Raw genomic sequence first — 40,574 nt, forward strand, 5'->3', positions numbered from 1 at the left:
CTGTCCGAGCTCAGCCAGACCGCGCTCAACGACATCGCCCGGCTTCTGAACGGCCGTCCTCGAAAAACCTTGGACTGGAGAACACCGGACGAAGCCATGGCCGAAGAAATCGCCAATTTCTCAAATCGTGTTGCACTTGATTCTTGAATCCAAGAGGTCCAATTTGCGTTGCCGACGCTAGGGATTTGATTTGCTTCTCCGGGGTGATCACGCTCTCGGCCGAGGGCTGACGCACACACCAAATGAGTTTTTAACAGCGATAGCGTTCAGCAAAACCCGGCCTTGTTCTGCTTTGATGGGCCTGAAAACGACGGCCGACTCCCCGGTGTCCTGTCCCCAAGCGGCTCGATCAGCTTCGCGATCGTATCCGGCTGAATCACTACAGTGCGTACCGAACGTGCGTACGCTGGGTGGGTAAAAAGATACATTCATTTTCACGGAAAGCGCCACCCGGCGGAGCTGGTCCAGGAGGCGGTCGATGCGTTTCTGAGGTCGCTGGCGGTGGAACGCAACGTGGCGGCTCCAGCCTGACATGGGCGTTAACCGCGTTGTAGTTTTTGTACGCGGCCGCGTCGTGCGAACCGGCCCCTTACCACTTATTGCGCAGCTCCCGCAGCCGGAGGAATACGTCCTTGGGCGAGGGCTGATCCGGCAGGTCCGGGAAAGCCTCGCGCAGGCGGGCGATGACGGTCGGGTTGTTCAGGCGAAAGAAGGTGTTGACTTCTTTTTCCTCGCCCAGCGTGGTCAAGCGAGCGGCATGCGGGTCCTGTTGTTCCACCTGTGCCAGCAATGCACCGGCGCGTGGGTTGGTCGGTTCGCGGTCCAGGGTGAACTTGAGGTTGTTGGCGATGTAGTCGTGGCCGGGGTAGACCACGGTCGCGTCCGGCAATTTGGCCAGTTGTTCGGCGAAGGTGCGGTACAGGTACTCCGGGTGGCCGCCACCGTGGCAGTTGCCGGCGCCGGCGTTGAACAGCGTGTCGCCGCTGATCAGGCCCGGCCGGTCGCCGCGACAGAACAGGCACACGTGGCTCATGGTGTGGCCGGGGGTGTCGAGCACTTCCAGTTCGCCGGTCTTGCCGATGACGATGACGTCGCCGGCGTGCAGACCGCGGTCGATGCCGGGGATGCGATCCTTCGCGCCGGCATGGGCCAGCAGCTTGGCGCCGGTGGCGGCGATGATTTTTTCGTTGCCGCCGATGTGGTCCGGGTGCTCATGGGTGTTCAGCACCTGCGTGATGCGCCAGCCTTTCTCGGCGGCCCTGGCCAGCACCAGGTCGACTTCCAGGGGGTCCACGGCCAGCGCCTCGCCGGTGTCGGGGCAGCCGATCAGGTAGTGGAAGTTGCGGTAGCGGTTATCGGAATAGATTTGTTCGATGACCATGGTGATGTCTCGCGTTGTGCAGTGTCGGGGTGAGGAACATGGCCCTTGCGTAGGTTCGGCGCCGGGCGGGCGTACAGCCATTTTCGGATCAAGCTTATCGCGGCACGTCGTGGCAGGGGGTGATGCCGTGGGCATGTTGTTGAACTGGACTAACTGAACGTAAATTCATACTCGAGGTTTGCCGTGCGCACAATAAACATTCGCGAAGCCAAGACCCATCTGTCGAAACTGATCGACCAGGCGGTGCGTGGGCAAGCGTTTGTCATCGCCAAGGCTGGCAAGCCACTGGTCAAGGTCTGTCGGCTGGACGCTGCGGACGAAACGCCGCGCCAGCGTCTCGGGTTTCTGGCCGGGCAGATCGAGGTGCCGGACGACTTCGACCGCATGGGCGAAGCGCACATCGCGCAGTTATTTGGCGCAGACGAATGAAGCTGCTGCTCGTACCCACCTGCTGCTGTGGGCCGCGGGAACGCCCCAGCGCCTGTCGGGGCAAACGATCGCCCGGGCCAGGTTTCAAGGTCCGGCTTAGGTCACGGCGGCAGGGCTCAAGCCTGCATCAGCGCCCGTTCCTGCGTCAGGCAATCGGCAAAACTCGGCCGCGCCAGCGTGCGCGCCAGAAACTGCGTGAGTTTCGGAAAAGCCGCCGCGTCCACCTGTTCGCCGGCGTATTGCAGGTTCACGAACTGTGTCGCGACCGCTATGTCGCCCAGCGTCAGCGTCTTGCCACCCAGGGCACCGGTGGTGATCTGCTGTTCGAGGTAGCCGCACACCGCCGGCAGTTCGTGCAGGGCGGCGGCGACCTTGGCCTCGTCCACCGGCAGGCCGCGCAGCTTGCTCTTGACGATGCGCTCGAAGAACACACCCTCGGTGCAGACATGGAACAGCTTGCTGTCGGCGTACTCCTCCAGCCACAGTGCGGTGGCGTAGGCGGCCGGGTCGGCCGGCAGCAGGGCCGGCGTCGGGTAGCGTTTCTCGATGTAGGCGCAGATCACGCTCGAATCGGCCAGGCCGACGTGCTCGTCGCGAAAGGCCGGCACCTTGCCGAACGGGCTCAGGGCCCGGAACTCGGGGTCGTCGCTGCCTGGGAACACCGGATTCAGCTCGTACGGGATGTTCTTTTCCGCCAGCGCGACGCGCACCTTGCGCACGAACGGGGAAATCGGGGCACCGAATACGACGGTCATGACAAGGCTCTCCTCGGGTGGGTGAATGGCGCCGCCGTGTTGCGTGCGGCGATCAATCGTACGTGAGGCGACTGCGGCGCAGGTAGGCGTAGGTGCCGGCCAGGCCCGCCAGCAGCAGCGCGCCGGTGGCCAGAAACGCGCCCTTCAGGCCCAGCCCGTGCACCAGCCCGCCCAGCAGCACCGGCACGGCGAAGTAGCCCAGCCGGTTGAACAGCGTGCGCAGGCCGATTACCAGCCCGCGCTGGCTGGGGGCGGTCTGACGGCCGATGGCGGCCAGCAGCGTCGGCAGGCTGAGGCCCAGGCCCAGGCCATGCAGGGCGCTCAGCAGCCCGACCGCGAGCGGGGCGGTTACGAGCGGTACCGCGCTGATGGACAAGGTGGCCAGCACGATGGACCCGAACAGTACCGCGGTCATGGAACTGCGCCGGATGAGCTGTGCGGCCATGAGCGAACCGACCGAAACCGCCCCATTGATGCAGGCAAACATGAAGCCGATGCGCGCCGCCGAGAAGCCGATCTGGTCCAGGTGCACCGGGTAGAACGACGCATTGACGGCGGCTGACGACAGCCGCAGCAGGGTGAGCAGCATGACGATCAGCAGCGGCGCCTGCCACAGCAGCGGCAAGGCCTGTCGATAGGCGCCGCCGGTCACCTGCCACAGCGTGCCGACGCGCTCGTGTTCGCGGATGTCGGGCAGGGGCAGGGCCACCAGCGTCAGCAGTCCGCCCCACATGGCCATCAGCAGGAAACCGGCGCCCAAGCCCTGCCAGCTGACCAGCGCGCCGGCCGCCAGCGGCGCCAGCAACATGCCGATGCTGCCGGCAAAGGAAAATCGGCCCATGAAGCTGTTGCGCTCGCCGGTTGGCGTGGCGCGGATGGCGTAGGACTGCGCCGACAGCCAGCTCATGCTGCGCGCCAGTCCGCCCAGCAACTGCAGGCCACAGGCGCTCAGGAAGCCGCCGGCCAGCGGATACAGGGCCGCCGTCAGGCCGGCGCCGAGACCCGCCCACAGCATGATTCGCCGGTCGCCGTAGCGGTCGCACAGCGCGCCCGCCGGCACCGCCAGCAGCAGCGGGCTGAGCGAGGCCAGCGCCACCGCAATGCCCAGTTGTGCCGGTGGCAGGCCGCGGTCGAGTGCCCACAGCGGCAGCAGCATGCCGATCAGCGACTCGGTGGTGATGCCGAAAAACGCGCTGGCGTAGACCAGGGCGCGTTGCAGCGGGCGCAGTGGGGCGCCGGCCGGGAGGGTCGGGCTCACGCGCTGCGTTTGCCTCGTTGGGATGTTTTGGCCTGCCGCGCCAGCAGCGGCGCCAGAAAGCGCCCGGTGTGCGAGTGCGGTTCCAGCGCCAGGTCTTCCGGTGTGCCGCAGGCCAGGATCTGGCCGCCGCCGCTGCCGCCCTCGGGGCCAAGATCGATCAGCCAGTCGGCGGTCTTGATCACGTCCAGGTTGTGCTCGATCACCACCAGCGTGTTGCCGTCGTCGCGCAGGCGCGTGAGCACGCCCAGCAGCAGCTCGATGTCCTGGAAGTGCAGGCCGGTGGTCGGTTCGTCCAGGATGTACAGAGTGCGACCGGTGTCGCGCTTGGATAGTTCGCGCGACAGCTTGACGCGCTGCGCCTCGCCGCCGGACAGGGTGGTGGCGGCCTGACCCAGACGCACGTAACCCAGGCCGACGGCGCTGAGCGTGTCGAGCTTGCGCTTGACGATGGGCACGGCGCTGAAGAACTCGCCCGCCTGTTCGATGGTCATGTCCAGAATCTGGTGGATGTTCCTGCCCTTGTATTGAATCTCCAGAGTCTCGCGGTTGTAGCGCTGGCCGTGACATATGTCACACGGCACGTAAATGTCGGCCAGGAAGTGCATCTCGACCTTGAGCATGCCGTCGCCCTGGCAGGCCTCGCAGCGGCCACCGGCCACGTTGAAGCTGAAACGCCCCGGCCCGTAGGCGCGGGCGCGCGCCTCCGGCGTGCCGGCCATCAGTTCGCGGATCGGCGTGAAAAGTCCGGTGTAAGTGGCCGGATTCGAACGGGGTGTTCTGCCGATCGGGCTTTGGTCGATGTTGACCACCTTGTCGATCTGTTCCAGGCCGTGGATGGCCTGATACGGGGCCGGCTCGTCGCGCGCCTGGTTCAGCTTCTGCGCCACCGCCTTGTACAGCGTCTCGTTGATCAGCGTGGACTTGCCGGAGCCGGACACGCCGGTGATGCAGGTCAGCAGGCCGAGCGGGATTTCCACCGTCACGTCCCGCAGGTTGTTGCCGCTGGCGCCCTCGATGCGCAGAACCCGCTGCGGGTCGGGCGGCGTGCGCGTGGCCGGCAGGGCAATGGCGCGCTTGCCGGACAGGTACTGGCCGGTGACCGAATCCGGGTTGGCGATGATCTGGGCCGGCGTGCCCTCGGCAATGATGTAGCCGCCGTGCACGCCGGCGCCGGGGCCGATGTCGACCAGGTGGTCGGCCAGGCGCATGGCATCCTCGTCATGCTCGATCACGATCACCGTGTTGCCCAGATCGCGAAGGTAGGTGAGCGTGGACAGCAGGCGCTGGTTGTCGCGCTGGTGCAGGCCGATGGACGGCTCGTCCAGCACGTACAGCACGCCGACCAGGCCGGCGCCGATCTGGCTGGCCAGGCGGATGCGCTGCGCTTCGCCGCCGGACAGGGTGTCGGCCGAGCGGGCCAGGGTCAGGTAGTCGAGGCCGACGTTGACCAGAAAGCCCAGCCGGGCCTCGATCTCGCGCAGGATCTTCTGGGCGATGGTGCCGCGTGCGCCGGGCAGTTCCAGCGTGCTGAAAAACGCCCGCGCCTGGCCCACCGGCAGCACCACCAGCTCCGGCAGCGGCCGGCCGGCGATGTAGACGTGGCGCGCCTCGCGCCGCAGCCGGCTGCCGCCACAGGCGGTGCACAGCCGGTTGCCCAGAAAGCGCGACAGGTGCTCGCGCACGGCATTCGAGTCGGTCTCGCGGTAGCGACGGGCAAAGTTGTTGACGATGCCTTCGAAGGCGTGCCGCTTGCGCTTGCCGCGCCCGTCCGGGCCGGCGTAGGTGAAGTTGATTTGCTCCTCGCCGCTGCCGAACAGGATCGCCTGCTGGTGCAGCTGCGCCAGTTCCTCGAACGGCGTTTCGATGTCGAAGCCGTAGTGCCGGGCCAGGCCCTGCAGGATGTGCATGTAATAGGCATTGCGCCGGTCCCAGCCGGGAATGGCGCCGGCGGCCAGGCTGAGGCTCGGATCGGCGACGATGCGCTGCGGGTCGAAGAACTGCGCCACCCCCAGGCCGTCGCACTCCGGACAGGCGCCGGCCGGGTTGTTGAACGAGAACAGGCGCGGTTCGAGCTCCGCCAGCGAGTAGCCGCAGTGCGGGCAGGCAAAGCGGGCCGAGAACAGCAGCTCGGCCGTGTCCTGGTCCAGAAACGCCACCTTGACGATGCCGTCGCCGAGCGCCAGCGCCGCTTCCAGCGAATCGGCCAGGCGGCTTTGCGCGTCCGGGCGCAGGCGCAGCCGGTCGACCACCACCTCCACGTTGTGCTTGCGCTTGCCATCCAGCGGCGGCGCCTGGTCGAGTTCCACCAGCTCGCCGTCGATGCGCGCCCGCACGTAGCCGCGCCCGCGCAGGCCCTCGATCAACTGCGCGTGCTCGCCCTTGCGCCCGGCGACCACCGGCGCCAGCAGCATGACGCGCGTTTCCTCGGGCAGCGCCAGCAGCGTGTCGACCATCTGGCTGACCGTCTGCGCGCGCAGCACCACGCCGTGCTCCGGGCACTGCGGCTCGCCGACGCGGGCGTACAGCAGGCGCAGGTAGTCGTAAATCTCGGTGATGGTGCCGACCGTCGAGCGCGGGTTGTGGGAGGTCGATTTCTGCTCGATCGAGATGGCCGGCGACAGGCCCTCGATGTGATCGACGTCCGGCTTTTCCATCACCGACAGGAACTGGCGCGCGTAGGCGGACAACGATTCCACGTAGCGGCGCTGGCCCTCCGCGTACAGCGTGTCGAAGGCCAGCGAGGACTTGCCGGACCCCGACGGGCCGGTGATGACCGTCAGCTTGTCGCGTGGCAGATCGAGGTCGATGTTCTTCAGGTTGTGGGTGCGCGCGCCGCGGATGCGGATGGCGGGCTGGCCTTCGGGAATGCTGCTCATGATGTGGGCTTGCGACGGGCGGCGGCTGCAAACCGGCCATGGTACGGGGCGTGCGAAGCACGGCGCAAAGTACGAAGCATCGCGCAGCACAGCTGCGCTCCTGCACTGCTTTTCACCGCTGCCGGGCGCCGCGAACTCCGGGATGGATTTGTTCCGCGCTTCCCCCTAAGGTTCGCGGCTACGCGCCGTCGGGCCTTCTGGCGGCGCCAGACTCAGCGGGGGATTCCATGCAGACGCAATTTCCGCACCACGTGCGTACCACCGCCGAGGGCGCCGCCGTCGAGCGCATCGTGCGCAAGTGCGTGCACTGCGGCTTCTGCAACGTCACCTGCCCGACGTTTCAGATTCGCCGCGACGAGCTCGACGGCCCGCGCGGTCGCATCTACCAGATCAAGGACGCCATCGAGACCGGCGTGGTCGCGCCCAGCCTGCGCACGCACCTTGATCGCTGCCTGAGCTGCCGCGCCTGCGAGACCACCTGCCCGGCGGGCGTGGAGTACGGCCGCGTGTTGGACTACGGCCGCGAAGTCGCCGAACAGGCGGCGCCGCGCCGCCCCGGCGAGCGCCTTGTGCGCTGGGGTCTGCGCCTGGTTTTGCCGCACGCCGGCCGCTTTGCGGCCGTGCTGGGACTCGGCAGACTGGCGCGCCCGCTGTTGCCGGCCAGCCTGAAAGCCCTTATTCCGCCGGCCCGCGCAGCCGGGCCACGGCCGACCAGCCGCCACGCGCGGCGCATGCTGCTGCTGGCCGGCTGCGTGCAGGACGCGCTCGACCCGCGCATCAACGCCGCCACCGCGCGCGTGCTGGATCGGCTCGGCATTCAACTGGATGTCATCGCCAGCAGCGGCTGCTGCGGCGCGCTCAGCCACCACCTGACCGCCACCGACGAGGCGCGGGATTTCATGCGCCGCAACATCGACGCCTGGTGGCCGCAGCTGCAAGCCGGCGCGGAAGCCATCGTGGTCACCGCCAGCGGCTGCGCGGTGCAGGTCAAGGACTACGGCCGCCTGCTGGCCGATGATCCGGCTTACGCCGAGCGTGCGCAGAAAATTGCCGACTGCGCGCGGGACCTGTCGCAAGTGCTCGCCGCCGAAGACCTATCGCTCCTCACGCCGGCCCCCGGCGCGCCGCGGCGCATCGCCTTCCAGAGCCCCTGCACGCTGCAACACGGCCAGCGCCTGGGCGGCGTGGTGGAGGGCCTGCTGCGCCGGGCAGGCTTCGAACTGCAGCCGGTGGCAGACGGGCACATCTGCTGCGGGGCGGCCGGCACCTATGCGCTGCTGCAGCCTGAGCTGTCGCACGAACTGCGTGGCCGCAAACTGGCCAACCTGGCTGCCGGCGCGCCGCAGCTGATCGTCACCGCCAACATCGGCTGCCTGAGCCATCTGCAGGGCAGGGCGCCGGTGTCGGTGCGCCACTGGATCGAGCTGTTCGATCCGGCGGACTGATCGAACAAATCGCGCGTTGCTGGCTTGATGAACCTTTCCGGAATTGTGGCCGGGACACGGAGGGCGCCGCCCCGAGTGGGCCTGCACGATGGAACGGCTAGGCGGTATCTCTCAAAACCCACAGTACAAAAAGAATGCCGCCCGTAGCGACTTGAAGCCAGAAGGCAAGCTTCGTACTCGTGGCAAGAAAGGCGCCCAGCGAAGATAGCGTGCGAAGGACAAGGCCCACGGCCAAGCCCAGTACAAAGAGCCCGACCCATGCCAACCAAGCAACACCAACGCCAGTGCAACCAAACCCCTCGCACCGGAGCTGCCAGATATCAACGGCCCAAGCGATGAGTCCGCCAACGAAGGTAATGTACGCAACGGCCAAAACCTTGCTTATAGGGTTCTTCATGATTCCTGACGCCTGACATACGGAGTTCATATAGGTTGCGCTGACGCAGGAAGCGCAACGGATTCAACCCTAATCCGAAAGACGCGCTTCAGAAGCCTGCGCGTTTTGCATCCCACCCAAGCATCTCGCACAGATAGGGCTCCGTCTGGTAAGTTGCTGCTGGCAACCCTTGTGCTCCGGTATTCTCGGTGTGAACGATGTTGGGCTTGCTGCGTCAGCCCTCAAAGCTTGGCGATAAAGTCATCCGGAGATACTTCGGCCTGCCGAAGAAGCCCTGCAAAGAGTCCCAATCTTGATTTCTCGATGAAACGGCACCACGCACCCGGTGTGACCTTTCTTCATGACAACGTGACTTCCTCGTTGCCGTACGTTTTCAAATCCAAGCTTTTCAAGCGCTCGAATGACTTCAGCGCCGGAAAGTATCGGCAGTTTAGGCATGCTCAGGAATAGTGAACATGGTCACGACGGGGTGACCTTTCAGGGTTTTAGGGAATTCTTCGAGGTAAAGGGCGGTCGCTTCACGTAAATTTGCGATCGCATCCTCGATTGTTTCGCCCTGGGTCGTGGTTCCGGTTTCCGGGTTCAAAGCGACAAATCCACCTTCATCCGCCGGTGTCAGTACAGCCGTGAGTTCCATTTTCAACCTCGGTGTGCTTTGATTTCAGAATAATACCATCGGCTCGTCAGGTTTTGCGAAGCGTGCAGCGAGCCGTAGTGAATGACAGCGCAATGCGCTGCACTTATTGCGCCTTATGCGCTAACCCGATCTGTTCCAGGCTCGATTTCTTGTGTAGGAGCGGCCCATGGCCGCGACCGCAGAGCCGGCCCCCTGCGCCACACCGCACCGGCACCACAACCTGAAATGTTGCGGTCGCGGGCATGGCCCGCTCCTACAGGCAACCGATTTTTTTTCGGGAAAGTGGAGCCGGTTTTGCGCAGGGTGGGAGAGTTCATGTCGTTCATGCAGGTTGGGCTGACGCAGGAAGCCCAACAGATTCAACCGTCGTCCGAAAAACACGCGTGCGAAGCCCGCGCGTTTTGTATCCCACCCAGGCATCACGCACAGAAAGCGCTCTGTCGGGCAGCTTGCAGCCGGCAACCTTTGTGCTCCGGTATTCTCGGTGTAAACGATGTTGGGCTTCCTGCGTCAGCCCAACTTACTGGGCTCTTCACTTGCGTGCCCGCACGTTTCGGCGATGCTGAACGTCTATGGCTCGACGCCCTGCCTGCTGAAGAGCTTCGTGATATGCCGCGACGGGTTTGTCCTCCTCCCACGTCGGGACCCCATATAAAAGGGCTAATGGCCAGAACATGGCGACAGCCTGAGAGAAGACTCTGCCCACACTGCTCTCGACTTCCGGGTGACGAAAAATCTCCAGGTAGTCTTCAGGACCGGGGAGACGCGGGAATGCGGCAACCGAATCTAAGCACATCGGCGGTCCGTACGTTTCGAATCGATCCAGCACGTCGGCAACATCAATGTATGGAATCGTTCGCCAGCAATTAAGGAGTTTGACCTTCAGATGATAGCTCTCGCTCCACCCGGCCAGCTTGCACAGTCTCTCCTGAATCTCGGCCACGCCTATCAGCACGCTGAAAACGTAGTTCAGGTCAACTATCCGCAGCGCATTGGTGTTGTACCTCCCAAGAAGGTCGATGAAGCGCTGAGTGTGCATATAACCGTCTAAGTCCTGCGCGAGCAATGCTCGGTGATCTGGCTGAAACAGTGGCAGTGGAATGAACACATCGCTTACTAGACTTCTGCGGAGACGCCAAGTAAGCGTCAAGTTCTGAGGGTCGTTTCCTTTTAGTTGCCTTCCGATAAAGCCATCGCTTGATGTGTGGACAGTATCAAAGGGAATGCCAATGACTTCGCCGGGCTCGCCGAGCGCCGCGCGCACTTGGTCATCATGAACATCGATCCAGAGGCCGCGCTCCGCCCAGCGGTCTGCGATGAGCATCAACCGGACATAAGGTTGTGACTTCTCTTGCGTAGAGAACTCCGGGTCGCGGTCGTACCAATCCTTGTGTGTGTGTTTGATGTCATCGCCGCGGCGCCATAGTTGGTCCAAGACAAAACGATCATTCTCGGCCTTTGGCTCAGATGCATCGGATACGCGTCGGTAGATCTGTCCCGTTCTGTGGATATGCGGCGCAGAACTACTCTGTGGAATCCAAGCACAAATTACCGCACGCCCCTCGGCGAGCCCAACCTCTGAGTCGGGTCCCCAGAGAACCTTCGTTTCAAAGTGTGGAGTGGGATTCAAGTGATCGACTGCAGACTTTCGTAGCCGCTGTAGCGATGAGTCGACTTCATCCCGTGGCAAGCCCGGAAACTCGCCCGCTACGGGATTCACTTTAGATTCTTCCTGTACCCCCAAAAAGAGCCAGCCTCCGTACGTATTGGCAAATGCCGACAGAGATTTTGCAATGGCGACCGCATTCGGAGTTTCGCGCTTGTACTCGATATACCAGCCTTCAGATGCTTGCTTCAAAGCCTTTAGATCAGCGCTCTGAAGGTCTCGAAGCGGTTTGTCGAAAGGGGAATATCCTTGCATCGAGGGTCACTCGGTTTTCGGTTGCCGCTGCGGTTTAGTGGCGATGTGGCGCGGTGTCGGTCTGCGACGCCTAACGCCTAGGTTAACGTGCGGGCTGCCTTTATGGCCCGTCGCGTTGAACCGCTGGTTAGAGCCTTACGGTCCGACGTTTGGCACACGGCTTGGAAACTCATATACAAACTTTAGGAGCATTTCAGCAAATGCCAATAGTTCAGTCGCGTCTACTTGCGTCATTAGCGCTATTTCATGGGTTGCTTCATTTCCCTTTTTCCTAATGTGGTCAACCCAACCCTTGCCATTAGGCGGCACATACCCCGAGCTAGAAAGATATTCAACGTACTGAATAAACGGTAGGTCGACTGCAGCACCTTGGGCCACTGCTATATTCATAAGCAACTTTCTGCAAATGAGCACTGCGGCCGTATAGCAGCTTGCACTGCAACAGTCTCGCGATTCTTTGTACAAGGCTTTAACATCGGGAGGGAGATGCATTACTTCTTCACCGGGGCTGACTCCCGGAACTTGTCCGCCGTTCTGGAACAGCGTCGGAGACTCGCAGTTAGGACAAATGCAAATGTGTCTTCCAGCCGCACTGCTGGGGTAGCCAGTGACCGAAGCTACGATGCTTCCGCACCAGCCACATTTGAATCTAACTGAATTGATGCGCTGCGTATTTCCCCAAGACATACTTCCCCCTTGATTTTGGCTCTAATGTGATATGTACACCAAGTGGCATATACCCTTGGATGGCGAGGCTGGTGTTTCGTTTGCAAATCAACCGGTTGGGTCGGTACGCCTGATTGTCCAGCATCGCTGCCTCACAACGCCACGCCTGATCACCCAAACACAATCACCCCCCGCGCATTGCGCCCGGCTTCCAGGTCTGCGAACGCCTGGCCGGCCTCGTCGATGGTGTAGGTGCGGGTCACCATGTGGTCGAGGTCGAGTTTGCCGGCCTTGTAGAGGTCGAGCAACATCGGGAAGTCGACCTTGAAGTTGGCGCTGCCGTACATGGAGCCTTTCACGGTCTTGGCGGTGAACGGCAGGATCAGGGCGTTGAAGGAGTAGCGGTCGTCCTTGCTGCCGACGCCGACCACCACGGTCATGCCGCCGCGGCGGGTGGCCTTGAAGGCGGTTTCGACCAGTTTGCCGATGCCGACCACCTCGAAGGCGTAGTCGGCGCCGATGCCGCCGGTCAGGCCCATGATTTCCTTGACCGGGTCGCTGCCCGGTTCCACGGTGTGCGTGGCGCCAAAGCCCTTGGCCATTTCCAGCTTTTCGCGCGACAGATCGACCGCAATCACCATGCGCGCGCCGGCGATGCGCGCGCCCTGAATCACCGACAGACCCACGCCGCCGCAGCCGAACACGGCCACGGTGCTGCCGGGCTGCACCTGCGCAGTGTTGATGACGGCGCCGACGCCGGTGGTGACGCCGCAGCCGACCAGCGCGGCGGCCCGGAACGGCACGCTCTTGTCCACGGACACGACGCAGGCTTCCGGCACCACGGCGTACTCGGCCATGTTGCCCAGGAAGGACATGGTGTAGAAGCGCTTGCCGTCCTGGTGGATGCGGCTGGTGCCGTCGAACAGGGTGCCGTCGGGCGGGCTGACGGTGCACAGGAACGGCTGGTCGTGCAGGCAGTGGAAGCACTCGCCGCAGCGCGGCACGAAGGACATCACCACGTGATCGCCGGGCTTGACGGTGCGCACGCCCTCGCCGATTTGCTCGACGATGCCGGCGCCCTCGTGGCCGATGACGGCCGGGAACGGCTGCGGGATGGTGCCGTTGATGATGGAAATGTCCGAGTGGCACACCCCGCAGGCCTTGATGCGCACCAGCACCTCGCCGGTCTTGGGCGGGTCCAGGTTCACGGTCTCGACGGCGTACTGGTTATGGTCGCGCACGACGACGGCTTTCATCGACAGCATGGCTTGGCTCCTCCACTTACGCCGCGGCCGGATGCCGGCGGCTGTTGGCGGCATTGTCGGCGGCGCCGCACAGCCGGTCCAGCGGCGCGACCGAACGATCGTTACGGCGCTGGCATCATGCCGAAAAAGGCTGCGACAGGTACGCCCGGACTCGCAGGTATGAGGCGAGATTGCCCGGACGGCGACCTGAACCTCACCGGCGACGCCGTGCCCTGCGCATTGCAAGCGGCTCTTCGCTGAATCACTCGGACGCGCCCCGCGCCGTCGCCCGCAGAGCCTCCGCGGTGGCCTGTTAGAATGCCGCAAACCCAATAGCGGAGCGCCTTTTCAATGCAATTCGAGCTCACCCGTCTGCCCGTCACCGATCAGCCGGGCGGCTGCGTGGTGGCCGGCGTGTTCGCCTCGCGCGCCCTGACGCCGTCGGCCAAGCTGCTCGACAAGGCCACCGATGGCGCCATCAGCGCGGCGGTCAAGGCCGGTGACATCGGCGGCAAGCCGGGCGATACGCTGCTGCTGCGCGGCCTTTCCGGTATCAAGGCCGAACGCGTGCTGCTGGTCGGCTGCGGCAAGGCCGGCGAGCTGAACGAAGGCGCCTACCAGCGCATCGTCGCCGCGGCGGCCGCAGCCGTGGGCCGGCTGCACTGCGCCGATGCGGCTCTTTACCTTGCGGAACTTGCCGTCGCCGGACACGACGAGGCCTGGCGCGTGCGCACGGCCGTCGCCGCCGCCGATCACGCGCTGTACCGCTTCACCGAGTACAAGCGCGAACCGGGCAAGCAGCACCTGAAGACACTCGCCATCGGCTGCGGCGCGCGCCAGGCCAAGACCCTCGACGCGGCGCTGCGTCAGGGCCAGGCCATCGCCGCCGGCGTAACGCTTGCGCGCAATCTGGGCAACCAGCCGGCCAATGTGTGCACGCCGAGCTATCTGGCCGAGCAGGCGCAGGCCCTGGCCAAGGCGCACGACCTGCATATCGAAGTGCTCGAAGAGGCGCAGATGCGCGAGCTGGGCATGGGCGCCCTGCTGGCGGTGGCGCAGGGCAGTCGCCAGCCGCCCAAGCTGATCGTGCTCAAGCACCTGCGCGGCAAGTCCAAGGCGGCGCCGCTGGTGCTGGTCGGCAAGGGCGTGACCTTCGATTCGGGCGGCATCTCCATCAAGCCCGGCGCCGGCATGGACGAGATGAAATTCGACATGTGCGGCGCCGCCTCGGTGCTGGGCACGCTCAAGGCCGCGGCGCTGCTGGAGCTGCCGGTGAACCTGATCGGCGTGATCCCAGCCAGCGAGAACCTGCCCGACGGCCAGGCCGTCAAGCCGGGCGACATCGTCAAAACCATGGCCGGCAAGACGGTCGAGATTCTGAACACCGACGCCGAAGGCCGCCTGCTGCTGTGCGATGCGCTGACCTACGTGGAGCGCTTCAAGCCGGACGCCGTCATCGACATCGCCACGCTCACCGGCGCCTGCGTGGTCGCGCTCGGCAACCACGCCCACGGCCTGCTGGGCAACGATCAGAAGCTGATCGACGCGCTGCTCGCCGCCGGCCGTACGGCGCACGACCGCGCCTGGCAGTTGCCGCTGTGGGATGACTACAAGGAGCAGCTCAAAAGCCCGTTCGCCGACCTGCCGAACGTGGCCGGGCGCGAGGCCGGCACCATCACCGCCGCGGCCTTCCTGGCGGCCTTCACGGAAAAACTGCGCTGGGCGCACCTGGACATTGCCGGCACCGCCTGGAAGTCCGGCAAGGACAAGAACTCCACCGGCCGCCCGGTGGGCCTGCTGGTGCAGTACCTGCTGGATCGCGTCGCCGGCTGATGGCGGAGGTCGATTTCTACGTGCTGGAGGGCGATCCGCCGCCCGACCCGCAGCAGTTCGTCTGCCGCCTGCTGGACACGGTCCACCGGCGCGGCGGCGAGGTGCATGTGCACGTCGCGGACGAGGCGGCCGCCCACGCGCTCGACGCCCGGCTGTGGAGTTTCAGCGCCGGTTCCTTCGTGCCGCACCGCCTGGTGGGCACGCCGGGCCGGGCGCCGGTGTGGATCGGCTGGCAGCCGCCGGCGCAGCCGGGCGAGGTACTGCTGAACCTGGCCGACGAGGTGCCGCATTTCTTCAGCGGCTTTCGGCGCGTGCTGGAGCTGGTGCCGGCCGATCCGCCGGGCCGCGACCGTGCCCGGGCACGTTACCGTTTTTACCGCGAGCGCGGCTACCCGCTGCGTAAACACACGCTCGGAGGTGGCGCATGAACGGCGAAATCCGCGACCCGGAACTGCCGGACGACGACGACATCCCGACCCTGACCGATATCGTCGTGCCCGGTCGCCTGCGTGCCGATCCGTCGGCCGGCGAGGGGGCAGGGCAGGCAACGCCCGAGTTCGTGTTCGACATCGACTTCACGCCCAAGCCCACGCCTGGCGAGCAGGTCTACGACTTTCGTGCCCCGCCACCGCCAACCGAGCCGGTGCCGGATGCGCCCGCCGTCGCGGCGCCGCCGCTGCAGGAGGACGAGCTGCCGCTGCCCTGGGTTGACGGGAGCGCGCCCGAACAGGTCGAGACAGAAAGCACCTCGCCGCCGCCGCCAGCCGACGCAACCCAGCCGCTGAGCCCCCCGCCCGTGGCCGCGGTCGAGCCGCCCGACCCGGACGCACAGGCCCTGCTGCGCGCGCTGCTGGCCGAAATCGGCAATGGCCTGGAGCAACGCCTGGCGCACGAGCTGGCCCTGACCGAACAGCGCCTGCGTGCCGCCGTGCGCGAGGAGCTCGATACCCGCCTGTGCGAACTGCTGGCCGGCACCCCACCCACCGCCTGATCCCGCGCCGCTGCCGGCGCCGCCCCATGGACAAGAACTACGACCCCGCAGCCATCGAACAGCGCTGGTACGACCAGTGGGAACGTGCCGGCCACTTCAAGCCATCCGGCACCGGCAAGGACCCCTTCTGCATCGTCATCCCGCCGCCGAACGTCACCGGCAGCCTGCACATGGGGCATGCCTTCAACAATACGGTGATGGACCTGCTGATCCGCCACGCGCGCATGTGCGGCCGGGACACGCTGTGGCAGGTCGGCACCGACCACGCCGGCATCGCCACGCAGATGGTGGTCGAGCGCCAGCTCGCTGCTGAAGGCAAATCCCGTCACGACCTGGGCCGCGAGGCGTTCCTGGAGCGCGTGTGGCAGTGGAAGGCCGAATCCGGTGGCGCCATCACGCGCCAGCTGCGGCGGCTGGGCGCCTCCTGCGACTGGTCGCGCGAGCGTTTCACCATGGACGCCGGCCTGTCCAAGGCCGTGTCCGAAGTGTTCGTGCGCCTGCACGAGCAGGGCCTGATCTACCGCGGCAAGCGGCTGGTCAACTGGGACCCGGTGCTGCAAACGGCCATCTCGGACCTGGAGGTGGTCAGCGAGGAAGAACAGGGCCACCTGTGGCACATCCGCTATCCGCTTGCGGATAGCGACGGGCACCTGACCGTCGCCACCACGCGCCCGGAGACGCTGCTCGGCGACACCGCCGTGGCCGTGCACCCGGACGACGAACGCTACCGGCACCTGATCGGCCGAATGGTCAAGCTGCCGCTGTGCGACCGGCAGATTCCGGTCATCGCGGACGACTACGTGGACCCGGCCTTTGGCACCGGGTGCCTGAAGATCACCCCGGCGCACGATTTCAACGACTACGCCGTCGGCGAGCGCCACGGCCTGCCCAGGATCAACGTGTTAACGCCCGACGCCCGCATCAACGACGCCGCGCCGGCCGCCTATCAGGGTCTGGACCGCTACCAGGCCCGCAAGCGCGTCGTGGCCGATCTGGAAGCCGCCGGCCTGCTGGAATCGGTCAAGGACCACACGCTGATGGTGCCGCGCGGCGATCGCACCGGCGCCGCGGTCGAGCCGTACCTGACCGACCAGTGGTACGTGGACCTGACGCGCGAGACGCAGCCGGACGGTCGCCCCGGCGGCCTCGCCGCCATCACCCGGCCGGCGCTGGAAGCCGTGCGCTCCGGCAGCATCAAGCTGATTCCGGACAACTGGGAAAAGACCTACGCGCAGTGGCTGGAGAACATCGAGGACTGGTGCATCAGCCGGCAGATATGGTGGGGGCACCGCATCCCGGTCTGGTACGGCCCGGACGGCAAGGATTATTCCGGTCACGACGAGGCCGACGTGCGCGCTCGCCACGCCCTGCCGGCCGACCTGCCGCTGCGCCAGGACGAGGACGTGCTCGACACCTGGTTCAGCTCCGCGCTGTGGCCGTTCTCGACCCTGGGCTGGCCGGAGCCGACGCCGGAACTCAAGCGCTATTACCCGACCGACGTGCTGGTCACCGGCTTCGACATCATCTTCTTCTGGGTCGCCCGCATGGTGATGATGGGCCTGCCGTTCGCGGGCGAGGTGCCGTTTCGCACGGTCTACGTGCATGGCCTGGTGCGTGACCACGAAGGCCAGAAGATGAGCAAGTCCAAGGGCAACGTGCTGGACCCGCTGGACATCATCGACGGCGTGGACCTGGACACCCTGATCGCCAAGCGCACCGCCGGCCTGATGCAGCCGCAGATGGCGAAAAAGATCGAGCAGGCCACGCGCAAGCAGTTCCCGCAGGGCATCCCGGCCTACGGCACCGATGCGCTGCGCTTCACCTTCGCCTCGCAGGCAACGCTGGGCAGGGATATCAAGTTCGATCTGGCCCGCTGCGAGGGCTACCGCAACTTCTGCACCAAGCTGTGGAACGCCGCCCGCTTCGTGCTGATGAACACCGAGGGCATGCCGTCGCTGCCCGCCGAACCGGTGCGCTACGGGCCAGCGGAACGGTGGATTCGCCGCTGTCTTGCCGAGACGATCACCAAGGTGGACGCGGCGATCGCCGAGTACCGGCTCGATTACGTGGCCAGTGCGCTGTACGAGTTCGCCTGGGGCGAGTACTGCGACTGGTACATCGAACTGGCCAAGCCGGTGTTGCAGGAGCCGGATGCCGATCCGGCGCATACGCTCGGTGTGCGCCGGACCCTGGTCGAAGTGCTGGAAGCCCTGCTGCGCCTGGCGCACCCGCTGATCCCCTTCATCACCGAGGAGATCTGGCAGCAGGTAGCGCCGCGCGCCGGCAGGGGCGGCGACACGATCATGCTGGCCGCCTGGCCATCGGCCCTGGACTTCGATCAGGACGCGCAAGAAACCGCCGAAGCCGTCGCGCAGATCAGCTTGTTGGTCGAGGTGGTGCGCGCCGTGCGTAACCTGCGCGCGGAACTGAACCTGCCGCCGGGGCAGGCGGTGCCGGTGCTGCTCAGTGGCGACGGCGACCTGCGCACGCGCCTGGAACGCAACGAACACCTGCTGCGCCGCCTGGCCCGCGTGGCCAGCGTCGAGTGGGTGAGCGATGCCGCCGCGCCGCAGGCGGCCACGGCGCTGGTCGGCGATCTGACCGTGCGCCTGCCGCTGCACGGATTGGTGGACGCCAGCGCCGAAATGGACCGCCTGGGCCGGGAAATCGCCAAGCTCGAGCAGGCCATCAGCCGTGCCGAGGCCAGACTCGCCAACCCGGCCTTCGTGGACAAGGCGCCGCCGGAGGTCGTCGACACCGAGCGGGCGCGTCTTGCGGAATTCGCCGATCAGCGCGCGACGCTGGCCGCGCAGCGCGAGCGGATGGCGACGCTGGCGGGCTGACCGGCCGCGGCGGCGTGAGCGGAGCACGCTGCCGCGGGTGTATCCACCGCTGTACGGGCCTGGGTGAGCACGCGAAGCTTCGCAGCGAGGGCGCCGCCCCACAGGGAAGCACCCCCACCTGTGGGAGGCCCGCCTCGGGCCGAATCTTCGAACCACAGCGATCGCGCTTGGGATTCGCGCCGGGGCGGCGCTCCCACAGGGCCGTGCTCCCACAGGACAAGCCCGTGGGAGGCCCGCCCTCGGGCCGAATCTTCGGGTTACAGCGATCGCGCTTGGGATTCGCGCCGGGGGCGGCGCTCCCACGGCGCCTCGATCGCCAGCGGCAGTCTGGGTTTGTCGGCGGGTCGTCAGTTCAGGGTCAGCGCGCGGCGGCCGAAGAACTGACGCTCGAATTCCAGGTCGTCCTGCAGCTGGCGCAGGCGTGCCTCGATGGTGGCCAGCTGCGCAAACGCAATCGGTTGCAGCTTGCTGGCCCGGCGCAGTTGCTCCATGGCCAGCTCCAGACGACCGTTCTGGACATGGTATTCGGCCCGCATCTGGAAGGCCTCGATCTTGTCGCCGCGCTGGTCGGCGGCCCGCGCCAGCAGCTCCAGAACCTGCGGCGCGGGGTCTGCCTGGTGTGCCTGGTCGCTGAGCAGGGCGCGCGTGACGGCCGGATGGCCCGAGCGCAGTTCCGCCTCGGCAAGCAGGATCAGCAGGGCCTGACTGTCCGGGTAGAGCTTCAGGTCGGCACGTGCCAGCGCGCTGGCGGCCGCCGGTTGATTGGCGGTCAGGGCCAGCTCCACCTGCGCCACCTGGTACGGCAGGAAGTCGGGCGCTTCGGTGCGCAGGGCGATCAGCCGTTCGCCCGCCGCCGGGATACGGCCGGCGCGCATCAGCGCCAGCGCCTCGCCATAGCGCCACGCTCGTGCCGCCTGCGCCTCACCGGGCATGGCGTTCTGTTCGTAGTAGCGCAGCGCCTCGGCTGGCCCGCTGGCGGTCAGCACCCGCACGCGCTCGCGCATGTGCAGAAACAGGCCGCTGTCCGGCAGGCGGCGGCCGGGCATGCGCTGCGCCCGGTCCCGGGACTCGGCGACGCGATCCAGGGTCACCGGGTGGGTGCGCAGGAAGGCCGGCAACTGTTCGCCGGCCGAGAACCGCGATGCCTGATGCATGCGTCCGAAGAAATCGGCCATGGCACGGGCGTCGAAGCCGGCGGCTGCCAGGGTCTGGATGCCGATGCGGTCGGCTTCGGACTCGTTCTGACGGGTGAAGTCGATCTGGTTCTGCACCGCGCCGGCCTGCACGGCGGTGATGGCCGCCACGCCGGCATCGCCGCCGCCGTAGGCGCCCAGGATGATGGCGCCCAGCATGGCGGCGATGGTCGGCATGGTCATGCGCTGCTGATGTTCGAAGGCGCGCGGCAGGTGGCGCTGGGTGACGTGCGCGATTTCGTGGCCAAGCACGGAGGCCAGCTCGTCTTCGCTCTCGGTGGTCAGAATCAGGCCGCTGTGTACGCCGATATGGCCGCCCGGGCCGGCGAAGGCGTTCAGCGTGGGGTCGACCACCACGAAAAATCCAAAGGGATTGCGCGCATCGTCGGCACTGCGGGTGAGGCGCTGGCCGATGCTGTCGACGTAGCCGGCGACCAGCGGATCGTCCAGCACCGGCAGACCCTGGCGCACCTGGCGCATGAAGGCGACGCCGATGCGCTGTTCCAGCTGCGCTGACAGCAGCCCGCCGGCGGCGTCGCCGATTTCGGGCAAGGCAATTTCCGCCTGCGCAGCCGGCAGACACAGGCACAGGACAAGGCAGACGAGGCGACGCAGCATGGATGGGCGCAAGGGCAGGGCGAACGGTATCGGCTAAGACAGTATGCTTTAGCTGGAGTTACGCCACTGCACCGCCGCCATGACTGAATCGACCATTACCCAGGAACTCGACACCAGCGGCCTGCTGTGCCCCTTGCCGGTGCTCAAGGCACGCCGGGCGCTCAACACCATGCAGTCCGGGCAGTGTCTGCGGGTGATTGCCACCGACAGCAAGGCGCCGGGCGACTTCGCCGCCTATTGCGAACAGTCCGGAGACGTCCTGCGTCAGGTGACGCAGGACGGCGAGCGTCATCTGATCGTGCTGCAGAAGCGCTGAACGGCCGGCCCGTTCAGCCGAGCAGCGTCTGGCGTAGGTAGATCAGCAGCATCAGCAGCAGCAGCGTGACGACCCACGTCAGGGCGTAGATCAGGGTTGCACGCCTGGCGCGCTGGCGTTCGAACCAGGTGCGCGGGGACACGCCCTTGATCAGAAAGACCACGTTGCAGGCTAGGTTCACGCACACCAGATTCACGGCCAGCAGCAGCCCGGCGCCCGCCGCCAGCGACCACTGGCCGCCGCCGAGCATCACGCCCAAGACCACCGCCGGCGGCAGCAGCGCCACCGCCACCATGACCCCCACCAGCACGCTGGACAGACCCGTGGTCAACGACAGCACCGCCGCGGCCCCGGCCGCCAGGGCCAGCACTGCCGAGTCCACGCCCACCTCGGTGCGGGCCAGCAGTTCGGTGCCGGACGTCTCGAACAGCCGCAGCGCACCGATGCCGGCGGCCAGGACCACCACCAGGCCGATGCCGACCAGGTTGATCAGCGCTGCCTTGCGCATCAGGGCGGTATCGCCGAGCGCCGTGCCGAGTCCGAAGGCCAGGTTCGGGCCCAGCAGCGGGGCGATCACCATGGCGCCGATCACCACCGCCACGTCGTCTTTGAGCAGGCCGATGGCGGCCACCGCCGTCGACAGCAGCACCAGCACCAGATAGTTGGCGCCCAGGCGAGTGTTTTTCTCCACCTCGGCATACAGCGCCTCGCGCGCCGCCGAGGCGGAGTCTTCCTGTTCGCGTTCCTCGCGGGCCGCTGCGGGCAGGGCGATTTCCACCGGCAGCACCGTGATGTGGGTGGTCGGCTGGCTGCCGAGCAGGGTCTGCAGGGCATCCAGAGCCGGCTGCAGCTTGTCGTCGGACACCAGCAGGCGCAGGATCAGAGTGTCGTTGTCGGCTGCCGGGCCGACGCGGCAGTCGCTCAGCTCCAGTTGCTCGGCCAGGGCAACGACGTTGTCGGCACATCCAGCGTCGCAGACGATTTCGATATATTTCATGGAGTCAGATTGGTGTTGCCGACAGCCCCGACAATGCCTGGGGCTCCACCGTGAGCGGTCGGTCGGACGGTAAGGCGTCCTGCACTTTGGCCACGCCGTACACGTATTGCAATACCGGTACGTCGATGTTCAGTTCCGCCGCCTGGTCCAGGTAAAGGTGTCGCCCGACATCCGGCGTCCGGCGTCCGGCGTCCGCGGTGCAGGTCCTGGTGCATGTGCCGCTTGACGGCTGTTTTTTTTCGGACATCGCCAGCGCCCCGGTGCGCACAGGCGTTACGGCTGGGTGCTGGGTCGTGCGCATTGTGCATTCGCCTGCTGGTGGCGAATCGTAATCGGCTCGCCGGCGACGTTAAAATGCCCCGGAATGGCCGGCGACCGACGCGGGCCTGCAACCCGTCAGGTGCCCGCCATGTCGAGCCAGATGCCCGAATTCAAGCTTGAAGTGAACGACCTCTACAGCGAGGAAACCATCACCGACCGCCGCGTCGGCACGATCCGCCGCCTGCAGCCGGTAACCGCCGACGGTCAGCCGGATGCCAGCCGCCCGGTGCTGTTCGTCGGCCAGACGCAGATACTGACGCCGATGGGCGCGCTGCCGCTGAATTTCGAGATTCCCGCCGCCACGCTGCGCGAGGCGCTGGACCGGTTTCCGGCCGAGGCACAAAAGGCGCTCGAAGAAACCGCCCGCGAGCTGCAGGAAATGCGCCGCGAGCAGGCCTCGTCGATCGTGGTGCCGGAAACCGGCATGGGCGGGCTGGGTGGCGCCGGTGGACGACCGGGCGGGCGCATCCAGCTGCGCTGAGCCGCGTTCCGGTGCCGGCAGCGGTCGCGCTGTCAAAGCTGGCCGCAAAGCTTTAAAGTTGCCGCCGATGTGGCGTCGGCCGGCGCGTCCTGTCAGGGACGGCGCGCCGGCTGCATCGCCAGCGATCGATTCTGCGTTTCAACGCTTCAAACAGAGGACTCCCCCATGGCCATGACCGGCATTCTTCGCCCCGGCCACGTGCAACTGCGCGTGATGGAACTCGGCCCGGCGCTGCACCACTACAAGGAAATGGTGGGTTTGATCGAGACCGCGCGCGACGCCGAAGGCCGCGTGTACCTGAAAGCCTGGGACGAGCATGACCTGTTCAGCATCGTGCTGCGCGAGGCCGACCGTCCGGGCATGGATTTCTACGGCTTCAAGGTGCTGGACGCCAAGACCCTGGAGCACTACGCCAAGCGCCTGACCGATTACGGTGTCGCAATCGAGCGCATCCCGGCCGGCGAGCTGAAGGGCACCGGCGAGCGGGTGCGCTTCGAGACGCCGTCGGGACACCTGATCGAGCTGTATGCCGAGAAACAGCACGTCGGCAACGGCCTGCCGGACGTGAACCCGGACGTGTGGCCGGATGGCCTGAAGGGCATGCACCCGAGCCGCTTCGACCATGTACTGCTCAACGGCGACAGCATTCCGGAAACCGCCAGGCTGTTCCAGGAGGCGCTGGACTTCGATCTGAGCGAGCGCATCGTGGGGCCGGACGGCAGCATGGTCGGTGCGTTTCTGTCCTGCTCGGACAAGGCCCACGACGTGGCCTTCATCCACGAGGACTCCAAGGGCCGCCTGCACCACGTGAGTTTCTACCTGGAATCCTGGGACGAGATCCGCCACGCCGCGGACATCATGTCCAAGAACTACATCCCGGTGGAGTACGGTCCCGGTCGCCACGGCCTCACGCGCGGCCTGACCATCTACTTCTTCGACCCGTCGGGCAACCGCAACGAGACCTTCCACGGCGGCTACATCCGCTATCCGGATCACCCGGTCATCACCTGGACCCACGAGGAAGTGCCCAAGGGCATCTTCTACTACGGCCACAAGATGGTCGAGAGCTTCGTCACCGCCAACACCTGAGGTCGCGTCATGACCAAGACCGTGCAACAGACCACCCTGCACTGGGAAGCAGCGCTCGCCATTGCCCGCGGGGCGCTGGTCAAGGGCCAGGAACTGGGCATTCGCGTGGCGGTGGCGGTGATGGACCGCGGCGGTAACCTGCTGGCCTTCGCCCGTGACCCGGGCGCGCCGTTTCACTCCAGCAAGATCGCCGAGGACAAGGCCACCACCTCCGGCGGCTTCGGGCTGCCGACCAAGCAGTGGTGGCCGGTGCTGGAGGGCATGAACTCGCCGGGTCTGCTGGCCGGCATCGCCGCCGTGCCGCGCATGGTGGTGTTCGGCGGCGGCGTGCCGGTGTACGTGAACGGCGAGTGCATCGCCGGCGTCGGCGTGTCCGGCGGCAGCGAGGAGGAGGACGAAATCTGTGCCCGAATCGGCATTGCGGCGGCGGGCCTGTCGGCCGAGCCCGGCCAGGGCTGACAACGACACGGACACCCATGCAGCGCCGGTCGGCCACGCGGCCGTCGCTGCCGATCACACATCCATGCGGATTTTTCCGCTGCCGACCCGCCCGACCCGGCACGGGCGGCCCCCGAAACCTTCTGCAAGATCCCGACCATGAAAGAAATCAAGCACTTCATCAACGGTGAATTCGTCGCCTCCGCCAACGGCCGCACCTTCGACGACATCAACCCGGCCACCGGCCAGGTCATCGCCAAGGTCCACGAGGGCGGCAAGGCGGAAGTCGACCTGGCGGTCGCCGCCGCCCGGGCCGCGCTCAAGGGCCCCTGGGGCAAGATGCCGATGGCCGAGCGCATGGATCTGTTGATGAAACTGGCGCACGGCATCCAGGTGCGCGCGGCCGAGTTCGCGGCCGCCGAAGTGGCCGACAACGGCATGCCGATCACGCTGGCCAGCCACGTCAACATCCCCCGCGGCAGTGCCAACTTCATCCAGTTCGCCGAGCACTTCAAGTACGTCGCCACCGAGTGCTGGGAGATGGAAGGGGCGCTCAACTACGCCCTGCGCCGACCGCTGGGCGTGGTCGGCATCATCTCGCCGTGGAACTTCCCGCTGCTGCTGACCACCTGGAAAGTCGCCCCGGCGCTGGCCTGCGGCAACACGGTGATCATCAAGCCGTCGGAAGAAACCCCGGCCACCACGGCGTTGCTGGCCGACGTGGCCAAGGACATCCTGCCGCCGGGCGTGCTGAACGTGGTGAACGGCTTTGGCGGCGATTCGGCCGGCTCGGCCCTGACCGAACACCCGGACGTGGACGGCATCACCTTCACCGGCGAGACCACCACCGGGCAGATCATCATGCGCGCGGCGGCCGGCAGCCTGAAGAAGCTGTCCTTCGAGTTGGGCGGCAAGAACCCGAACCTGATCTTTGCCGATGCCGACCTCGACGCCTGCATCGAAACGACCATGCGCTCGTCCTTCGCCAATCAGGGCGAGGTGTGCCTGTGCGGCTCGCGCATCTATGTGCAGCGTCCGCTGTACCAGGCATTCCTGGACAAGCTGGTCGAGCGCATCAAGAGCACGGTCAAGGTGGGCGATCCGACCGATCCGGCCACCACGCTGGGCGCGCTGATCTCGCGCGAGCACCTGGCGCGCGTGCAGGGCTTCCTGGACTCGGCCAAGGCCGACGGCGCCACCTTCCTGACCGGCGGCAAGCGTCCGGACGGCCTGCCGGCGCATCTGGCAGACGGCGCGTTCCTGGAGCCGACCGTGATCGTGGGCCTGGGTCGCGACTGCAAGGCCCAGCGTCAGGAAATCTTCGGCCCGGTGGTGACGGTGACGCCGTTCGACACCGAGGAAGAGGTGCTGGAACTGGCCAACGACACCAACTACGGTCTGTCGGCGACGGTCTGGAGCACGGACCTGGCCCGCGCGCACCGCGTCGCGGCGCAGCTGGAAGCCGGCATCGTGTGGGTCAACACCTGGTTCCTGCGCGATCTGCGCTCGGCCTTCGGCGGCATGAAGTACTCCGGCATCGGCCGCGAGGGCGGCGTGCACTCGCTGGAGTTCTATACGGAACTGAAGAACATCTGCATCAAGCTGTAAGGACCCTCGCGATGGACAAGACCCGGATCGACCACTACAGCGAGGAGCTGTACCAGGCCCTGCGCGGCGCGCAATCGGTGGACCCGCTGACCGCCCGCGAGGCGGACATCAGCATCGAGGATGCCTACCAGATTCAGCTGGGCATCATCCAGCGGCGCATGCAGCGCGACGGCGAGACCATCATCGGCAAGAAGATCGGCGCCACCAGCAAGGCGGTGCAGAGCATGCTGGGCGTGGACCAGCCGGACTTCGGGCACCTGATGTCGGGCATGGCCTACAACGACGGCGACGTGGTGCCGATCGAGGGCCTGCTGATGCAGACCCGCATGGAAGGCGAGATCGCGTTCATCCTCAAGCGCGACCTGCTCGGCCCGGGCATCACCAATGCCGCCGTGCTGGCCGCCACCGAGTGCGTGATGCCGTGCTTCGAGATCTGCGACTCGCGCATCCGCGACTGGAAGATCAAGATTCAGGACACGGTGGCGGACAACGCCTCGGCCGGGCTGTTCCTGCTCGGTGAGCGCGCGGTCGACCCGCGCAAGGTGGACCTGAAAACCTGCGGCATGATCCTGGAGAAGAACGGCGAGATCGTCGGCCTGGGCGCCGGTGCCGCGACGCTGGGCCATCCGCTGAACGCGGTCGCCTGGCTGGCCAACACGCTCGGCCGGCGCGGCATTCCGCTCAAGGCCGGCGAGGTCATCCTGTCCGGTTCCCTGGCCACCATGGTCAGCGCCAAGGCCGGCGATCACATGCGCGTCACCATCGGCGGCATGGGCTCGGCGTCGGTCACCTTCGCCTAAGAAATGCTGGCGCCTCCCTAAGACGGGGGCTGGCTCAGGCGCCGAATATCTGCTCCCAGGCGTCGCGGACGGTCTGCGTCAGCGGCGCCGCGCGCTCGGCCTCGATGACGCCGCCGGCGCCGCTGAGCGTCTGCTGGCGCTCGATTGCGCACAGTTCGACAAAGGCCGCGGCCAAAGCCTGGCCGACGCCCGCTTCGAGCAGCTGCAAGCTTTCGGCCAGCGCCAGGATCGGCGCGCTGCCGCGCGGCACGGCCAGTTGCGGATGCGTGTGGCTGTGTGCCAGCACCAGGTACTGGGCGATGAATTCGACATCGACCCGGCCGCCGGGGCTCAGCTTCAGGTCGAAGCCGTCCTTTGGCAGCGGCTTTTCCTGGCGGATGCGCGCCCGCATGTCGGCGATTTCCTGACGCAGCTTGGCCGGATCGCGCGGTTGGCACAGCACGCGCTGGCGCACGGCCTCGAAGGCGGCACCAAGGTCCGCGTCGCCGGCCACCGGGCGGGCGCGCACCAGTGCCTGATGCTCCCAGGTCCAGGCCTCCGAGAGCTGGTAGGTCTCGAAGCCACTCAAGGTGGTGACCAGCGGTCCGGCGTTACCCGACGGGCGCAGGCGAACGTCGATCTCGTATAGCCGCCCGGCCGGGGTGCGCGTGGTCAGGATGTGCGTCAGGCGCTGCACCACGCGGGCAAACCAGGTCTCGTTGGCGAGCGGCGCCGGACCGTCGCTGTTGCCGCCGGCACCGTCGTGCAGGAACACCAGGTCGAGGTCGGATTCGTAGCCGAGCTCAGCGCTGCCCAGGCGTCCGTAGCCGATCACCAGCAGCGGCGCTTCGCGGCCGGGGTCGGTGGCGTCACGCGGGCGGCCGTGGCGGTGTTCCAGCTGCGCGCGGGCCAGCAGCAGGGCGCGGCGCAGCAGCACCTCGGCCAGTTCGGTCAGCGCCTGCGGCGGTTCGGCCGGGTCCAGCAGGCCGCCGATCTCGGCTGCCGCCACGTGTAGTGCGGCGGCGTGGCGGTGCTCGCGCAGGGCGTTCATGGCGGTTTCGAGGTCGTCCGGACTCACGCCCGACAGCGCCTGATCGAGGTCCCGTTCGATGTCCGGCGCATGTTGCGGCTGGTAAAGGGTGCGCGCATCCAGCAGCTCGTCGAGTACCACCGGGTGGGTGGTGATCCAGTCGGTGATCCAGGTGCTGGCGCCCATCAGGCGGGCCAGGTGCTCCTGCGCCGCCGGGTGCTCGACCAGCATGGCCAGGTACACCGAGCGCGTGGCCACTGCCTCCAGCAGCGTGCACAGGCGCCCGAGCGTCAGCTCCGGGTTGGCCGTGCCGCCGGCGGCGCGCAGCAGGCCGGGCAGCAGGGCGGTCAGGCGCTGGCGGGCGGTGGGGGAGGCGACGCGGCAGGCACGCCCATCGCGCAGCGCAGTCAGATGGGCAAGGGCCTGCGCCGGGTCGGTGTAGCCGAGTGCGGCCAGCTCCGCCTCGGCGCCGGGCTGGTCCAGCCGATCCGGCCACAGCGGCTGCGCGGGTGCGGCATCCTGCGAATCACCGAGCAACGACCGGAAGTGGCCATGCACGCGGTCGCGCCAGGCGTCCAGAGCGGCTCCGCAGGTATCCCAATCGGGGTAACCCATGGCCAGCGCCAGGCGCGCGCGGTCCAGCGGGTCGGTCGGCACCTGGTGGGTCTGCCGGTCCTGCCACATCTGCAGGCGGTTCTCGATGCGACGCAGGAAGGTATAGGCATCCAGCAGTTCATCGACCGCCGACTGCGGCAACTGGCCGCGCTCGCCGAGCAGGCGAAGCACCTGCCGTATGCCACGGCAGCGCAGGTCCGGTTCCCGTCCGCCGCGGATCAGCTGATGCACCTGGCCGATGAACTCGACCTCGCGAATGCCGCCGGCCCCCAGCTTGACGTGATCGTCCAGTCGCTCACGACGCACCTGGTCGACGATCAGCGCCTTCATGGCCCGCAGCGCGTCGATGGCCCCGAAGTCCAGATAGCGGCGAAACACGAACGGCCGCAGTCGCGCCAACAGCCGTTCGCCGGCCGCGATGTCGCCGGCCACCGGGCGCGCCTTGATCAGGGCATAGCGTTCCCAGTCGCGGCCGTGGTTCTGGTAATAGTCCTCCATGGCGTCGAAGGACACCGCCAGCGGCCCGCTGCTGCCGAAGGGGCGCAGACGCACATCCACGCGGAACACGCGCCCATTGGCGTCGGCCTCGTCCAGCACGCCGACCAGGCGGCGCGCAAGGCGCAGGAAGAACTCCTCATTGTCGAGCGCGCGCGGCCCGTCACACACACCGGCGCGCTCGAAGGCGAACATCAGATCGACGTCGGACGAGAAATTGAGCTCGTTGCCGCCCAGCTTGCCCATGCCCAGCACCACCAGCCCGACCGGCTGGCCCTGCGCGTCGCGCGGCTGGCCGAGCTGCTCCACCTGCCAGCGGTGCAAATACGCCAGAGCACTGTCGATGCAGGCGTCGGCCAGCGTCGACAGTGCCGTGAGCGTCTCGTCCAGATCCGCCCAGCCGGCCAGGTCGCGCCAGGCGATGCGCAGCATCTCGCGCTGGCGCAGCCGCCGCAGCGCCTGGCGCAGGTCTGCCTCATCCTTCAGGTCAGCCAGGTCGGCGCGGATCTGGGCACTCAGGGCCGGCGCGTCTTCGGCCGCCTGCAGGCGGCCGCTGTCGATCAGCCCGGCCAGGATCTGTGGCTGCGCCTGGCACAGGTCGGCGACGAAGTCGCTGGTTGCCAGCACGCGCGGGGCCGCCTGCAGCCACCCCGCCTGTGCGCTGCTTGCGGCCAGCGCCGGGTGTCGCAGCAGGTCGGCAAGCACCCGCTGCGCGGATTCGCGCAGCAACGGCGGCAGATCGGCGCATGCCGCGAGGCGAGGATCGGCTTGGTCGGTCACAGGCAGAGGCTCGACGGGTCCGGTGACGGTGGGGCACAGCGGCGCAGGTCAGGGCATCGCGGCGCCCAGGTGATTACAGCGGCAGCGCCTGACCGTTGACCACGCGGACCTTCTGGCCCACGCTCAGGCCCGGCGCCTGCGAGTACGGAATGGTGGTCGTCCCACCGTTGTCCAGCTGCACCGTGACTTCCCAGCGGGTGTCGGTGTTGCGGCGCTTCTCGATCTCATGCCCGGCCAGGCCACCACCGACCACGCCCGCCACGGTTGCAATTTTCTTGCCGCTGCCGCCGCCGATCTGGTTGCCGAGCAGTCCGCCGGCCACTGCGCCGACGGCAGCACCGACGCCGCTGGCATCCCCCTTGACCTGGTAGCTGCGCACATCGGTGACGGTGCCGCAGTCGGCACATGGCGGCGCCGTGGCCGGTGCTTGCGCCACGGGCACCGCTTCGGCAGGACGAGCGGGTGTTCGAGTGGCGGGTGCAGGCGCCGGATCGATGGCCTGCGCCGGGGCTGCGGCGGTGTTTTCAGCCGGCGTTTCGGCGGCGCTGTCCTTCTCGTCGCGACAAGCTCCCAGGCTCAGCGGCAGGATAAGCGCCAGGCAGGCGATTCGCGCACGACGAGCGTTGTTCATTGACTTTCTCCGAGGTGGAAGGTTGATGTATGTGCGAGCGCAGGCAGTGCCTTGCGAGGTCTGCTTCTGCCGACCCGCGTCGGTCGTTAATGTACTACCCGGCATCGATGGGCCCGGGCGCAGCCGCCAGCAGCGTTTGCGACGACCTCAGCCGGCTATTTCTGATGGAGTCGTTTCCAGTCTTCGTACGGCATTCCGTACACCGCCTCGCGGGCCTGCGGCTCGCTGAGCGTCTGGCCGTGTTCGGCGGCCGCGGCGCGGTACCACTTGGCCAGGCAATTGCGACAGAAGCCGGCCAGGTTCATCAGGTCGATGTTCTGGACTTCGGTGTGTTGCTGCAGGTGCTGGAGCAGTCGGCGGAAAGCTGCCGCTTCGATTTGGGTTTGCAGGTCTGTGTCCATGGAGCGCTCCGGTTCATCAGAAACACGAAAACCCCGCGGCGCTCGCACGCCGCGGGGTCCGTTGATCGCGTCGGCGGCTTCAGCGCGGACGGCGTGGCGGGCGCGGCGGACGCTCCTGCGCCTCGTTGATGCGCAGCGCGCGCCCGCCAAAATCGGCGCCATTGAGATGTTGGATGGCCACCGCTGCCGCGCCGGGATCCATCTCGACGAAGCCGAAACCGCGTGGACGGCCGGTTTCGCGGTCGTTGATCAATTTCACCGAGTGGACGGTACCGTGCTGCTCGAACAGCGCGCGCAGCTCGTCTTCCGATGCGGAAAAAGGCAGGTTGCCTACGTAGATCGAAGTCATGATCGAAAATCGCTTCCGGATAACGGGGCGGATGCGGTTCGGTGCGCCATCATTCTGCCCCGGGGTCATCGAAAACCGCTGTCCGTCGGCGCTTTCCGAAGTCTCGGAAAAAACAAAATCAGCCGTCGGGCAGCATGTGCCTGAGTCCGCAGTGGCGGACGGATCAGGCCAATTTCCCGCGAGGAAACAAGCACAAACGCCCGACAATCACGAACGCGCGGAAGCGTACGACAATTCCATGCACCTTACACGCGAGTGCAGCGAAATATTTCCGGGTATCGTTATGCGCCATATCGGGGCGCATGGTTCGGCGCCCACGCACAGCAAATACGCACCAGGAGGAGTTCGCATGAACGCACCGCTATCCGTCGACACACCCCTGCGCTGGCCGGCGGCCGGCGAGACGCGCGCCCCGTACCGCGTGTACCAGGACCAGGCCCTCTACGCCCAGGAACAGGAGCGAATTTTCCGCGGGTCGGTGTGGAGCTTTCTGGGCCTGGCCGCCGAGGTGCCGGCCGCGGGTGACTACAAGGCCACGTTCGTTGGCGATACGCCGGTCGTGCTGACGCGGGATGCCGCCGGCGCGCTGCACTGTTGGGTCAACCGCTGCGCGCATCGCGGCGCATTGGTGTGCCGCGAGCTGCGCGGCAACGTCGGCCAGAACGGCACGCATACCTGTGTGTACCACCAGTGGGCCTATGACGCCGCTGGCCAGCTGGTCGGCGTTCCCTTCCGCAAGGGCCTGGGCGGCAAGGGCGGTTACCCGGCCGATTTCGACATGGCCGCTCATGGCCTGCAGCAGCTGCGGGTGGATACGGTCGGTGAGATGATCTTCGGCACCTTCGACGCCGCCACGCCGCCGCTGCGCGAGTACCTGGGCGCCGAGCACTGCGCCAACATCGAGCGCCTGTTCGGGCGACCGATCACAGTGCTGGGCCACGCCCGCCAGTACTTCAGCGGCAACTGGAAGCTGTACGCCGAGAACTCGCGCGACAGCTACCACGGCGGGCTGTTGCACCTGTTCTACCCGACCTTCGGCATCTACCGGCAGGGCCAGCGCGGCTGGGTGCATCTGTCCGACAACAAGCTGCACCAGCTGCTGCAGGTGTGCAAACCGGCCGACGACCAGAGCATCGAGCACTACCAGCAGGCCAGCGCGCGCAAGGCCGAATCCGACGCCCAGCTGGAAGCCCCGGAAATCCTGCGCTGGATGCCGGAGCTGGGCGGCGAGATCTCGCTGACCATCCACTCGATGTTCCCGAACGTCGTCTTGCAGCAGATTTCGAACACCCTGGCCGTGCGGCAGATTCAGACCAAGGGCATCGAAGGCACCGAGCTGGTCTGGACCTTCTACGGCTTTGCCGATGACAGCCCGGAACTGACCGCGCACCGCCTGAAGCAGCACAACATGGTCGGCCCGGCCGGATTCATTTCCATGGAAGACGGCGAGGCGGTCAACATCTGCCAGCAGGGCATTGCCGGCAGCCTGGATGCCGCCTCGGTCATCGAATGCGGCGGCAGCAGCACCGACAGCATGGAAGTGATGGGCGTGGACGAGAACGGCGTGCGCGCGTTCTGGGCGGGGTATCGGCGGCTGATGGGGCTCTGAAGGAAGCTGAATAAATCCATCCTGGATTTCTCAGCGCCCGCCACCAGAAAAACATGATAGGAGCGCAGCTGCGCTGCGCGATGATCGCCCGGCATAGCCGGGCTCCAGTGCAAGCACGCGGCTGGCCGATGGCCGGACAACAGGCGCCTGCGTCGCCGAGTGGCGATTTGGCGCCAGCATTCATAAAGACAAGCAAGACAGGGGAGGAATCATGGCCGGGTCAGACCAGGCATTCGCCGACGGCGTGCGGCGGCAGATCAGCGTGCGGCTCATTCCGCTGTTGATCGTGATCTACATCATGGCCCACCTGGATCGGGTCAACGTCAGCTTTGCGGCGCTGACCATGAACCAGGACCTGAATTTCTCGGACGCCGTCTACGGCCTGGGCGCCGGCCTGTTTTTCTTCGGTTACTTCCTGTTCGAGGTGCCGGCCAATCTGCTGCTCGAGCGCATCGGCGCGCGCCGGCTGATCAGCAGCATCATGCTGATCTGGGGCACGGTATCGGCGCTCATGGCCGGTGTTGCTACACCGACCCAGTTCTACGTGATGCGGTTCATTCTGGGCGTGGCAGAGGCGGGCCTGTACCCGGGCATCATCCTGTACCTGACCTACTGGTTCCGCGCGAACGACCGGGCCACTGCGATCGGCCAGTTCGCATTGGCACTGGCCGTGGCGGGTTTGCTGGGCAGCCCGCTGTCGGGCGCCATCATGGATGGCATGGGGGACGTGCTCGGACTGGCGGGTTGGCAATGGCTGTTCATCGTCGAGGGCATCCCGACGGTACTGCTGGGACTGGTCGTACTCATGGTGCTACCTGACAGCCCGGCGCAGGCACGCTGGCTGACCGCCGCCCAGCGCAGCTGGTTGCAGAACGCACTGGCCATCGAGCGGGCCGCGGCCGCGCCGGTGGCCCACGGCACCTTGCGCCAGGCGTTGCACCCCACCGTGCTGCTGCTGGCGCTGGCGTACTTCATGTTCCTGGGCTCTTTCACGGGCGTGATCTTCTGGAGCCCGAAGCTGGTGCATGCGCTCGATCCGGGCCTCAGCGCCACGGCGGTCGGCTGGGTGGTCGGCGCACCGTATCTGCTGTTCGGGGCGGCCCTGGTTCTGTGGGGGCGCCACTCGGACCGCACCGGCGAGCGTCACTGGCATGTGTCGGTCGGCGCCCTGACGGCGGCTGCAGGCTATCTGCTGATGGCCTTTGCCGGCAGCGGCTGGCAGGTATCCGTTGGCATGCTGCTGGCGCTGCTGGGAGCCGGCGCGGCGTTCAGTTGTTTCTGGGGCCTGGTAACGGCCGCCATACCGCCGGCCATGGCCGCGGTCGGCATCGCCGTGGTCAATTCCTTCGGCGCGCTGGGGGCGTTCATCACGGTGGCGGCGCTGGGGCGGCTACTGGAAGCCACCCACAGCTACCGGTCCGGCGTGTTGTTGTTCAGCGTTGCGGCGGTACTGGCGGCTGTTGCGGTGCAGTTGGTGCCGCGGCCGGCCCGCCGGGCCGCCGGTGCCTGAGCGGCGGCCTGTTCGCGCCCGGTCGCCCGAAGCGGTGCGCCGTCAGGCCTTTGCGACGTGATGGCGCACCGTCAGCACCGGACAGGGCGCGTCGCGCACCACCCGCTCGGCGGTGCTGCCGAGCAGGAAATGCTTCAGGCCCGAGAAGCCGTGCGTGCCGATGACGATCAGATCCGCCTGTTCGTCCTTGGCCGTGGTGATGATCTCCGCATCCGCGACGCCGCTGCGCACCAGGCAGCGGGTGGCCGGATAGTCGCCCAGGTGCTGCTGGCGCAGTTTTTCGAGCTCGCCCAGGGCGCGCTCGGCGAGGTCGGCGTCGAGGTTGATCACCACGCCCAGTTCGGCCGGGTAGGCCACCGGCTCGATCACGTACAGCAGTATCAGCTCGGCCTTGCTGGGCTCGGCAAAGCGGCGCGCGTACTGCAGGGCCTGCAGCGACGGGTCCGAGAAATCGAGCGGCACCAGCACCTTGTGGACAGTCAACGAGTCGGTGGGCATGACGGCAACTCCCGGTCGGCGGTTAAGATGGCAGGCATGGTAGCAAGCCGTTTCGCCGCGGCGCACGTCGACGCTTGATTACAATCCACAAGCGCTTGAATCGGCATTAGAATTTCGCCCGCTGCCGGCCGTCCGTCCAACAATCAAGAGCCATACCGCGTGGTCCGTTCCCAACTCATCGAACTGCTGGCCCAGGAATTCGAAGGCCTGTCCACGAAAGACCTGGAACTGGCGGTCAAGCTGCTGCAGGAGCAGATGATCGACACCCTGGGTCACGGCGGGCGCATCGAGATTCGCGGCTTTGGCAGCTTCAGCCTGCATTACCGCCGTCCCAAACTGGCACGCAACCCCAAGACCGGCGAATCGGTGCCGCTGGGCGAGCGCTACGTGGTGCATTTCAAGCCCGGCAAGGACCTGCGCCAGCTGGTGGACAACGGCCTGCCGCTGCTGGACAACGATCCCGATTGAAGCTGCGTCCCTGACACATCCCGAGGAGAAAACCGATGGAATATCAATACAACAAGGTCGCCAACTACGCCGACATGGGCAACGGCAACCGCCTTCATTACCACGACGTCGGCACGGGCGAGCCGGTCATTTTCCTGCATGGCGGCGGTCAGGGTGCCGGTGGCTGGACCAACTGGCAACGCAACCTGCAGGTGTTCGCCGACGCCGGTTACCGCGCCATTGCACCGGACGCCTTCGGCTACGGCCTGTCGTCGAAGCCCAGCGACGGCAATTTCGATTTCGAAACCCTGATGGACTGCCTGATCAAGCTGTTCGATCACCTCAAGCTGGACAAGGTGACCCTGGTCGGCAACTCGATGGGCGGCGCCATGTCCATCCGCTTCGCGCAGGATTTCCCGCAGCGGGTGAACAAGCTGGTGGTGATGGGCCCCGGTGGCATCGGGCCGATGGAGCGTTACCTGGCCATGCCGGCCATCCAGATGCTCAAGGCGCTCGGTCAGGAGGAGGGCGGCTTCAGCAAGGACAAGCTGCGTCGCTTCCTGGAATTCATGGCCTACTCCAAGGACGACGTCACCGATCAGCTGGTCAACGAGCGCTACGAGGTGGCCGTCACCCAGCCGCCGCGGGTGTTCCAGACATTGTCCATCGGCGACCTGCGCCCGCGCCTGAATATCCTGAAGAACCTGCCGACCATGGTGCTGTGGGGCCGCGACGACCGCGCCTGTCCGGTCGAGTCGGGCATGGAAATCATGAAGGAGTGCGACAACGCGCGCCTGATCGTGTTCTCGCAGTGCGGCCACTGGGTGCAGTACGAGAAGGCGGACCTGTTCAACAAGCTGTGTCTGGATTTTCTGGCGGAATGATCGTCGGCTGGCCCATGCCCGGCTGCACCGGGCACGGGCCAGTGCTCATGCGAGTCTAGCCGGCCCGCCGACGCCGAAAAAAGTCGCTCAGCAGCGCGCCGCAGTGCTCGCCCAGCACGCCCTCGGTCACCGCCGTGCGGTGATTCAGACGCGCCTCGCCGAATACCTGAAACACCGATCCGGCCGCCCCGGCGCGCGGATCGCGGGCGCCGAACACCAACCGCTGCACGCGCGCCTGCACGATCGCTCCGGCGCACATGGCGCACGGCTCGAGCGTCACATACAGCGTGCTGCCCGGCAGGCGATAGTTGGCCGCTCGGGTGGCTGCCGCGCGCAGGGCCACGATTTCAGCGTGCGCGGTCGGGTCGCAGCTGCCGATCGGCCGGTTGAAGCCTTCCCCGAGCACCGCCTCGCCGGCCACCAGCACCGCACCGACCGGCACCTCGCCCTGCGCCTGCGCGGCGAGCGCCAGTTCGATCGCGCGCCCCATCCAGCGGCGGTCGCGCTCGGCGGCGTTCTCAGTGGGGATTTTCGTAGAAGACATACGGCGTCGAGTAGTCACTGATTTCGAAGTACACCTTCTTCTCGCCCGGATCGCGCTGGCCGTTGAGGTTCTCGTCGAGCACCCCATAGCCGAAGCGATATGGCCGTGGAAGACCGTCCTTGGTGCCGGTGGCAGTGCTCAGCTTGTCGATTTCGATGAAGCGCTTGATCAGCTGCGGTCCGGCATAGATTTCGAGCACGCCGTTGGTTCCGGTCCAGTTCTGGACCGCGCGACCGATTTCGTTTTGAGTTTCCTGCGTGCAGGCGGCCAGACCGAGGGCGATGGCGACGACCAAGACAGAACGCAACATGGGGTGACTCCGGGAATAGGACAGGTTCCGCCGATTGACGGTGGGAGTGCCCAGTATGCCGCCAGACAGGGCGGATGCCATCCGTGGGGCGTGACCTGCCCGCCAAATGCCAGCGATGCCGTTACGAGCCACCCGAGCTGGCGTCGCGCGTCCGCTCGCGCATGAGCCCCTCGATCCCGATGCAGGCCAAAGCGCTCACTCGGTGCCGCACGGTCGCCCGATGCGTCGAGCACCCTGCATGCGGTCGCTGCCGATGAATCCGTGGCGCACCTGGCTCCCGAGCCTTCGTCATTGTGGCTACGTTGAACCCAGGCCGCGTCAGGGGGTTGGACATCCCTGTCTCGGGCACCGATGTGTGGGCTGCCTGGCATACATATCCACACAGTAAAAGAGCGTATGCTGCCGATCGGGAGGGAACTTCTATGAAATCCGTGTCATCCCCTGTCGTGAAGGCGACCGCCAAAGCGCCGACCGGTATCGCCGGGTTCGACGACATCACCGGCGGCGGTTTGCCATGCGGTCGCACCACGCTGCTGGTGGGCGGACCGGGCTCCGGCAAGACCATACTCGCGCTGCAATTCCTGGTGCACGGCGCGCAGGCTTGCAAGGAGCCGGGCATCTTTGTCGCTTTCGAGGAGGCTTCCAAACGCATTGAGGCCAACGCCGAGAGTTTCGGCTGGAAGCTCGATGAACTGCGCCGACGAAAAAAACTGTTCTTCGTGGACGCCCAACCGGTGCCCGACCGGGTGCAGTCGGGGGATTTCGATCTGGGCGGGATGTTGGCGGCGCTGGAGGCGCAGGCCCGGGAAATGGGGGCGCGGCGCATCGTGTTTGACGCCCTGAATATCGTACTGGCGCTGCTGCCCGACGCGGCGGCAAAAAGGCGGGAGATCTACCGACTGCATGAATGGTTATTGGCGCGTGAACTGACCGGCCTCATCACCTTGCAAGCGGGCGGGGATGAGGCGGGTGCCGGCAGCCAGAAGCCATTCGGCTTCATGCAATTCATGGTGGACTGCGCCGTGATCCTCAACCACAGCGTGGTACAGGGCGTGTCGCAGCGCAATCTGCGCGTGCAGAAGTATCGCGGCTCCAGCTTCGACGAGGATGAAGCGCCGTTCCTGATCGGCAAAAGCGGACTTGAGGTAGCCGTCGCGCGTACACCGGGCCGTGTGGACGCCAAGGTGAGTCACGAGCGCGTTTCCAGCGGCGTGGAGCGGCTCGATACCATGCTGGGCGGCGGCTACTACCGTGGCGCCAGCGTGCTGATCACCGGCTCCCCCGGCACCGCCAAAACGACCTTGAGCGGTGCGTTCGCTGAGGCGGCCTGTCGGCGCGGCGAGCGCACCCTGTTCGTCAGTTTCGATTCGGAATATACCGAGGTGATCCGCAACCTGGCCTCGGTGGGGATCCAGCTGAATCCTTACATGAAGAACGGTTGCCTGCACATGATCCCCGCCCGCACCATCACCGGCAGTGCCGAGATCTACCTGTGGCGCATCAAGACGCTGGCCAAGGAGCATGGCGCCCGCTGCCTGGTGATCGACCCGGTCTACACCTGGTCAAAATCCGGCAATGAGGCGACCGCGCACAGCGTGGTGGAACGGTTGATCGACTGGTCGAAGGCCGACGGCATCACGCTGCTGTGCACCAGCCTGCTCGATGAAATGTCCGGCCGCACCGAGGGCGGCTCGCCGCTGCAGATCTCGGCGCTTGCGGATACCTGGATTCACCTGAATCATCTGGTGCAGGCCGGGGAGCGCAACCGGGGCATGTCGATCATCAAGTCCCGCGGCACGGCGCATTCGAATCAGGTGCGCGAGCTGATCCTGAGCGACGCGGGGGTGACGCTGACCGACACCTACACCGCCGGCGGCGAGGTGTTGATGGGCACGCTGCGCTGGCAAAAGGAAAGCGCCGACCGGGTCGCCGACGAGGTCGATGAAGTCGCCGAAAAACTCAAGCGCGTCAGGCTCGATGCCGAGGAGGCCGAGCTTGAGGTGCGAGTGAAGTCACTGCAGGTGGAACTGGAGGCCAAGCAGGCCGAGAAAGCCTTGTTGGTCCGTACCATGGAGAGTCGCGCCGGGGATTTGTCGCGAGACCGCACTCGGATGGGGGAGTTGCGCGGGGCCGATGCGGCCATTCCGGAGCCCAAGTGAGCGCGCCATGAAGCGCCCGAACCCGTTCAAGTTCCGGCTTTATGTCGCAGGCGACGCGCCGAATTCCGCACAGGCGCTCGCCAACCTTCGCACGCTATGCCGGGTCCACCTGCCGGATCGGCACCAGATCGAAGTCGTGGATGTGTTCCGGGAACCGAAACGCGCGCTGGCGGACCGCGTCTTCCTGACACCGACCCTGGTCAAGCTGGCACCGGGCGCCACCCAAATAATTGTCGGCACCCTCAGCCACACCCAGACGGTGTTGTGGGCTCTGGGGCTGGAAACCCTCGCCCCATGAAGTTGGGCAAATCCCCCCCGCCTGGGGAGCCGACTGAGGAAGTTTCCGCGTTGATCGAGGCGCTGCACGACACCGCGCGGCGCCTGGAGGATCTGACGGCGGGCGAGGTGGATGCGGTAACGAACCGGAGTGGCCGGACCATCCTGTTGCGGCGCGCCCAGGACCAGCTGCGACGCCGCGAGACGGCCAAGCAGGCCGCCATCCTCAATGCGCTGCCCGCGCACATCGCCCTGCTCGATACGCAGGGGATCATCGTCACGGTAAACGAGGCCTGGCAACGATTTGGCCGCGCGAATGCGCTTCAGGGCCCAGGTCATGGGGTCGGCGTCAACTACCTCGAGATCTGCGACAACGCACGTGGAGATGACGCATCCGAGGCCAAGCAGGTTGCCGCCGGCATTCGTTCAGTGCTGGGTGGCGCGCTGAAGAGCTTCTCGGCCGAGTATCCCTGTCATTCGCCAACGGTGCAGCGCTGGTTCCTGATGACGGTGACGCCCCTGGCGGATGACCGTCCAAATGGCGCCGTGGTCATGCACATGGACGTGACGGCACGCAGACAGACCGAAGAAAACCTGCATGCCAGCGAGTTGCGCTTTCGGCAGATGGCGGAAAACATTCGCGACGTGTTCTTCCTGATCGACGCCGACAACGGCCGCACGTTGTATGTCAGTCCCACCTACGCGCAGATATTTGGCCGCAGCTGCGAAAGCGCGTACGCCGATGCTGAATCGTGGACCCAGGCGATCCGCGCGGATGAGCGGACATCGATCTACGAGAAATACAAGAAAGGGATGTCGGAGGGGAGGTTCGATCTCGAGTACCGGATCGTGCGCCCGGATGGATTGATTCGGTGGATCGAGGCCAGAGGCTTTCCGATCCGCGATGCCGCCGGCAGGATTGTACGCGTCGCAGGTCTCGCCGCGGACGTCACCGTACGCAAGGAAGCGGATGACCGAATCCGCCGCCTGAACCGGGTGTACGCAGTGCTCAGCGGCATCAATGCGCTGATCGTGCGCGTGCGCGACCGGGACGAGCTGTTCCGGGAGGCGTGCCGCATCGCCGTCGAGGATGGCGGGTTTCGCATGGCCTGGATAGGCATCGTCGATCGCAGCGAGATGAAGATTGTTCCGCTGACCTCGGCGGGTATCAATGCCGGCTTCATGGAGGAGGTGGGAGAGCGGTTGTCGTTGCGCGATGACGCGCCCGCGGGGCATGGCGCACCCGCGGTGGCGGTCAGGGAGAAGCGGGCGGTGGTCGTAAATGACGTGTATGACCATCCACTCATTCATTACAGCAGCGCGCACATCGAGCGCGGCGTTCGTTCACTGGCGCTGCTGCCCCTGTTGATCGCTGATGAACCCGTTGCCGTACTCCTTGGATTCAAGAATCAAGTGCAACACGATTTGAGAAATTGGCGATTTCTTCGGCCATGGCTTCGTCCGGTGTTCTCCAGTCCAAGGTTTTTCGAGGACGGCCGTTCAGAAGCCGGGCGATGTCG

Annotated in this window: 38 protein-coding genes and 1 pseudogene; 20 read left to right on the forward strand and 19 right to left on the reverse strand. The window is 66.2% G+C overall.

The annotated features are described in order from the left end of the window. Positions 1-384: 384 nt before the first annotated feature. Positions 385-531, forward strand: coding sequence for a phage integrase N-terminal SAM-like domain-containing protein (locus H5U26_RS14045; RefSeq protein ID WP_366055975.1), 147 nt, complete (start codon positions 385-387; stop codon positions 529-531). 58 nt (positions 532-589) lie between these two features. On the opposite strand, the gene H5U26_RS14050 is transcribed toward H5U26_RS14045, so the two are convergent. Further along, positions 590-1,381 (reverse strand): MBL fold metallo-hydrolase, encoded by a 792-nt coding sequence (locus H5U26_RS14050; RefSeq protein ID WP_290620785.1) that lies wholly within the window; start codon positions 1,379-1,381, stop codon positions 590-592. A gap of 183 nt (positions 1,382-1,564) precedes the next feature. Here H5U26_RS14050 and H5U26_RS14055 point away from each other — a divergent pair, with 183 nt between their 5' ends. Next, positions 1,565-1,810, forward strand: coding sequence for a type II toxin-antitoxin system prevent-host-death family antitoxin (locus H5U26_RS14055; protein ID WP_290620787.1), 246 nt, complete (start codon positions 1,565-1,567; stop codon positions 1,808-1,810). A 116-nt stretch (positions 1,811-1,926) separates the two neighbouring features. On the opposite strand, the gene H5U26_RS14060 is transcribed toward H5U26_RS14055, so the two are convergent. The 3 genes from H5U26_RS14060 to uvrA are packed head-to-tail and all read right to left on the reverse strand — an operon-like array spanning position 1,927 to position 6,699. Further along, positions 1,927-2,565, reverse strand: a complete 639-nt coding sequence (locus H5U26_RS14060; RefSeq protein ID WP_290620789.1) for a glutathione S-transferase family protein — start codon at positions 2,563-2,565, stop codon at positions 1,927-1,929. Positions 2,566-2,617: 52 nt separating this feature from the next. Beyond that, positions 2,618-3,823, reverse strand: a complete 1,206-nt coding sequence (locus H5U26_RS14065; RefSeq protein ID WP_290620791.1) for an MFS transporter — start codon at positions 3,821-3,823, stop codon at positions 2,618-2,620. Beyond that, positions 3,820-6,699: an excinuclease ABC subunit UvrA gene (gene uvrA / locus H5U26_RS14070; protein ID WP_290620793.1), complete on the reverse strand. Its 2,880-nt coding sequence runs from the start codon at positions 6,697-6,699 to the stop codon at positions 3,820-3,822. The genes H5U26_RS14065 and uvrA overlap by 4 nt, the downstream gene beginning before the upstream one ends. Before the next feature lie 227 nt (positions 6,700-6,926). Between uvrA and glcF the strand changes: the two genes are divergently transcribed. Then, positions 6,927-8,144, forward strand: a complete 1,218-nt coding sequence (glcF, locus tag H5U26_RS14075) for a glycolate oxidase subunit GlcF (RefSeq protein WP_290620795.1) — start codon at positions 6,927-6,929, stop codon at positions 8,142-8,144. 618 nt (positions 8,145-8,762) lie between these two features. Here the strand turns inward: glcF and H5U26_RS14990 are convergent. From H5U26_RS14990 to H5U26_RS14090, 5 genes and pseudogenes are all read right to left on the reverse strand, one after another. Further along, positions 8,763-8,979: pseudogene (locus tag H5U26_RS14990) on the reverse strand (type II toxin-antitoxin system HicA family toxin). Beyond that, on the reverse strand, positions 8,972-9,178 hold the full coding sequence (locus tag H5U26_RS14080; protein ID WP_290620796.1) for a hypothetical protein: 207 nt from the start codon (positions 9,176-9,178) through the stop codon (positions 8,972-8,974). Before H5U26_RS14080 ends, H5U26_RS14990 begins: the two are co-directional and overlap by 8 nt. Before the next feature lie 532 nt (positions 9,179-9,710). After that, entirely contained in the window at positions 9,711-11,099 is a 1,389-nt protein-coding gene (locus tag H5U26_RS14085; protein WP_290620797.1) for an ATP-binding protein, read from the reverse strand. A gap of 135 nt (positions 11,100-11,234) precedes the next feature. After that, positions 11,235-11,786, reverse strand: a complete 552-nt coding sequence (locus H5U26_RS14995) for a DUF4145 domain-containing protein (protein WP_366055976.1) — start codon at positions 11,784-11,786, stop codon at positions 11,235-11,237. A gap of 149 nt (positions 11,787-11,935) precedes the next feature. Beyond that, positions 11,936-13,030, reverse strand: coding sequence for a Zn-dependent alcohol dehydrogenase (locus H5U26_RS14090; RefSeq protein WP_290620798.1), 1,095 nt, complete (start codon positions 13,028-13,030; stop codon positions 11,936-11,938). A gap of 330 nt (positions 13,031-13,360) precedes the next feature. On the opposite strand from H5U26_RS14090, the gene H5U26_RS14095 reads away from it, so the two are divergent. The 4 genes from H5U26_RS14095 to H5U26_RS14110 are packed head-to-tail and all read left to right on the forward strand — an operon-like array spanning position 13,361 to position 18,676. Beyond that, positions 13,361-14,842 (forward strand): leucyl aminopeptidase, encoded by a 1,482-nt coding sequence (locus H5U26_RS14095; RefSeq protein ID WP_290620800.1) that lies wholly within the window; start codon positions 13,361-13,363, stop codon positions 14,840-14,842. Further along, positions 14,842-15,270, forward strand: coding sequence for a DNA polymerase III subunit chi (locus H5U26_RS14100; RefSeq protein ID WP_290620802.1), 429 nt, complete (start codon positions 14,842-14,844; stop codon positions 15,268-15,270). Before H5U26_RS14095 ends, H5U26_RS14100 begins: the two co-directional genes overlap by 1 nt. Next, a complete protein-coding gene (locus H5U26_RS14105; protein WP_290620804.1) occupies positions 15,267-15,833 on the forward strand; it encodes a hypothetical protein in 567 nt (188 codons plus the stop codon). Before H5U26_RS14100 ends, H5U26_RS14105 begins: the two co-directional genes overlap by 4 nt. Positions 15,834-15,859: 26 nt before the next feature. Further along, a complete protein-coding gene (locus tag H5U26_RS14110) occupies positions 15,860-18,676 on the forward strand; it encodes a valine--tRNA ligase (protein WP_290620806.1) in 2,817 nt (938 codons plus the stop codon). Between the two features lie 347 nt (positions 18,677-19,023). Here the strand turns inward: H5U26_RS14110 and H5U26_RS14115 are convergent, their stop codons facing one another. Further along, positions 19,024-20,487, reverse strand: a complete 1,464-nt coding sequence (locus H5U26_RS14115) for a M48 family metalloprotease (RefSeq protein WP_290620808.1) — start codon at positions 20,485-20,487, stop codon at positions 19,024-19,026. A 79-nt stretch (positions 20,488-20,566) separates the two neighbouring features. On the opposite strand from H5U26_RS14115, the gene H5U26_RS14120 reads away from it, so the two are divergent. After that, positions 20,567-20,803, forward strand: coding sequence for a sulfurtransferase TusA family protein (locus tag H5U26_RS14120; RefSeq protein ID WP_290620810.1), 237 nt, complete (start codon positions 20,567-20,569; stop codon positions 20,801-20,803). Positions 20,804-20,816: 13 nt separating this feature from the next. Here the strand turns inward: H5U26_RS14120 and H5U26_RS14125 are convergent, their stop codons facing one another. Continuing rightward, positions 20,817-21,800, reverse strand: a complete 984-nt coding sequence (locus tag H5U26_RS14125) for a TIGR00341 family protein (protein ID WP_290620812.1) — start codon at positions 21,798-21,800, stop codon at positions 20,817-20,819. Positions 21,801-21,804: 4 nt separating this feature from the next. Further along, complete coding sequence (locus tag H5U26_RS14130) at positions 21,805-22,101, reverse strand: hypothetical protein (RefSeq protein WP_290620814.1); 297 nt, start codon at positions 22,099-22,101, stop codon at positions 21,805-21,807. 108 nt (positions 22,102-22,209) lie between these two features. Here H5U26_RS14130 and H5U26_RS14135 point away from each other — a divergent pair, with 108 nt between their 5' ends. The 5 genes from H5U26_RS14135 to dmpE all read left to right on the forward strand — a co-directional run bounded on the left by H5U26_RS14135 (position 22,210) and on the right by dmpE (position 26,537). Further along, positions 22,210-22,602 carry a hypothetical protein gene (locus H5U26_RS14135; RefSeq protein ID WP_290620816.1) on the forward strand — a complete coding sequence of 131 codons (393 nt, stop codon included), beginning with the start codon at positions 22,210-22,212 and terminating at the stop codon, positions 22,600-22,602. A 165-nt stretch (positions 22,603-22,767) separates the two neighbouring features. Next, positions 22,768-23,691 carry a catechol 2,3-dioxygenase gene (locus H5U26_RS14140; protein ID WP_366055977.1) on the forward strand — a complete coding sequence of 308 codons (924 nt, stop codon included), beginning with the start codon at positions 22,768-22,770 and terminating at the stop codon, positions 23,689-23,691. A 9-nt stretch (positions 23,692-23,700) separates the two neighbouring features. Beyond that, positions 23,701-24,150: a heme-binding protein gene (locus H5U26_RS14145; protein ID WP_290620818.1), complete on the forward strand. Its 450-nt coding sequence runs from the start codon at positions 23,701-23,703 to the stop codon at positions 24,148-24,150. 138 nt (positions 24,151-24,288) lie between these two features. Then, positions 24,289-25,737, forward strand: a complete 1,449-nt coding sequence (locus H5U26_RS14150; RefSeq protein WP_290620820.1) for a 2-hydroxymuconic semialdehyde dehydrogenase — start codon at positions 24,289-24,291, stop codon at positions 25,735-25,737. 11 nt (positions 25,738-25,748) lie between these two features. Continuing rightward, the gene (gene dmpE, locus H5U26_RS14155; protein ID WP_290620822.1) at positions 25,749-26,537 is read left to right on the forward strand and encodes a 2-oxopent-4-enoate hydratase; all 789 of its coding nucleotides are present in this window, start codon (positions 25,749-25,751) and stop codon (positions 26,535-26,537) included. A gap of 34 nt (positions 26,538-26,571) precedes the next feature. On the opposite strand, the gene glnE is transcribed toward dmpE, so the two are convergent. The 4 genes from glnE to H5U26_RS14175 all read right to left on the reverse strand — a co-directional run bounded on the left by glnE (position 26,572) and on the right by H5U26_RS14175 (position 30,820). Then, positions 26,572-29,436, reverse strand: coding sequence for a bifunctional [glutamate--ammonia ligase]-adenylyl-L-tyrosine phosphorylase/[glutamate--ammonia-ligase] adenylyltransferase (gene glnE / locus H5U26_RS14160; RefSeq protein WP_290620824.1), 2,865 nt, complete (start codon positions 29,434-29,436; stop codon positions 26,572-26,574). A 73-nt stretch (positions 29,437-29,509) separates the two neighbouring features. Further along, a complete protein-coding gene (locus H5U26_RS14165) occupies positions 29,510-30,067 on the reverse strand; it encodes a glycine zipper 2TM domain-containing protein (protein WP_290620826.1) in 558 nt (185 codons plus the stop codon). Between the two features lie 155 nt (positions 30,068-30,222). Next, positions 30,223-30,468, reverse strand: coding sequence for a DUF1244 domain-containing protein (locus tag H5U26_RS14170; protein WP_290620828.1), 246 nt, complete (start codon positions 30,466-30,468; stop codon positions 30,223-30,225). Between the two features lie 79 nt (positions 30,469-30,547). Continuing rightward, the gene (locus H5U26_RS14175; RefSeq protein ID WP_366055979.1) at positions 30,548-30,820 is read right to left on the reverse strand and encodes an RNA-binding protein; all 273 of its coding nucleotides are present in this window, start codon (positions 30,818-30,820) and stop codon (positions 30,548-30,550) included. A gap of 346 nt (positions 30,821-31,166) precedes the next feature. Between H5U26_RS14175 and H5U26_RS14180 the strand changes: the two genes are divergently transcribed. Both H5U26_RS14180 and H5U26_RS14185 read left to right on the forward strand, forming a co-directional pair. Next, on the forward strand, positions 31,167-32,426 hold the full coding sequence (locus tag H5U26_RS14180; protein ID WP_290620832.1) for a Rieske 2Fe-2S domain-containing protein: 1,260 nt from the start codon (positions 31,167-31,169) through the stop codon (positions 32,424-32,426). Between the two features lie 211 nt (positions 32,427-32,637). Beyond that, a complete protein-coding gene (locus H5U26_RS14185; RefSeq protein WP_290620834.1) occupies positions 32,638-33,936 on the forward strand; it encodes an MFS transporter in 1,299 nt (432 codons plus the stop codon). Between the two features lie 42 nt (positions 33,937-33,978). Here H5U26_RS14185 and H5U26_RS14190 read toward each other — a convergent pair whose 3' ends face one another. Further along, positions 33,979-34,434 carry a universal stress protein gene (locus H5U26_RS14190; protein WP_290620836.1) on the reverse strand — a complete coding sequence of 152 codons (456 nt, stop codon included), beginning with the start codon at positions 34,432-34,434 and terminating at the stop codon, positions 33,979-33,981. Positions 34,435-34,593: 159 nt separating this feature from the next. On the opposite strand from H5U26_RS14190, the gene H5U26_RS14195 reads away from it, so the two are divergent. Together H5U26_RS14195 and H5U26_RS14200 are read left to right on the forward strand one after the other, a co-directional pair. Further along, positions 34,594-34,902, forward strand: coding sequence for an integration host factor subunit beta (locus H5U26_RS14195; protein WP_290620838.1), 309 nt, complete (start codon positions 34,594-34,596; stop codon positions 34,900-34,902). Between the two features lie 35 nt (positions 34,903-34,937). Continuing rightward, positions 34,938-35,765 (forward strand): alpha/beta fold hydrolase, encoded by an 828-nt coding sequence (locus tag H5U26_RS14200; RefSeq protein WP_290620840.1) that lies wholly within the window; start codon positions 34,938-34,940, stop codon positions 35,763-35,765. 55 nt (positions 35,766-35,820) lie between these two features. Here H5U26_RS14200 and tadA read toward each other — a convergent pair whose 3' ends face one another. Both tadA and H5U26_RS14210 read right to left on the reverse strand, forming a co-directional pair. Then, positions 35,821-36,309 (reverse strand): tRNA adenosine(34) deaminase TadA, encoded by a 489-nt coding sequence (gene tadA / locus H5U26_RS14205; RefSeq protein WP_290620842.1) that lies wholly within the window; start codon positions 36,307-36,309, stop codon positions 35,821-35,823. Next, positions 36,284-36,619 (reverse strand): hypothetical protein, encoded by a 336-nt coding sequence (locus H5U26_RS14210; protein WP_290620844.1) that lies wholly within the window; start codon positions 36,617-36,619, stop codon positions 36,284-36,286. Before H5U26_RS14210 ends, tadA begins: the two co-directional genes overlap by 26 nt. Positions 36,620-37,041: 422 nt before the next feature. On the opposite strand from H5U26_RS14210, the gene kaiC reads away from it, so the two are divergent. From kaiC to H5U26_RS14225, 3 genes are all read left to right on the forward strand, one after another. After that, entirely contained in the window at positions 37,042-38,778 is a 1,737-nt protein-coding gene (gene kaiC, locus H5U26_RS14215; RefSeq protein WP_290620846.1) for a circadian clock protein KaiC, read from the forward strand. A 7-nt stretch (positions 38,779-38,785) separates the two neighbouring features. Continuing rightward, a complete protein-coding gene (locus tag H5U26_RS14220; RefSeq protein ID WP_290620848.1) occupies positions 38,786-39,076 on the forward strand; it encodes a circadian clock KaiB family protein in 291 nt (96 codons plus the stop codon). A gap of 50 nt (positions 39,077-39,126) precedes the next feature. Next, the coding region (locus H5U26_RS14225; RefSeq protein WP_290620850.1) for a PAS domain S-box protein at positions 39,127-40,574 on the forward strand (1,448 nt) is incomplete at its 3' end.

The sequence above is a fragment of the Immundisolibacter sp. genome, from assembly GCF_014359565.1.
Lineage (GTDB): Bacteria > Pseudomonadota > Gammaproteobacteria > Immundisolibacterales > Immundisolibacteraceae > Immundisolibacter.

Bases quoted from the DNA above. Each gene is read 5' to 3' on its own strand.
- H5U26_RS14060 (WP_290620789.1), bottom strand. From the start codon at position 2,565: ATGACCGTCGTATTCGGTGCCCCGATTTCCCCGTTCGTGCGCAAGGTG.
- H5U26_RS14105 (WP_290620804.1), top strand. From the start codon at position 15,267: ATGAACGGCGAAATCCGCGACCCGGAACTGCCGGACGACGACGACATC.
- glcF (WP_290620795.1), top strand. From the start codon at position 6,927: ATGCAGACGCAATTTCCGCACCACGTGCGTACCACCGCCGAGGGCGCC.
- H5U26_RS14095 (WP_290620800.1), top strand. From the start codon at position 13,361: ATGCAATTCGAGCTCACCCGTCTGCCCGTCACCGATCAGCCGGGCGGC.
- H5U26_RS14180 (WP_290620832.1), top strand. From the start codon at position 31,167: ATGAACGCACCGCTATCCGTCGACACACCCCTGCGCTGGCCGGCGGCC.
- H5U26_RS14120 (WP_290620810.1), top strand. From the start codon at position 20,567: ATGACTGAATCGACCATTACCCAGGAACTCGACACCAGCGGCCTGCTG.
- H5U26_RS14050 (WP_290620785.1), bottom strand. From the start codon at position 1,381: ATGGTCATCGAACAAATCTATTCCGATAACCGCTACCGCAACTTCCAC.
- H5U26_RS14200 (WP_290620840.1), top strand. From the start codon at position 34,938: ATGGAATATCAATACAACAAGGTCGCCAACTACGCCGACATGGGCAAC.
- H5U26_RS14100 (WP_290620802.1), top strand. From the start codon at position 14,842: ATGGCGGAGGTCGATTTCTACGTGCTGGAGGGCGATCCGCCGCCCGAC.
- H5U26_RS14220 (WP_290620848.1), top strand. From the start codon at position 38,786: ATGAAGCGCCCGAACCCGTTCAAGTTCCGGCTTTATGTCGCAGGCGAC.
- H5U26_RS14165 (WP_290620826.1), bottom strand. From the start codon at position 30,067: ATGAACAACGCTCGTCGTGCGCGAATCGCCTGCCTGGCGCTTATCCTG.
- H5U26_RS14090 (WP_290620798.1), bottom strand. From the start codon at position 13,030: ATGCTGTCGATGAAAGCCGTCGTCGTGCGCGACCATAACCAGTACGCC.
- H5U26_RS14135 (WP_290620816.1), top strand. From the start codon at position 22,210: ATGTCGAGCCAGATGCCCGAATTCAAGCTTGAAGTGAACGACCTCTAC.
- H5U26_RS14210 (WP_290620844.1), bottom strand. From the start codon at position 36,619: ATGTTGCGTTCTGTCTTGGTCGTCGCCATCGCCCTCGGTCTGGCCGCC.
- dmpE (WP_290620822.1), top strand. From the start codon at position 25,749: ATGGACAAGACCCGGATCGACCACTACAGCGAGGAGCTGTACCAGGCC.
- kaiC (WP_290620846.1), top strand. From the start codon at position 37,042: ATGAAATCCGTGTCATCCCCTGTCGTGAAGGCGACCGCCAAAGCGCCG.
- H5U26_RS14140 (WP_366055977.1), top strand. From the start codon at position 22,768: ATGGCCATGACCGGCATTCTTCGCCCCGGCCACGTGCAACTGCGCGTG.
- H5U26_RS14125 (WP_290620812.1), bottom strand. From the start codon at position 21,800: ATGAAATATATCGAAATCGTCTGCGACGCTGGATGTGCCGACAACGTC.
- H5U26_RS14145 (WP_290620818.1), top strand. From the start codon at position 23,701: ATGACCAAGACCGTGCAACAGACCACCCTGCACTGGGAAGCAGCGCTC.
- H5U26_RS14115 (WP_290620808.1), bottom strand. From the start codon at position 20,487: ATGCTGCGTCGCCTCGTCTGCCTTGTCCTGTGCCTGTGTCTGCCGGCT.
- H5U26_RS14170 (WP_290620828.1), bottom strand. From the start codon at position 30,468: ATGGACACAGACCTGCAAACCCAAATCGAAGCGGCAGCTTTCCGCCGA.
- H5U26_RS14995 (WP_366055976.1), bottom strand. From the start codon at position 11,786: ATGTCTTGGGGAAATACGCAGCGCATCAATTCAGTTAGATTCAAATGT.
- uvrA (WP_290620793.1), bottom strand. From the start codon at position 6,699: ATGAGCAGCATTCCCGAAGGCCAGCCCGCCATCCGCATCCGCGGCGCG.
- H5U26_RS14185 (WP_290620834.1), top strand. From the start codon at position 32,638: ATGGCCGGGTCAGACCAGGCATTCGCCGACGGCGTGCGGCGGCAGATC.
- H5U26_RS14085 (WP_290620797.1), bottom strand. From the start codon at position 11,099: ATGCAAGGATATTCCCCTTTCGACAAACCGCTTCGAGACCTTCAGAGC.
- tadA (WP_290620842.1), bottom strand. From the start codon at position 36,309: ATGTCTTCTACGAAAATCCCCACTGAGAACGCCGCCGAGCGCGACCGC.
- H5U26_RS14190 (WP_290620836.1), bottom strand. From the start codon at position 34,434: ATGCCCACCGACTCGTTGACTGTCCACAAGGTGCTGGTGCCGCTCGAT.
- H5U26_RS14080 (WP_290620796.1), bottom strand. From the start codon at position 9,178: ATGGAACTCACGGCTGTACTGACACCGGCGGATGAAGGTGGATTTGTC.
- H5U26_RS14150 (WP_290620820.1), top strand. From the start codon at position 24,289: ATGAAAGAAATCAAGCACTTCATCAACGGTGAATTCGTCGCCTCCGCC.
- H5U26_RS14110 (WP_290620806.1), top strand. From the start codon at position 15,860: ATGGACAAGAACTACGACCCCGCAGCCATCGAACAGCGCTGGTACGAC.
- H5U26_RS14130 (WP_290620814.1), bottom strand. From the start codon at position 22,101: ATGCGCACGACCCAGCACCCAGCCGTAACGCCTGTGCGCACCGGGGCG.